Source organism: Campylobacter concisus (genome assembly GCF_003049065.1).
In the GTDB taxonomy this organism is placed as follows: Bacteria; Campylobacterota; Campylobacteria; order Campylobacterales; family Campylobacteraceae; genus Campylobacter_A; species Campylobacter_A concisus_BE.
The window spans coordinates 1-55,958 of the sequence record NZ_PISC01000001.1 but is presented as its reverse complement, the minus strand read 5'-3'; the positions used below and the strand labels follow the sequence as shown (position 1 = coordinate 55,958).

Sequence of the window (55,958 nt, the reverse complement as noted above, 5' to 3'; positions counted from 1 at the left end):
GAAATTTTAAACCAAAGCCAAAAGGCAATGGTTTAAAATTTAGTTTTAATGTCTTGAAAGATAGTTTGTATCGTAGTTGTTGCTTAAAAAGTCTTTGTTTTCCATCATGGCGATGTGAAAGTCTTTTGTTGTTTTGATGCCGCTTATTATGAGCTGATCAAGAGCAACTTTCATCTTATGAATGGCTCTGTTTCTATCAGTGTCCCAAACAACGAGCTTTCCGATCATACTGTCATAATACGGCGGTATAGAATAGTCTTGGTAGATGTGGCTATCCATTCTCACGTTGCGGCCACCTGGGCAGACATATTTTGTGATCTTGCCAGGGCACGGAGTGAAGGTGTTTGGATCCTCAGCTGTGATCCTGCACTCGATCGCATGGCCTTTTAGCTCGATGCTCTTTTGTGATGGTAGTTTTTCGCCCTCGGCCACTTTTATCATAAGCTCGATGATATCAAGTCCGCTTACCATTTCGCTTACTGTGTGCTCGACTTGAAGTCTCGTGTTCATCTCGATGAAGTAAAAGTCTAAATTTTTATCAACCAAAAACTCAAACGTACCTGCCCCCTCGTAGCCGATCGCTTTTGCCGCTTTTATGGCAGTTTCATGTAGCCTCTCTCTTGTTTTTTCATCAAGCAAGATAGCTGGGCTCTCTTCAATCAGCTTTTGGTGACGGCGCTGCATAGAGCAGTCACGCTCGCCTATGTGAAGCACGTTGCCGTGGCTATCGCCGATGATTTGAACCTCGATGTGGCGTGGATTTAGGATATATTTTTCCATATACATCGTGCCATCGCCAAATGCACTCATCGCCTCGCTCTCAGCCGACCAAAACGCTTTTTCTAAATCAGACTCTTTTTCAACCACGCGCATACCGCGTCCGCCGCCACCTGCCGCAGCTTTTAAGATGACAGGATAGCCTATCTTTTTAGCTAGCTCTTTTGCAGCTTTTGTATCAGCCACAGCGCCGTCTGAGCCAGGGATGACTGGAACGCCAGCTCTTTGCATGACCTGTTTTGCCTTACTCTTGTCGCTCATCAAAGCCATCGCAGCAACGCTTGGTCCAATAAATTTTATCTTGTGGTGTGAGCAAATTTCAACAAAATTTTGATTTTCACTTAAAAAGCCATAACCTGGGAAGATAGCGTCTGCTTCGCTGATCTCAGCTGCGCTTATGATAGCTGGGATATTTAGGTAGCTGTCACTTGAGCGCTCTTTACCGATGCAAATAGCCACGTCGGCGTATTTTACGTAAAGTGCGTCTTTGTCAGCGGTTGAATAAACTACAACGGCTTCTTTACCCATCTCCTTTATCGTTCGCAAAGCACGAAGAGCGATCTCGCCGCGGTTTGCAATTAAAATTCTTTTTAATTCCATTAATTTTTCTCCACGCCAAATAACGGCAATCCAAACTCAACTGGCTGTCCGTCAGAGACTAGCATCTCAGTGATCTGGCAGTCAAACTCAGCCTCGATCTCGTTCATGATCTTCATAGCTTCGATGATGCCCACTACATCGCCTTTTCTCACTCTTTGACCTACTTTTACAAATGGAGCAGCGCCTGGGCTTGGAGCAGCGTAGAAAGTACCTACCATAGGAGATTTTATGCTATCTTTTGGCGAATTTGCAGCTGGTTTTACCTCTGAGCTAACGACAACATTTACAGGTGTTGGCGCTGGAGCTGCTGCTTGTGTCGCTGGCTTTGCAGGCGCGCAATAATCAGCAAATTTCTCTACCTCGACCTCAAAATCACCACTTTTTATCTTGATATGATTCATCTCCATACCATTAAAAAATTCGATAAGCTCTTTTATATCTTCTTTTTTCATAGAAAATTCTCCTAAATTTTTATATAAGCCCCTAATTGTAGCGAAATTTAAATAAATTTAATTTTTAGCTGGCATAAATTTTGTGCTAAATTCTACTTTTTTCTAGCAAATTTATAATAAAAAATAAGATAAAACTAAGCACAACTAAAACAAGGCTTAAAGCGAGTGCCTGATCGCTTCTGCCGTCATAGACTGCGTTGTAGATAGCAAGTGAGATGGTGTCTGTTTTGCCTATGATATTGCCACCTAAAATGAGTGTTATACCAACCTCGCCAAGCCCTCGCGAGAGCGCTAAGATAAAGGCTGCTGCCACGCTTTTTGCGATGCTTGGGAAAAGCACTAAAATGGCTGTTTGAAATTTATTTTTACCAAGGCTGTATGCCGCCTCGCTAAGGCTTTTTGAAAGTGAGCTAAGCGCTGAGGCTACGGGCTTTACAAAAAGTGGCAGTGAGGCTATGAAAGCTGCTATCACAAGGGCTTTAAAGCTAAAGACGATCTCTAAATTTAAAGCCTTGCCTATGATGCCATTTTTGCCAAGTAGATAAAGCAGTAAAAATCCCGTCGCAATGGGCGGAAATATGAGCGGAAAGGTGACTATCATCTCGGCAATGGCTCTAAGCTTAGACTTGCTAAAAGCTAGAAAATAAGCTAGAGCTAGCCCAAAAATAGCAAGCAAAAGCCCTTGGCACAAAACGACCTTTATGCTTAAAAATAGCGGATCAAAAAGCCAAGCAAGCTCTTGCAAATTTCGCCCTATCTTATGCCAAATTTAGCGTAAATTTCTTTTGATCTCTCGCTTTTTAGCTCGTTTATAAATTTCTCGCAGTCAGCCTTTTTCTCGCATCCTTCAAGCTTTGCAGCCACGATGTTTGCTGGTGCATAAAGCGACTTGTCTATCAAGATAAAACTACCAAATTCATCCTTGTGCGCGTTTAGCTCGGTTTGGTTGATAAAGCCAGCATCAACTTCGCCGTTTAATATATAGGTAACGACCTGTGGCACGCCTGCAACTGCTAAAATTTTATCCTTTAGCTCGCCCTCTAAATTTGCTTTTTGCATAAACTCGCTCGCTCTCTTGCCATAAACTGTCTTTGCCGCGTCTGGCATAGCGATTTTTGAAAGCGTTTTTAGCTCGTCAATTTTTTCTATTTTCAAGCCTTTTTTAGTAGCTAGCACCAAGGCGCCAGAGCCTAAATTTACATATTCAGTGATCTTTAGATCGGGCTTTTTCAAAAAGTCCTCATCGCCCACTATCACGTCAGTTTTGCCCTCTTTTGCCTGCGCCATGATCGCTTTGATGTTTGCAAAAGAGGTGTCAATATTTACGCCATCTTTTTTGAGATTTTGCGCGACTGCCTCGACTATCTTTTTATATCCACCGCCCGCACTAACTAGTAAATTTTCATTGCCAAATGCAAAAACTGCTGCCATTAAAAGTAAAAATTTTTTCATATTTTTTTCTTTAAAAATAAAATTTCACGATTTTATAAAATATACTCTTATACATTCTTAAAATATATTTTTACAATTTTACTCTTTTTCTAAAATGGTATAATCTCGCAAAAACAAAAGGACAGACATGAACGAACTTGAGCTAAAGATGCAAGGCAAGATAGATAGGCTAACAGATAAGACTTTTAAGCTAGATCCTAGGATCGGTGAGGGCTATTTTACGGCGAAATATTTTCTAAAAGTAAATGAGATAATTAAGCAAAACCTGCCTGATCAGCACGTGACGATGCAGTTTTTCCAAAGGCGCGATGATATCATGCTTTGTGGCATCGACGAGGTTTTGGCTATCATAAATAAATTTGCCAAAAACCCAAGCGAGCTTGAAATTTACGCACTTGATGATGGCGATATCATAAATGCAAACGAGCCAGTTTTAAAGATAAGCGGCAAGTATGAAAATTTCGGCTTTTTAGAAAACGTGATCGACGCGACGCTTACTAGAAGAAGCTGCGTGGCGACAAACTCCAGAGACGTGATAAAAGCGGCAAATGGAAAGGACGTCTTTAGCATGGCAGACAGACAAGATGACATCTGCACGCAGCCAGGCGACGGCTATGCATCATTTGTAGGTGGCATCAAAAAGGTCGCCACAGACGCTCAGGGCGAGCTTACAGGGCTAAAAGGTGGTGGCACTATGCCTCACGCGCTCATTCAAATGTGCGGCGGAGACGTGGTGAAGGCTTGCCAAATTTACGCTAAAACCTTTGAAAACGAGCAGATCACGGCCTTGGTTGATTACAACAATGACGTGATAACAGACGCTTTAAAGGCTGCAAATGCCCTAAAAGAGAGGCTTGGCGCGGTTAGAGTTGATACTAGTAAAAATTTGATAGATAGGTATTTTGATGGCAAAGATACGAGTAAATTTGACCCACATGGCGTTTGCAAGGAGCTTATATTTGCCCTAAGAGAGGCGCTTGATAAAGCTGGCTTTAAGCACGTTAAGATCGTAGTTAGCTCAGGTTTTAATCCGCAAAAAATGAGCGAATTTGAGAAATTTAACACCCCAGTTGATATTTACGGTGTGGGAAGCTATCTTGTTAAAAATGATATTTGTGGCTTTACAGGCGATCTAGTCGAGCTAAACGGCAAAAGTGAAGCTAAATTTGGCAGGAAAAATTTCGCTTCAGATAGACTAAAAAGAGTTAAATTTTAGGAGAAAAGATGAAATTTATAAAAATTTTAGTGTTTTTATCGCTTTTGCTGACCGCTTGCGCCGCTGCAAACTACGCTAACGCCTTTGAAAAAGTTGGTATCCTTGAAGACGGCGTTTACCGCTTTAGCCAAAACGGTGCAGGGCTCAAAAAAGACCTGCTCGTAAAGGTGATCTCGGTGCAAAACTTAGAGAGCTCACGCAAAAAGATCATCTCCATGCTAAATATCCCAAAAAAGTCTAAAATAAATGACTTTAAATCAAGCGACACAGGCGTTATAGTCTGGCCATTTTATGAGTTTGAGGATAAATTTATAACAACGATCATCGTTGAGCGCGTAAAAAAAGAGCTTGATGATCAAAAGCTAATTAAAATGCTCGATCTTAAGCATCCTTACTACTCGACCTTTTCTTCGCGTAACAAGGGCAAAAATGACGCCATAGACGTGAAATACGTGCTAAATTTCAAAGAGGCAAAGCTGGTAAAATCGTTTCAAAACCACCCTTAAAACTTTATTTTAAATAAATTTCATTAAAATGGCGTAATCAAAAAAAGGATCATCTTTGCATAATCTAAAAACCATAAACGTCGCTCACTCGCCTGATGCTGACGATATTTTCATGTATGCCGCGGTCAAATTTGGCTGGGTTAGCAGTAAAAATTTAGCCTTTACATCAAAGGCGCTTGATATAGAAACGCTAAACGAAGAGGCACTAAAAGGCACTTATGAGGCAACGGCGATCAGCTTTGCACTCTATCCTAAAATTTGCGATGAATTTGCACTTTTACGCTGTGCGGTGAGCTTTGGTAATGGATATGGCCCAAAGCTTATCAAGCTAAAAGGCAAGCAGCTAAAGCGAAATTTCAAGGTCGCACTATCTGGTAAAAACACGACAAATGCTCTGCTCTTTCGCATAGCCTACCCAGAGGCAAGGATCGTTTATAAAAATTTCTTAGAGATCGAAAATGCCGTGCTTAGCGGCGAAGTCGATGCTGGCGTGCTTATACATGAAAGTATCTTAAATTTCTCTGACAAGCTCTGCGTCGAGCGTGAAATTTGGGACATCTGGAGCGAGCTAAACGGCGAAAATTTACCGCTTCCACTTGGTGGCATGGCGCTTAGACGAAGCCTGCCGATAACTGACGCCATCGAGTGCGAAAGAGTGCTTAGCGAGGCCGTTAGGATCGCCACTTCGCACAAGCCATTTTTATCTCACATGCTAATGGAGCGAAATCTCATCAGAGTTGGCAAAGACGAGCTTAAAGCGTATCTAAATTTATATGCAAATGACGAGTCTATAAGCATGAACGAAACGCAGCTAAAAGCGCTAAATAAGCTCTATCAAATAGGCTTTGAAAAAGGCTTTTTTGAAAAGCCAATCGACATAAACGACTACTTAATCCCAACTGAATACAACGAAGTAAGGTTTAGCTGATGCAAAGCACGCTTGTCTCACTTGGAGTTGAAACCTTTAAGATCGCCCTTTATATCAGCCTTCCGATGCTGCTAAGCGGCCTAATAGCAGGTCTTATCATCTCCATTTTTCAAGCGACCACGCAGATAAACGAAACCACGCTAAGCTTCGTGCCAAAGATCTTGCTAGTCGTCGTTGTCATCATATTTTTAATGCCTTGGATGATCTCGATGATGGTTGAATTTACCACTCGCATGCTTGATTTTATACCGGAATTTATCCAGTGACGAGGCTTGTTGATTTTTCTAAATTTACCTCGGTTAGGATAGGTGGCGTGCATGAAATTTTCGAGGTTGATAGCCTTGAAGATCTAAGCTCGCCTCACTTTTTAGGCGCTGTGATGATAGGCGGAGGCAATAACCTTCTTATCTCGCCAAATCCCCCAAAAATGGCAATGCTTGGCAAGAGCTTTGACTATATAAATTTAGAACGCTTCGGTGAAAAAATCCACCTTGAGATAGGTGCAGCGACAAAATCAGCCAAAATTTATAACTTCTGCAAGCAAAACAATATAGCCAACCTTGAGTTTTTAAAAAATATCCCTGGCACGCTTGGCGGACTTATCAAGATGAACGCTGGGCTGCTTAAATTTAGCATAAGCGACAACCTCACGCATGTGCATCTGGCTCGTGGCTGGGTGAGCAAAGATGAGATAAGCTTTAGCTACCGCCACAGCGGTATAGATGAGGCCATTTTGGGGGCTAAATTTGAGCTTCAAAGTGGTTTTGACGCGAACATATCTGAAGCTATAAGCGCAAAAAGGGCAAATCAACCAAAAGGAGCTAGCTTTGGCAGCTGTTTTGTAAATCCTGAAGGCCTTTTTGCAGGGGCATTGATTGAAGCAGTTGGACTAAAGGGGTATGCGATCGGCGGAGCAAAATTTAGCGAAGAGCACGCAAATTTTTTGATAAATTTTAACCACGCAAGCTTTGAAGACGCCACAAATCTTATAAATTTAGCAAAAGCTAGGGTTTTAGAGAAATTTGGCATAGAGCTTAAGACTGAAGTTTGCATTTTATAAGGATGATGATGAGTGAGTTTTTAAGCGAAGTTTTTACCCTTTCACTTTTGTTTATAGCTATCGGCTTTTACGCTATTTATAGGGCTAAAAAGGCACAAAGCGAGCACGAGAAAAATATGGCTGATTATGATAAAAATCTGCTAAATTTTGCTCAAATTTTAGGTGTGAAAAACTATATCGACCTGATTAAATTTGATGAAATTTTAGCCCAGGCCTTAAAAGAAAAACTAATTTTTAAATTTAATAAATCTACTACCAAAGAGGAATTTATCTCTTTTATAAAAGATGAAAATTTCAAAACCAAACCCCAAATTTCACAAAATCATATCGATGAAGCTTTTTTAAATCTTTGCGCAAGCTCGCTTATAGAGCCACTAAAGCTAGCGATACTAAAAAATGAAGATCAAATTTATGGATTTTTGTTTGAAAAAGAGCAGCTTTTTGCTCTCATTGATAGCGCTGCACTGCTTGGCGAAAATATTATAATTTGCGAGTAAATCAAGTAAAATTCATCTCTTTTTAGATAAAATCAAGCCAAATTTCAACTATAAGGTAAAAAATGGCAAAAGAAAAAGATAGTGACAAAAAGATAGCTATCCCAGAGAGCGAAGCGGACAAGAAAAAGGCGCTTGAGCTTGCGCTAAAGCAGATCGATAAAGCTTTTGGCAAAGGCACGCTTTTAAGACTTGGTGACAAAGAGGTTGAGGCTATCGAGTCGATACCGACTGGCTCGCTAGGGCTTGATCTGGCTCTTGGCATAGGTGGCGTCCCAAAAGGCAGGATCATCGAGATCTACGGACCAGAGAGCTCTGGTAAGACCACGCTCACACTTCACATCATCGCTGAAGCGCAAAAAGCTGGCGGAATTTGTGCATTTGTCGATGCAGAGCACGCACTAGACGTAAAATACGCTTCAAATTTAGGCGTAAATACCGACAACCTTTACGTCTCTCAGCCAGACTTTGGCGAGCAGGCACTTGAGATCGTTGAAACGCTTGCAAGAAGTGGCGCAGTCGATCTTATCGTAGTTGATAGCGTTGCTGCACTTACTCCAAAGAGCGAGATAGATGGCGACATGGGCGATCAGCACGTTGGCCTTCAGGCAAGACTTATGAGTCAGGCGCTTAGAAAGCTAACTGGAATTTTAAGCAAGATGAAGACAACTGTTATCTTCATCAACCAAATTCGTATGAAGATCGGTATGATGGGATATGGCACGCCAGAGACCACAACTGGCGGTAATGCACTTAAATTTTACTCATCTGTAAGAATAGACGTAAGAAAGATAGCTACACTTAAACAAAACGATGAGCCTATCGGCAACCGCACAAAAGCAAAAGTCGTTAAAAACAAGGTGGCACCTCCATTTAAAGTGGCTGAATTTGACATCATGTTTGGCGAGGGTGTGAGCAAAGAGGGCGAGATCATCGACTATGGCGTAAAGCTCGACATCATCGACAAATCAGGTGCGTGGTTTAGCTACAAGGCCGAAAAACTAGGTCAAGGCAGAGAAAACGCCAAAGCCTACCTAAAAGAGCACCCAGAAATTTCTGACGAGATAGTAGCGGCGATCAAAGGCTCAATGGGGATTGATCACCTAATAAGCAGCGGCGCAAAAGACGAAGACGACGACACAAACGAAGCAGGAGATGAATAATGGTATTTATTGAAGATGTAGAAGCTCACGAGGTTTTAGACAGCAGAGGCAACCCAACAGTTCGTGCGACAGTTAGACTAAGCGACGGAACTGAGGCAAGCGCGATCGTACCAAGCGGCGCAAGCACTGGTAAGCGCGAGGCGCTCGAGCTTCGCGACAAAGACGAGAGATATGCTGGCAAAGGCGTTTTAAAGGCTGTTTCAAACGTAAATGAAAAGATCGCAGAAGCAGTGATAGGACTTGATGCTTACAACCAAAAAGCAGTCGATGCGGAGATGCTTGAGCTTGATGGCACGCACAACTACTCAAATTTAGGCGCAAACGCAGTCCTTGGCGTATCTATGGCGGTAGCTCGCGCAGCCGCAAAGAGCCTAAATATCCCGCTTTATCGCTACCTTGGCGGTGCAAACGCTAGCATCTTGCCAGTGCCGATGTTTAACATCATAAATGGCGGCGCGCACGCAAACAACAGCGTTGATTTTCAAGAATTTATGATCATGCCATTTGGCTTTAGCACATTTAGCGAGGCACTAAGAGCTGCAACTGAAATTTACCACAAGCTAAAATCTATCCTAAACGCAGCTGGACACAGCACAGCTGTCGGCGATGAGGGCGGCTTTGCTCCAAATTTAAAAGACAACGAAGAGCCACTAAAGCTCATCTCACAAGCTGTAAAAGAGGCTGGATATGAGCTAGGCAGCCAGATAAAACTTGCCCTTGACGTCGCTTCAAGCGAGCTTTATAAAGACGGCAAATACGAGCTTGAAGGCAAGAAATTTAGCAGCGACGAGCTCATTAGCTACTATGAAAAACTTTGCGAAAAATATCCGATATTCTCTATCGAAGATGGCCTTAGCGAGGATGACTGGAGTGGCTGGGCTGAGCTTACAAAAAGGCTTGGCAGCAAGGTGCAGCTAGTTGGCGACGACCTTTTTGTTACAAATGAGAAAATTTTACGCGAGGGCATCGAGAAAAATATCGCAAACGCTATCTTGATCAAGCCAAATCAAATAGGCTCAGTCACGCAAACTATGCAAACTGTCCGCCTTGCGCAAAGAAACGGCTACCGCTGCATAATGAGCCACAGAAGTGGCGAGAGCGAAGATGCGTTTATCGCTGACTTTGCGGTCGCACTAAACACTGGCGAGATAAAGACAGGTGCCACTTCAAGAAGCGAGCGCAACGCGAAATACAACCGCTTGCTTGAGATCGAGCTTGAGGCGGGTGAGTTTTTAGGGGATAATATTTGAGCGAAATTTTAGATGAATATGGCAAAGAAGATGGCATATTTCATAAAATCATAAAATTTGTTCGGCCGACATTACGCTACGTCATAGCCACCATTTGCGTGGCTATGTTTGCCTTTTACGTGGGCAACATGATGTTTGGCAAACGCTCACTTGACGTGATGCTAAGCCTTCAGAGCAAAAAAGAGAGGCTTAGCGAAGACGTGGAAATTTTAAAAAAGATGAATGCACGTCTGCAAAAAGACTATTTTGAATTACAAGGCCTTGAGCCAGACTCTAATAAAAAGTAGGAACGATGAAGAAAATTTGGTTAGTTTTATCTATCTTGACTGCGAGCTTATGCGCCAGAGAAAACCCATTTATGCCTATTAGCGAGCTAAACACAAGCGTTATGACGACAAACGTCGTAGAAAAATATGACAGCTTCAACTCGCTCTCGTTTAAATTTCCAAGCGATGCGATGCTACTACTTGATGTCACCATAAGATATAGAGCAAATGACGGCAGCATAAAAGAAAAAAGACTAACTGATATAAACAAAACTATCGACTGGAACGATGAATTTGCCATAAGCAAGATGAAAAATCCAGAACCAGTCGCAGCTAAAAAACTAGACGTTTCTGTCACGATGGCGGAGGTGCCAGCTCAAAAGGTGAGCACGCCGGTGATAATAGAAAAAAATGAGACTAAAATTTCAAACAAAGATAGAAATAAAACCTCAGACGTACCAACTCCAAACGTCGTAGTGATCGACCTTGGCACAAAAAAAACAAAAGAGCCAGCTAAGCCTGAGCAAAAGGTAGTCGAAATAAAAATTGAGCCTACTACAAAGCCTGTTCAAGAGACAAAAAGCAGCGAAAAAGAGGTTAAATTCTTGGGATTTGTGAGCTTTTTAGCGCATGAAAAAGAGCTAAATATCATCACAAAAGCTAAAAATTTAAAACACTTTGCCTATGAAAAAAACAAGATCGTGCTTGACTTTGCAAAACCCCCAAGAAGCTTTAAAACTAGAAATTTAAAGCTTGAAAACGAGACATTTAAAAACGTCATAATCGGCTGGCACGACAAGTATTTCAGAGTGGTTTTAGAGCTTGACAAGATGCATAAATATAAGCTTGAAACCGCTGAAAATGGATATGTGCTTAAGCTTTTATAGTTTTTATATTTAAATTTAAGCCTGCTATTTTTAAATTTTTCTTGGTCGTAACCAAAAAAGCTGACACTAGTGCAAGAAGCTTTTAGGCATGCTAGCCTAAATACCTCGCGATTTACACGCACTTTGATAGTGACAAGCTAAAACTCGCCGCCAAAGTGGCTGAGGATCTAGCGAACTAGGGCACTCAAAGATAGAGCAAACTAGCAATACTATTTAACCCATACAAATTTTAAAACGCTGTTTGAAAGACCAGCTGGCACGCTTCAGATGATATTAAATTTAAAACATTAAATTTAACTATGAAGCTCTATAAATATGTGAGAATTTTTAGCTTGCAAGCAGCCTAAGAGCTTGCCCTGCATATAAATTTACACCGCAAGACAAAAGCTCTCACAAAAATAAAATTTGGCAAGCAAATTTTACTCTGCTCGCCAAATTTATATCAAACTAGCCTATCTTTCTTATCTTTGCAGGAAGTGCTTGTCTAGCGCAAGTACCAACCAACCAGTCATTTAGGCTAAATTCGCCATTTCTTCTAAGGGGTTTTGTTTTTGCAAAATGTATTAAATTTTGAGAATTTTTGTAGCACTTTGCAAGTAAAATTTGAAGTTAATTTTAGAGAGAAAAAGATAGAAATTTAGCTTCTATCTTTTTTAAATTTATGCTTTGCGGTTTAGCATATAAAGGCGGATGACTTGCTCGGCAGTCATCTTTAAATTTCTAATGGCATTATCTTTTCGCATGGCTTCTTCAAGGCTCATTGGCTCATTTAGTATGCAAAAATAGGCATCTATGCCGTGCTTGTGGCAGTCTTTAGCGCACCTTTGCACGCTTCCAGCAAGCGCGATGACTGGCTTATGATGCCTCTTAGCTAGCTTTGCCACGCCTGTTGGGGTCTTGCCCATGGTGCTTTGAAAGTCCATGCGACCCTCGCCAGTGATGACAAGATCAGCCTTTTTGATCTCATCTTCAAGTGCTATTGTCTGCGTGATGATCTCGATGCCAGGCTTGAGCTTCGCGCCCAAAAATGCCACAAAAGCAAAGCCAAGTCCGCCAGCTGCTCCAGCGCCCTTTTGCGTGTGAAATTTGGTGCCATTTTTCTCTTTTACAAGGCTTGCAAAGTGCTTTAGCCCATCATCTAGCTGCTTTACCATGCGGCCATTTGCGCCCTTTTGTGGGGCATAGACGTAGGCTGCGCCCTTTTGTCCGTAAAGTGGATTATCCACGTCACAGGCGATTAAAAATTCGCACTCTTTTAGCTCTTTTAGCGCCTCTTCATCTGAAAAGTCGCAAATTTGAGCCAAATCCTCGCCTTTGCCCTCAAGCAAAGCGCCATTTTTATCATAAAATTTAAACCCTAAAGCGCTTAGCATACCTGTGCCAGCGTCATTTGTCGCACTTCCACCAATACCTATGATAAATTTCCTAGCACCCTTGCTAATGGCATCTTTTATCATCTGACCAAAGCCAAATGTGCTAGTTTTCATAGGATTTCTCTCATCAGGATTTATGAGAGTAAGTCCTGAAGCACTTGACATCTCAAGTATGGCAAGGTCGTCTTTTAGAGCATATCTAGCTAGAATTTCAGTGCCAAGTGGGTTTTTTACAATGGTATCTATAAATTTAGCATCAAGTGCGTCAGCCATAGCCTCCACGCTACCCTCACCGCCGTCAGCCACTGGCTTTACGACAACGTCACAAAAATCTTCAAGGGCTTCTTTTATAGCAAGGCCCGCTTCAAGCGAACTTAGCGAGCCTTTTAATGAATCTATCGCAACCAAAATTCTCATAAAAGCACCAAAGATAGTATATAAACGCTGATCATACCAACAACGCCCATGATAAATGTCATCGCCGTTTGTGTGCGATATCCTTGATCTGCGGTCATCTTACTAAAGTTTGTCACGACCCAGAAGTAGCTGTCGTTTGCGTGAGATACGCACATCGCACCTGATGCTATCGCCATGACACAAAGTGCTGCTGAAATTTCGCTCGTAAAGCCAAGTGTATGCATGAGCGAGTTGTCAGCGCTAAATGCGCCCATGATAGAGGCTGTCGTGATGATAGCCACAGTCGAGCTTCCTTGAGCGGTTTTTAGCACGGCTGAGATGATGAATGGGAAGAAAATTCCTATCGCTTTTATAGTTGAGGCATTTTCTTTTATGAAATTTACAAAGCCTGCCTCGGTGATGACGTTGCCCAAAACGCCGCCAGCTGCGGTGATAAAAAGTATTGGACCTGCAATCTTTAATGATTCGTTTGTAATGTGGTCAAATTCTCTCATCTTTTTAGTTTCAGCTAGTAAAAATACGCAAAAGATAACGCCGATCGCAAGGGCGATGATAGGATTACCTAAAAATAAAAATATCTTTGGTAAGAGTGCAGCTTTATCAAGCATGCCTTGTTTTGCCAAAACATCGATCACAGAGCCAACCGCCATGAAGATGATAGGCATGATGATAGGTGCAATGCTTAAAAATCCGCTAGGTAATTTGCCAAATTTATTTAAAAGCTCCTCGTAGCTAGCTGTTATCGTAGCGTCAGCCTCTTTATCGCTAATAGTTACGCTTTTAGCGATGCTTTTTGAAAAGAAATAAACAGCTACCAAAACAGGCACTGAAACTACTGTACCCATAATGATGACAAGAAGTAAATTCCCTCCAAGGCCAAGTGTGCCAGCAGCGGCTATCGGGCCAGGAGTTGGTGGGATGAAGACGTGAGAAGCGTATAGACCGCCACTAAGTGCTACTGACATCGCAACTGGACTTGCTGAAATTTTCTTATAAAGTGCCTCGCGGATAGAGTTTAACACGACAAAACCGCTATCGCAAAATACCGGTATGCCTACAACCCAGCCCATTATAAGCATGGCAAGCTCAGGGCGTCTTTGTCCGACTAGCTTTACGACCATGTCAGCTAGCTTTAGCGCAGCTCCCGTTTTTTCAAGAACTGTGCCGATGATCGTTCCAAAGATGATGACGATACCGATACTCTTAAACGTGCCACTAAAACCAACGCCTATCATCGCTGGGATCTTGGATAGATCGATACCTGCGACAATGGCAAGCACCAAAGATATACTCATAAGTGCCAAAAATGGATGCACCTTGAACTTTGAGATCATAAGGATCATAAGGATGATTGCTATAACAAAACAGACAATCAAAGCTATACCGCTCATGAAAACTCCTTTATTGTGAGATTTTGCTAGTGATTTTAGCAAAATTTGCTTATATTTTTTCTAATATTTTTAAGTTTTTCTATTAGTTAAATTTTTTTCATTATTTTTCTGAAATTTGCATCATCTACCCAAATTTAGCCACTTTATAAGATTAAATTTTTAAGGCTATTTTAAAATAACAAAGCCAAGACCGACCTTATCTGTGTGCCTGTTGTAGTCTATCAAGCTCTCGCCATATCCAGTGAAATACTGCAAATAGCCATAAATGCCGGTTGAAAATATCGGAAACATATATGAAATTTCAGCTGCACCTTTATTTGTTTTATCAAAATGTAAGTTATTTCTTAGCATTAGGCTAAAGATGTGGTCGTTTAGGTTGTAGCTAAGCCTTACGTCGCCGTGTCCGATGTAGTTTAAAATTTCTTTGTTGTCGTTCTTTTCGCCGATCACGCTCCAAACTCTTGGCGAGATGGTTAAATTTCCATAGACGAGATCACCTTGCACGTAGGCTCTGTTCCAGCTCCTTGAGTTGGTGCCATCTCGTCCATTTGACTCATGCAAAAGTCCAAATTTTAGGTTCTTCACGCCTATTTGCTCTAGGTATTTTGGAGAGGCGAAATTTAAGAAAATTTCAGGCTGATAGTTTGTCTCACGAAACGGAGCTGAGGTTTTTGTTATCTGCCACCAAGAGGTTTGCGTATAAGCAGCCACGAGGCTCTCTCTAAGTCCAAAAACATCGTAAAATAGCGGCTTTGCAAGGCTTATTTGAAACTTCGTCTCAACGCTCTTTCGTCCGTCATCTGGGATATTTTTAGCGTAAGCTACTGGCAAAAGGTAGTTAAACTTATAAAGCTCGATGCCAAGTGCGTTTTGTAAATTTTTATCGCTTTGATCTCTTAAAAGATCAGCCTGCTTTAGCTTCGCGTCACTTGGTGCTGGCTCGCTTGCTTGCACATTTTGCGCCACTTCTTGCTCGCCTAAAGAGCTTTTGGCTAGCTCTTTATAAATTTGCATCGCACCCTTTATATCGCCACTTTGCTCAAGCTCCTGCGCCCTTTTAAAATCATCCGTCCTGCCAGCCATCAAAAATGTAAGGCCAAGGCTTAAAAGCAATATAAATTTACTCATTTTTCATCTTTTCATTTGCTATTTTGTACTCGTCTGGGAAATTTACGTTAAAAAACTGCTCTTTATCCTCAAAATTTACTATCTTACACTTGCAGTTTTTTCGTAAAAGTCCGATTTTATGCTCATTTTTTTGGTAAAGCTCGCGCGCAAGTAGGGCTAAGCTTGGGTTAAAAAAGCCACAAAGCGAGTGTATATGCTCATTATCGCCAGCCACGACCATCTCAAATTCATCTTTAAATTTAGCCAGCTCGCCAAGACTTTTTGGATCAAAAAATGGCATATCAGCTGGGATGATAAAGACGCTGTGATCAAAGCTTTTTAGCACGCAGTAGAGCGCTAACATCGGCGAATACTCCTCACTGCTCTCATCTTTTATGAGCCTTAGTGGCGGGTTAAATTTCTCAAATTTAGAGCTTACAAAAACCTCATCAAAGACTTTGCTAAATTTAGCGACCTGATAGTGCGTAAGTGTTTCAAAGCCCCCAAATGGCAACAAGGTCTTATCCTGACCCATGCGCGAGCTCTTGCCACCTGCTAAAATGACGCAAGTTTGCATCTTTTATCCTTTTAAATTTCAAAAAATTACAAAAGTATAACCAAATTTTCTAACTCATCTTGTTTTAAATTTATTATCACTTTACAAAACTTTGCCCTTAAATTTGCAAAAAGAGCGCTTTTGCCAAAACAATGGGCTACCTTCTGGCAGATAAAATTAATTTTTTTACCACGCTAATCATAAAGCTAAGAATAATATAATGGCTTACTTTTAAAGGAGATCACATGAGTGAAAGAAATTTACAAATTTTAGGTTGGATAGGCACGTGCTTATCGGTTGTTATGTACTTTTCATACATCCCACAAATAATGGGCAACCTTGATGGCCATAAAACGCCTTTTATACAGCCATTAGCTGCTGCGATAAACTGCACGATATGGACAAGCTACGGCCTACTAAAAGCTAAAAAAGACTATCCACTTTCAGCTGCAAACTTGCCAGGTATAATCTTTGGACTTTTGGCAACTATAACAGCGTTTTAATGCTAAAAATAGCCGGTAAATTTGTAAATTTATCGGTTAAATTTAATTTATGCAAAATACTTTAGAATTTCTTTGATTATATAAAAGAACCTAGAGTGGCAAGATTTTGAGATAGATTTGGATGTTGTGACGAAATTTTCAAAAGGAATTTCATCAAAATTTGTGAAAAAGATAAGGCAAAGTATCGTGAGATGGGTTTAATGGCTTTGCTCCCCTTGCGGTCGCAACTGCAAGCAGAAACAACGTAAAATTTAGCAAAGATAAGACAATTCAGTCTATCGAGCTAAATTTTTACTAGCTCCGTTAAAAACGCTCACGAGACGAGCCGTTAAATTCTAAAGATCACGCGGATCGGCGATTTTACCAGCTATGGCTGAAGCCGCCACAACTGCCGAGTTAGCCAGATAAATTTCACTAGTCCTATCGCCCATACGACCGACAAAATTTCTATTTGTCGTTGAGATACAGCGTTCATTTGCACCTAAAATGCCCATATATCCGCCAAGACAAGCACCACAAGTTGGGTTGCTCACAACTGCGCCAGCTTCTATGAAAATGTCGATTAGCCCCTCTTTTTCAGCAGCTCTTGCGATCTTTTGCGTCGCTGGAGTGATGATGAGCCTTGTTTTGCGGGCTACTTTTTTACCTTTTAGGATTTGTGCTGCGATACGAAGGTCGCTTAGACGGCCATTTGTGCATGAGCCGATAAATGCTTGATCGATAGCTAGATCGTCGCGAACCGCCTGTCTTACGCTCTTGCCGTTGCTTGGCAAAAATGGATATGCGATGACTGGATCAAGGTTTGTGACATCGATCTCTAAAATTTTGTCGTATTTTGCGCCCTCGTCTGAGTAGAAAAATTTTGGTTTATCGCGCAAATTTTTATCTTTTAAAAACTCTTTTGTGATCTCATCAACCGCAATGATACCGCTCTTTGCGCCAGCTTCGATCGCCATATTGCACATTGAAAATCTATCATCCATGCTAAGGCCATCTATCACCTCGCCGCTAAACTCAAGCGCCTTGTAAAGTGCGCCATCAACGCCTATTTGGCGGATGATCTCAAGGATGAGGTCTTTGCCGTAGACGTGCTTATCAAGCTTGCCTTTAAAGACGACTTTGATGCTTTCAGGCACTTTAAACCAGTTTTTGCCAGTGATCATCGCATAAGCTAGGTCGGTGCTGCCCATGCCAGTACTAAACGCTCCAAGGGCGCCATGCGTACAGGTGTGGCTGTCTGCGCCGATGATGACGTCGCCTGGGATGACTAGACCTTTTTCAGGCAAAAGCGCGTGCTCGATGCCCATATCTTTTTCGTCAAAATAGTTTTTAAGGTCGTGTTTGTAGGCAAATTCGCGTGAAATTTTGGCTTGATTTGCGCTTAGGATGTCCTTTGTCGGGATGTAGTGGTCCATCACGATGGCAAAGCCGTCTGGGTTAGCTAGCTTTTTTGCGCCACTTCGCTCAAACTGCTTGATCGAGATAGGCGTCGTGATGTCGTTACCTATGATCATATCGATCTTGCTCTCGATGATCTCTCCTGCGCTTACCTCTTTGCCAACGTGATCTGAAAATATTTTTTCTGTGATGGTTTGTTTCATAAATTTCCTTTAAATTTTGAGGCGATTTTAACGAAATTTGTATAAAAAGATATTTAGCCAGCGCTTTAAATCACTATAAATTTGACAAAAAATTTATGCTAAAAATTTGGACAGATAAGATTTGCAAGATAGCATTTTCTTTTTTATATATTTTAAAATTATAATTTAAGCAATTAAAATAAATTCAACGTCAAATTTAGCCTTAAATTTCATTATAAGTCCCTAAAATACTCTATTTATTACTTTGGATAATTAAATTAATAAAATTTAGCAAAATTTATCATAAATAGCGTTATTTAGCTATTTTTTGCTATTTTTTCTTAAAAATAAAAATTAAGAGATATTGTTTAACTTTTATTATAAAATACGCCGAAAATTTTAAAAGGATTTAAGATGAAAAGACTTTTTTCTAGCTTGTCTAACAAGATAGCCTTTTTGCTGACAGCTTGGATGCTAATAGGCATAGGCATATTTTTTAGCATAAACTACTCAAATTCCAAATCGGAAAAAATTCAGTCCTACAACAATGTGCGCAAAACTGGGCTAAAATCGACGATGTACTTTGTCGATGAATTTTTAAAGTCAAGACTTCACATGGTGCAAACCTTCGCAAAAGAGCTTGAGGATAAAAAGACCTATGCTAACAGGGACGATATAGTCGAGGCGCTAAAAGGTGCGTTTGTCATTTCGCCATTTGACGCGCTATTTGTGGGCTATGCAGACAATGGCAACGTCATCAAGACTGATCTTTTGAAAAACAACGAGCCATTTTTGATACCAAATTTTGATGGTCGCACAAGGGCCTGGTTTAAGGGTGCTAGTAGCAGCGGCAAGCCTGGATTTTCAGAGCCATACGTAGATGTCACGACAAAGAATTTAACCATCACAGCCTACGCTCCTATCTTTGATAGCAACCATAAGCTTGTAGCGGTAATCGGCGCAAATATCTTCTTAAACGGCCTTAGCGAAGAGCTTTTAGAGATAAAAACAACTAAGACTTCAAACATCATGATCGCCGATGATGCTGGCAAAGTGATAGTGCATCCTGATATAAATTTGGTCTCAAACGAAGATGAAACCTATAAAAACCTCATCAAAGAAAATATGAAAAACAGCATAGATGGCGACAAGGTCTCACTGTTTTTCTATAAGGGCATGAGAAACGTCATCTACTGCCAAAACCAAAAGCTAACAGGCTGGAACGTCTGTATAGTAGCTGACGCTGATGAGTTTGTAGCTGAAATAAAAAGCGCTTCAAATAAGCAAATTTTGATGTTTAGCCTATTTTTGATCTCAGTCATCATCGCCATCATCGTGGTCGTTAGATACTTCTTAAGACCGGTTTTAACGATACAAAATGGGCTAATCGAGGTCTTTAAATTTATAAACAACAAAACTTCAAATGTCGAGCCTATCAAGCTAAAAAGCAGCGACGAGCTAGGCGTTATGGCTAGCATCATCAACGAAAACATCGAGAGCACAAAAGAGAATTTAAACAGCGAGCGCGAGTTTTTAGCCAAAACGCAAGAATTTGTAAGCAAGATAAAAGGTGGCGACTTTAGAGCGACGCTTGAAGCGACGACAAATAGCCAAGCTCTGCTAAAGCTAAAAGAGGCATTTGGCGATCTACGTGACTCGCTAAAGACAAATATCGCTTCAAATGAGCACGATATCTTAAAGGCGCTAGAAATTTACTTTAAAAATGATTTTACCGCTAGGATAAACGACGAGGGCGTCATCGCAAAAGGCATCGACGCACTTGGCGATAAGATCGCGCAGATGCTAAAAAATAATGAAGATGTCGCAAAACTGCTAGAAGACCGCGCAAAGGCGCTAAAAGGCTACATGCAAGAGCTAACGACTAAGGCAAACAAGAGTGCGACTTCGCTCTCTGAGGGTGCGGCTGCGGTTGAGCAAATGAGTGCATCTATGAGGCAGGTAAATGCAAGATCTGATGATGTCAAAAGGCAGTCTGAGGAGATAAAAAATATCATCACTATCATCCACGATATCGCCGATCAGACAAATTTACTAGCCCTTAACGCTGCCATTGAAGCAGCACGTGCGGGCGAGCATGGCAGGGGCTTTGCGGTTGTGGCTGATGAGGTTAGAAATTTAGCCGAGCGCACTCAAAAAAGCCTTGGTGAGATCGAAGCAAATGCAAATATCCTAACGCAAAACATCGATGATATGAGTGCAGCGATAAATGAGCAAACCATAGCGATCGCTCAGATAAACACACTAGTTGCCGACATCGACAACCTAACAAAAGAAAATCTTGAAGTGGCAAATCAAACAAACAAGGCCACAAACGAAGTCGATGAGATCGCTGATCAGATCGTTAAAGAGGTCGCTAAAAACAAATTTTAACTTTTGTCCTAGCAAGCCAGCTAGGACTCTTTGTTAAAACATTTTTGCAACATTTCTGATATAATCCCCGCATGAAGTACGCACATTTAGTTCAAATAGCAAGTTATCTATCGAAATTTAAAAAGATAAGCCAAGCAAAGCGCGTAAGTGACATGGCTATACTTATCGAATTTAGCAGCGAAAAGATCATTTTTGATCTAAATAAGTCAAACTCAGCGATCTACAAAGATGATGAGCTAAAAGAGGCGAAAATTTATCAAGCGCCCTTTGACAATGTCCTAAAAAAGCGCTTTAACGCCTCGCATATAAAAAGCGTCGAGTGTCTAAAAGACAATAGAATTTTAAAATTTACCTGCACACAAAGCGGCTCATATAAAAGCGAAAATTTCATCCTTTATCTTGAATTTACAGGCCGCTTTACAAATGCCGTGATAACTGACGAAAATAACGTTATCATCGAGGCGCTAAGACATATCGATAATAGCTACCGCAAGATAGAAACTGGCGAGGTTTTAAAAGAGCTGCCAGCCATCGCCATCAAAGAAAAGCCGTGCGAGCCGGTAACTGACTTTGAGGCATTTTTTAAAAGTGAAGCAGCCAGGATAAATGAGGCTAGGATAGCTAGCTTAAAAGAGGCAAAGCTTACTAGCGTGCAAAAAAAGATAGATAGCATGAGTGAAATTTTAAACTCGCTTGAAGATAAAGATGAGCTTATGAAAAAGAGCGAGGAGTTTGCAAACTACGGCACGCTCTTGCTTGCAAATTTGGCAAATTTTAAGGGCTATGAGAGAGAAATTTCTCTTAATGATTTTAACGGCAATGAGATAAAACTAACTCTTAGCGACACGCCAAAAAATAGCGCAAATGAATTTTACTCAAGGTCAAAAAAACTTCGTGCAAAAGCCCTTGGTGTGGAGATAGAAAAGAGAAATTTAAGTGAAAAGATCGAGTTTTTAGAAGGGCTAAAGTCACTTTTAAAAGAGGCAAAAAGCGCTTACGAGCTTGAAATTTTAAGCCCAAAAAACAAGGCAAAACAAAGAGAACGCCAGATAAAAGATGTGAGCGAAAATGCTGAAATTTTCTACGTTAGAGAGTTTAAAATTTTAGTTGGCAGAAATGAAAAAGGCAATATAAATTTACTCGATCTTGCCAAAAAAGACGACATCTGGCTTCATCTAAAAGACGCCCCAAGCGCTCATGTCATCATAAAAACAAACAAGAGCAAAGTGCCAGAAGACGTGCTAGAAATGGCTGCTAAATTTTGCGTGGAATTTAGCGTAAAAGGGGCTGGCAGATACGAGGTGGATTACACCAAACGCGAAAATTTAAGGCGTGAAAATGGCGCAAATGTCACTTACACAAACTACAAAACTATCATCATAAATAAAGGCTAAAAATGGCGGTAACACCTTTAGGAAACAGCAACTTCATCAACCAAAACGCTCCAGTCGTCTCGCAGGTGCATGCAAACCAGCAAGCACGCTTTGACATGCAAGCGCTAATGGCATCTGAGCTAGCTACCCAGCAAAACGAGGAGATCAAAGAGGTGCGTCCGATGGAGGAGTCATATAAAATAGACCCTGAAAAAGAGCACGAGCGTCAAAAAAGCGAAGAAGAGGCGAGCGAGTTTGAGAACGAAGAGCAAAACGCAAAAGCCAAAGATGAAGAGAATTATTTAGAAGACGAGCTTGATAGCGAAGAAGAGAGCGAAGAACCGCACGTTTTGGATATAAAAATTTAAACTTTAAATTTTAAGGACAATGGTTTAAATTTGCAACCATTATTTTTAAAATTTACTAGCTAACTACGTCTAAAATCATAAAAACAAATCATTTAAAAAGTAGAAATTAAAGAAGTAAAAGTGGCGAGAGGATGAGAGAATCGAACTCCCCACCAGACGGTCAACCGCCCAGTCATCGGGTTTGAAGCCCGTGAGCATCACCAGATTACTTTATCCTCCGTGCGTGTTATTTTAGCAGATTTAGATAAATTTTAGCCCATTTTCTATAAACTTTTTGAAATTACAAAAGGATTTATGATTTCTAAATTTAGCGTTTTTGCATTTTTGGTCTTATTTTTTTGCTCTTGCTCCTCAGTCCTCACCCCAGCAACAGCGCCACTAAATGTATATGACGCATACTCCATTTCTCGCGACAAGCGCGGCATCTACTCGATCTCTCGTGATAAATTTATCCAAAGCAAGCTACAAAGCAAAATTTTGTTTTCAAAAGGACTTAGTAACATCGACATCGAGATAGAGGTCTTTTATGGTGACGCCTATCTCATAGGGCTTGTTGATAGCAAAGAGCTAGGAGATAAGCTAGTTGAGCTTGCCAAAAATACGGACGGAGTGCGAAAAATTTACACCTATCTTAGGGTGAAAAAAAGCGAGTATCCGTGCGATAGCTTAAGCATACTTGCAAATTTAAAGCAAAATCTCTTTAAAGATAGTGTCGTTGAGGGCACAAATGTGCGTGTTAGTATCGTTGGCTGTGACGTTGTTTTTAGTGGCGTGGTTGATAGCATCGAGCAAGAAAAGCACGCCATTTGGTACGCTAAGCACATTGACGGCGTGGCTGATGTCTATTCGTTTATCAAAGTTATCAAATAAATTTATACCTCGCGCTTTTTCACAAAGCTTGCTATCAAACTTGGCAAGATGATGAGCGCACCAAGCAGCATAAATACCATAACAAGATCGGTTAGCAAGCCAAAATAAATTGTCGGTATAAAGTTGCTAGTTATCATCACGCTAAAGCCAAGAAAAATGGTAAATGAGGTGTAATACATCGCGTATCCAATGCTAGCGTGCGCAGCCTTAATGCTTTCAAAAACGTCCTTTGTAAGCAGCTCCTCTTTGAAGCGGTGGATGTAGTGGATGATATCATCAACGCCGATGCCTATACTAATGGCAGCAATCGTAATGCTCATCACATCAAGCGGTATGCCAAAAAATCCCATCACGCCAAAAAGAGTGCAAAGCGGGATCAAATTTGAAACTATAGCGATGGTTGCTAGCTTGATACTTCTAAAAACAAAGCAGAATATAACAAAAAGTATCGCAACTGTTAGTCCAAATGTATCAACCTGCGAGCTAAGCAAATTTTGAAGCATGTTGTTATAAAGCACCATCATACCGGCAACTTCGATGCTTACATTATCGTTTTTAGTAAGCTCTAAAAGCCCTTCTCTAAGCTCTTTTAGAAATAAATTTCGTCTAAGCTTTGGATCGCTATCAACGATCCTTAGGCTAAATCTAAGCTCGTCGTTTTCGACGCTCACGTAAGGACTTAGCAAGATCTTTTTATACTCAAGTGGCAACTTTTCATACATCGCAGCTAGCAAAAAATCATCACTAACGCCGTTATTTAGCTCTTTTATCGCCTTTATAAGCGTTGCAAGCGAGCTTACGTTGCCTACAAAATTTTGCTCTTTTAGATAGTCGTGAATTTTCTCTGCAACTCTTGTGTGGTAGCTGTTAAACCAGTATTTTGCGCTCTTTGCGTCGTTTTCAAACTCGCTTTCAAAGTCATCTTTCTCATCAGTTTTTTCTTGTTTTGGCTCGATCTCTTTAAATTTAACTATCACATCAACTGGGATCGTGCCACCAAGCTTTGTGTCGATGACCTGCATGCCTTGGCGGATCTGCGTGCTCTCTTTAAAGTAGCCAATGAAGCTATTTTCAACCTTTATCTTGCTTATGCCATAAACGCCAAAGCAGACGACTAGCACGCAAACTGCGTAGATGATCTTTCTTGAGTTTAGGGCTAAATTTGCGCAGTATTTTGTAAATTTAAAGCTGTTTTCAAATGTCCTAACAGGAGCAAGCTTCTTTAAATTTACATTTATCGCGCCAAATAGCAAAAAGGCAAGCATAAGTGAAACGCTAATGCCAGCACTCATCATAATGCCAAGCATGATAACTGGCTTTATATCGGCACTCATTAGTGAGCTAAAGCCAATAACTGTCGTAAATATCGCCCAAAAAGATGGAGAAAATTTGTCACGAAGTGTCAGATAGATGAGCTGATTTTGGCTGTACTTTGGATGTCTTGCGTAAAATTCTCTGTAGATAACGACTAGGTGGATGACAGTTGAAATGGTGATAATTAGCTGAAGTGCGATGTAGTTTGAGCTAATGACCGTCACTTCCCAGCCAAACATACCAAAAATCCCAGTCGTAAAAATGGCACTTACCGCGCAGATAAACATCGGCAAGACGATCCATCTAAGCTGCCTGAAAAATAGCCACAAACTAAAGCTAAGAAGCGCTAGAACGCTTAGCCCATAAACCAAAAGATCGCTCTTTATAAAGCCTATCATATCATCAGCGATCATGTTTGCGCCGCCTAAAAATAGCTCATCGTTTGCGTTAAATTTAGCGATGGCTGTCTTTATGGCTTCAAGGTTTTTGTGATCGCTCTTTCTAAGCTCATCTCGGTAGGCTTTAAACTCCGCTAAAAGCGCTTTAAATTTAAGCTTTTCAGCCTGCGTGATAGTGCCGTTTGACTCTTTTTGACTAAGTAAATTTCGCTCATTTAAAAGCTCGTTAAATTTCTCATCTTGCTTTAAATTTAGCGCGATCGCTGTGGTTTTTAGATCTTTGCTTATCAAATTTCCGCTATAAATAGGACTTTTTGCAAACTCAAGCTTTGCTTTTGAGATATTTATATCTTTATCACTTAGCGTTGGAGTGTGATCTAAGATGCCTGTAACGCCGCCTTTTACGCTATTTAGAAGTGGGACGTTTAAGATAGAGATGACGCTGCTAACCATATCGTTTTTGGCTAGCTCATCACTTAAATTTTTAATAAGCTCTAAATTTGTAGGTGAAAAAAGATCATCTTTTGGGGTGAAAGCGACCACCAAAAGCCCTGGCGAGTCGTAGCGCTGTGCGATCTGCCTATAGGCTTTTAGATCTGGGTCATGCTCAAGCAGCAAGGTCTCAGCTGAAGCGTCGATGCTTAGTCTTGTGCTAAGGTAGCCAAAAACTACGCTTAAAATCAGGACAAGCGCGATAACAAGCTTGTTTTTGGCAATGATAAATTTAAAAATTTGTCGCATCAAGGGTTATTTTTTATCTTGATCAGGCAAAACCGCTTCGTTTAGTTTTTGTAAAAGCGTATTAAAATCGCCATTGTTTAGCACGTCGCCAAACTGGCTTCTATAAGTTTGTATAATGCTCACACCAACGATATCAAGGTCGTAAATGAGCCAGCCACGCTCTTTTGCATCGTAAAATTTATAGACAAATTCATAGTTTTTGCCGTCATTTAGAAGCTCTGATGTGAGCCAGTATCTATTTTTTTGAGGCTCACTCTCTCCAGTGATGTGGATCTGTTGGTCTTTGTAGCCTAAAAGTTTGTCGATATATGAGCTTTTTAGCTTTTGCTCAAATGCTGCGTCAAATTTAGCTTGCTCATCGGCACTTAGGCTGTTGTAGCGTTTGCCAAGGCTGATCTTTGCCATTTGTTTGTAGTCAAATAGTGGATCAAGCAGAGCAAAAATCTCTTTTGTCTTTGCATTGTTGTCTAAATTTGTATTTTTTAAAATTTCAATCACCTTTGTTGTCTTTGCCTCTATCTCAGGCTTTATCTGCTCTTTTGAGAGGGCAAAAAGGCTAGTTGCTAAAAGTAAAATCACCGCAAAAGCTTTAAAAATTTTCATACTTACTCCTTGATAAGTTTATCGCGTCTTTGCTCGTAAGCATCGCGTAAAAATGGATATAGATCGATCGCGTCTTTTCTTAGTTTTTCATAAGCAGTTGGATCTTGTGAAAAGCTGTTAAACGCCCTATATGACTTGATGCCAGCCGATAAAAGCATAGGATCAATGTAGCTGATAGGATCGGCAAAATAGTCTCCAACCAAGCCGCCAGTATCTCTTAAATTTGATGGTCCGATAAGTGGCCAAACGATGTGAAAACCGCTTCCTAGCCCCCAGTAACCAAGGGTTTGTCCAAAGTCTTCATTGTGAGGCTTTAGATCATAGTATTTTGCGCCGTCTGTTAGCCCTCCAAAGCCAATTATCGTATTTGCCAAAAAGCGCAAAGTCTCTTCGCCGGCGTTTTGAAATTTAAACTGAAGCAAGTTATTTACAAAACGCACTGGAAAAAGAAGGTTGTCAAAGAAATTTGCAACCATCGTCCTAGCTGTGGCTGGCACGACATAAGCGTAGCCTTTTGCCACTGGAGTTAGCATATTTATGTAGATAAAGTCATTTACATTTGTCATCACTCTGTTATAGCCACTAAGTGGGTCAAAAACATCTTTTTTTGCTTCAAATTCAACGTCAAAATCATCTTTTTCACTGTTTGTGCTCAGATCAGTGCTGGCACAGGCTAAAAGCAGGCTACAAAAGATAGCAAGCAAAAATTTCATCATAAAACCTTAAAATTTATTTATAAAATACAGCTTGATTTTATCCTCTTGAAACTTTACAAGAAATTAAAGAAAATTTATAATTTAAGCTTGTGAATTAATATAATTAGATATACTTTGCAAATTATTATTATATATTTAGAGGTTAAAAATTTGAAAGCAGATATAAATTTAGAGCTATTTCTAGGCGAAGATACGCAGGTTTTAGCAAAGCATATAGCGCTACTTAAGGCGATAAAAGAGACAAAAAGTATCACAAAAGCGGCTGAGGTTGTAGGTATATCATATAAAAACGCTTGGGACTGCTTAGATACGATAAATAACAAAAGCAGCAAGCCTCTCATCATAAGAGCTGATGGCAACAAGAAAAATAGCGGTTCAGAGCTTAGTCCATACGCCAAAAAACTGATAAAAATTTATGACGCCATTCTTGAGACACAAAAGGACTTTTTGCAAAAAATTTGCCAAAAGGTTGATTTTGAAGATGTTGATATCATAAATTTACAAAGGATGAGTATGAATTTAAGCGCTAGAAACCAGCTCTCATGCGAGATCGTTAGCATAAATAGAGGTGCTGTAAATTCTGAAATCATCGCAAAGCTAAGCAATGGTAACACGCTTGAAGCGACCATAACAGTCGAAAGCGAGAAAAATTTAGGCCTAAAAGTGGGTCAAAAGGTAGTTTTCATCTTTAAAGCGCCCTCTGTCATCCTTGCAAAAGATCTTGATATAAAAATAAGTACTAAAAATCAGCTAAAAGGTGAGGTCATCGAGGCAAAGATAGGCGCTGTAAATGCTGAGGTCACGCTAAAACTAAGCGACGAGCAAACTTTAACTGCTATCATCACAAAAGATAGTGCGATGGATATGCAAATAGGCGTTGGCGACACGCTTTTAGCCATAGTTAAATCATCTCAAATCATAATAGGAGTATAAATGAAAAAGGTTTTTAAATTTCTATGCGTGGCAGCACTGCTTACCATAAACGCACTTGGCGCTGACGTAAATGTCTATGCCGCAGCAAACACGACTTATGCGTTTCCTGAGCTTATAAAAGAGTTTAACAAGCTTCACCCAGACGCTAAGATCAACCTAACTCTTGGCGCAAGCGGTGGCCTTGTCACGCAGATACAAAACTCAGCTCCAGCTGATATCTTCATGGCTGCTGATATGGGCTTTGCGCAAAAAGCCTACGACACAGGCTTTGCAGTGGCTGCACCAAAAGTTTATGCACAAGGCGCTGTAGCGATCTTTTCTATAAGAAACGTGGATTTTAAAAAGGGCATCGAAGTGGTTCGTGGCTTAAAAGCGATCTCGGTAGCTAACCCAGAAACCGCACCTTACGGCAAGGCTAGTATCGAGGCTCTTAAAAATGCAAAACTTTATGACGAAGTAGAGAAAAACATCGTCTATGCTCAAAAAATTTCTGAGACACTTTCTCAGGCACTAAGTGCTTCAGATGTTGGCTTTATCGCTGCTAGTGCATTGTTTGACAAAAAAATGGAAAAATACAAAGAGGGCACCAACTACATCTTCGTACCTCAAGAGCTCTACACTCCGATCGATCAAGGCATCGTGCTCTTAAAACATGCTGATGGTAACGCTGATGCAAAGGCATTTTATGAGTTTATCTTGGGCGATAAAGCAAAAGAAATTTTCAAGAAATTTGGCTACAACGTCCCAGCTAAATGATAAAAGCAAAGATCGTTCAAATTTCATCCAAAGATGACGTCAGCTTTTTTGAGCTTGAGTGCCTAAATTTAGGGACAAATTTATATATGCTAGCCTTAAATGAGGCTAGCAAATTTGCTCTAAATGATGAGGTGAGCTTAAATTTCAAAAGCTCAGACGTCATCTTATCAAGGCTTAGACTTGAGGCTAGTTCGCTTGAAAATGAGCTAAAATGCGAGGTCACTGGCATAACTCGCGGCGAAATTTTAAGCATAGTTAGCCTAAAGTGTGAGCAGCTTTGCTTTGAGGCTATCATCTCAGATCACGCTCTAAAAGGGCTAAATTTAGCGGTAGGCGAGCAGGTTTTTGCCTACGTTAAATCAACAAGTATCCACGTAAGCGCTTAAAAATGATAGAAATTTCATGCAAAAAAGAGCTAAATGGCGGCGGTGGTAAATTTATGCTTGAGGCCGAGCTTGCCTTTGAAAGTGGCGAGTTTGTCGCACTTTATGGAGCAAGTGGCGGAGGCAAGACTACGATTTTAAGGCTCATTGCTGGCTTTGAAACCCCACAAAGTGGCGTGATAAAGGTTGGAGATAAGATATTTTTTGACGAAAAGACAAATTTAGCCCCGCAAAAGCGAAATATCGGCTTTTTGTTTCAAGACTACGCACTTTTTGAAAATATGAATGTCTTTAAAAATTTACTCTTTGCAAATAATGATGAAAATTTAGCAAACAAACTACTTGAAATTTGCGAGTTAAAGAGCCTAAAAAACGCTAAGATAAACGAACTCTCAGGCGGTCAAAAGCAGCGCGTAGCACTTGCTCGTGCGGTTATGAGAAAGCCAGAAATTTTACTGCTTGATGAGCCACTAAGTGCCCTAGATAACGCCATGCGCGAGAAGCTGCAAGATTATTTGCTAGCGCTTCACGATGAGTTTAAGATGAGCGTTATTTTAGTAAGTCACGACATAGCTGAAATTTACAAGCTTTGCAGCAAGGTTTTTGTCCTTGAAAATGGCAAAATTTCAAGGTCTGGCAGTGCGAGCGAGATATTTTTAAAAAGCGCAGGATCGCAGAAATTTGCATTTAACGCTAAGGTTTTGGAGGTCAAAAAGCGTGATGCCATTTTTGTGGCAAGCGTGCTAATAAACCGTCAAATTTGCGAGGTCGTGCTAAGTAGCGCAGAGGCTAAGGGGCTAAGATCTGGCGACACGGTAGTGGTTAGCACAAAAGCCTTTGGCGTAAATTTGGTAAAAGCATGATTAGCGAGCTAGCAAATATTGATTACGAGCCGTTTTGGCTCTCGCTAAAACTCTCTTTTATCACGACATTTATACTATTTTTCGTCTGCGTAGGGCTTGCTTACTTTATGTCGCAAAAGAAATTCTTTGGCAAGGCATTTTTAGAGTCCATCATCTCGCTGCCTTTGGTGCTACCGCCAAGCGTTCTTGGCTTTTATCTGCTCATTTTTCTCTCGCCCTACTCAGCCTTTGGTAAATTTATAGAAGAGCTCTTTGGCGTGAGACTGGTTTTTAACTTCACAGGCCTTGTTGTAGCAAGCTGCATCTACTCGCTGCCATTTATGTTTGGGCCCATTTATGCTGGGCTAAATAGCCTAAAAAAGAGCCTTTTTGAGGCGAGCTACAGCCTTGGAAAAAGCAAACTAACGACCATTTTTAGGGTCATCTTGCCAAGTATCAGATCAAACTTACTAACCGCGATCGTCGTTAGTTTTGCTCATACGATGGGCGAGTTTGGAGTGGTTTTAATGATAGGTGGCAGCGTGGCTGGCGAGAGCAAGGTCGCTAGTATCGCGATATTTGAAGCAGTTGAGATGCTTGACTATACCAAAGCTCACATCTACGCACTTTTGATGCTAACAATTAGCTTTTTCGTTCTTTTTGCCGTCTATCTCTTAAATTCTAAAAAAGCTTAAAGATATATAATAGATAAAATTTTTAAAGGACGAAACATGATAAAAGTGCCTACAAGCATCTATCTAAGGACTTTAGACGGTAAAGAATTTGACTTTTCAGCCTTTGCAAGGACCCATAACTGCGTAGTTTTTATCTATCCAAAGATAGGTGAGGACTTCGAGCTTTTAAGCGAACAGCTGCAAAAAACTGCTGGCATGAAAGGCTGCACGAAGCAAGCGATAAACTACAAAAAACTTCTTAAAGAATTTAACGATCTTGGCTTTATGGTAGTAGCTATTGGCTCCCAAGATATCGCAGCTCAGAAGAAATTTGAAGAAGAGACCGCAACTGGCGTGATGTTTTTAAACGATAGCGAGTTTATGCTAGAGCGAGCGCTTGAGCTTCCGGTATTTGCAGCTTCAAATGGGCATAAATTTTACTTTCGTCAAACACTTATCATAAAAGGCAGCAATATAAGGCGCGCATATATCGTTGATGAGCCTGAAAACGACGCTAAAAATATGCTGGAGAAGATAAAAAACGAAGACTACTAAGGATAGAAAATGGACAAAAATAACAAGATCGAAAAGTCTTATGACGAGCTAACATATAAATCAGCAGCATTTGCGCAGTCATCGCCCTATAAACTAGAGGCTTGCGCCACACTTCTTGGCATCAATCCACCGCCTTGCAAAAACGCAAAAGTGCTTGAGATAGGGTGCAGCTTTGGTGGAAATTTGATCCCATTTGCTGTAAATAATAAAGATGCAAGAGTAGTTGGCATTGATCTTAGCGGTGAGCAGATAAGGCGCGGCAAAGAGATCGTAAAAAAGATAGGATTAAGCAATTTAGAGCTAATTCACGGCGATATCTGTGAGTTTAAAAGTGATGAGAAATTTGACTACATCATAGCTCACGGTGTATTTAGCTGGGTGCCTGACTTTGTAAAAGATGCGATACTAAGGGTTGTAAGAGAAAATTTAAGCCAAAACGGCGTGGCTTTTATCTCTTACAATGTCTATCCAGGCTGGAAAGTAAAGGATATTATAAGAGATATCATGCTACTTGCTGCAAAAGATAAGGATAGTACAGAAGAGAGGCTAAAGGCCGCTAAAGAGGCGCTTTTGGTTTATAAGGAGGTCTTGCTAAAAAGAGATAATGAAGAATTTGAAAAATTTATGCCTATTAAGTCGCTTATCACTTGGATAGATGATATTCTTAGCAAAGATGATTTTTATGTAGTGCATGAGTTTTTGGAGGATATAAATGATCCATTTTACTTTAAAGATTTTTGCGAAAAAATAGATAAATTTGACTTAGCTTATCTTTGTGATATTGATATGAAAGATGTATTTGTGCCTGATTTTGGAAATGCTCTTGTGGATGACTTTAAAAATGTGCATTTTGCAGATCGTATACAAAGTGAGCAGTTTTTGGATATTTTAAATATGAAGCTTTTTAGGCAGAGCCTAATCGTTCATAAAAATGCTTTTGAGGTCATTAAGGCAAAACAGATAGGACCAAGTGATATAAATAAACTTCACGTTGTGGCAAATTTTATAAAAAGAGACGACGGATGGTATGATAGATTTAATGTTATGCCACAAGATATATCTTGGCTTTGTGAGGTTTTTAACAAGATGTTTCCAGCGAGCATAAACCTCTCTCAAATTTTAGAAATTTTACCAGAAGATAAGCTTACAGTTTATAGCGCTTTTGTAAGGCTTTTAACTAACTCAGCAAGCGCAATGATAGTAAAAGATGAGCTAAAAGATATAGAGTATAGGCCAGGGTATTCAAGGCTAAACCCAAATTTGATAAATTATGTTAAGTATTTTTTAAAAAATAAAGAAGAGACAAATATTGGTTTTGCAAATAGATTTTGTGTATCTGAAAGATTAAATTTGGTTGATTACTATATATTTTTACTATTAGATGGTAAAAATAATTTAGAAGACATTGCGTCTAAGGCTTTAAAATTTATAAAAGAAAATGACGTAAAAATATTTGAAGCAAGCGGCGAAGAGATAAAGAGAAGCAAGGTTGCATCAAATATATTAAACTATGTGGCAGGCACTATAAGAATAGCCAGTATGCTCTATCTGCTAGAAGAAATTTAAGCGATGAGAAGGTTTTTTGCTCTTTTATTTTGTATATTTCTAGTAGGTTGTGCTAGCAAGCCAAGCGTGAAAAATCTAAACCTTAAAAGCAGCCTAAACTACGGCGGCGAAGAGCTTGCAAAGATACTTGAGCAAGATGATGCAGTGGCATTTAGCAGCAACTTGCGTGAGGGAGTTTTCATCTACATAAGTAACGCTAAAGTCGCAAACTATCTTGGCGTAGTAAGAGCTGAGAGACACGCTAAATTTAGCGCAAAAGAGCTAGACAAAAACGATCTTTTGATAAAAAGCGTAAATGATCTAACGCAAAGCTTTGATGCTAGTTTAGAGCGAGCTAGAGAGCTAAAATGTGGCACTTTAGTGATCAGACTAAAAGATAAATTTCAGGATTTAGAAGCGGCAGATAAATTTTTAGAGCAAAACGAGAGTGCTTTTTTAAAGATGAGTGGTGAGATAAGGTGCAAGTAACCTTATCTGCCCTGCTTTATCAGCTTAAAAACTTCATCCTCTAAGCTCAAAGCATTTTTGCCAAAAGCTACGTAAAATGGGCTTTTTAGATCCGCTAGCTTGTAGCTTGGCTCGCATCTATCACTAGCGTTTAAGACCTTGCCACCGCTAAATTTCACTACCGCCTCGCCTGCAGCATTGTCCCAAAGATAGCTTGGGCTAAATCTCACATATATCCCGCCAAGCTCAGCTAAACGGCAAAATTTTATGGCAGATCCGATGCATTTTTGCTCTAAATTTAAACTATCTCTTATAAGCGTGGCCCTATTCGTCTCGCCTCTTCTGCTTGAAAAGATGAAGTTATTTAAACTTTTGGCTTTTTCATTTAGATCATGCTTTGCTACGACCTCATCATTAGCGCCTAAAATTTCTTTAAAAGCGCCGTTTTCATCAGCGTAAAAAAGCTCTTTGCTAACTGGGATAAAAATGACGCCAAGTACCGGCCTAGCCTCTTTTATAAGCGCTATACAAACGCAAAATTCACCATTTCTAGCTAGAAATTCTTTCGTGCCATCAAGGGGATCAACTAGCCAAAACTCGTCTTTGTCGCTATCTTGCAAGATGCTCTCTTCGGAGCAAATTTTTATCCCACTTTTGCTTAGCTCTTTTAGTATCACCTCATTTGCCGCTAGATCAGCGCTAGTTAGCGGCGAGCTGTCATCTTTTAGGCAGACTTTAAGCGCCTGGCTATTAGATGAGTAAAATTTCATTATCTCACCCCCAGCGCCGATGGCTGCCTTGATGGCTAAATTTAAAAGCTCGCTCATTTTGGTGTTCTGTTTGTCTCTCCGACGTAGAGCTGTCTTGGACGAACGATCTTTATACTCTCTTGCTCTTTTAGCTCGATCCACTGGCTGATCCAGCCTGGCGTCCTGCCGATGACGAAGATGACGGCAAACATATTATTTGGTATGCCAAGCGCCTTTAGGATGAGCCCTGAGTGAAAATCAACATTTGGATATAAATTTCTACTTACAAAGTAGTCGTCATTTAGCGCGATCTCTTCGATGCGGTTGGCGATCTTTATAAGCTCTGAGCTAATGCCGATCTCATCCATCAGCTGATCTCTCATCTTTTTAAGCACCTTTGCGCGAGGGTCAAAGTTTTTATAGACCCTGTGACCAAAGCCCATTAGCCTAAATGGATCGTTCTTATCCTTTGCTCTAGCGATGTATTTATCGACGTTTGCGACCGAGCCGATCTCTTCAAGCTGACGGATGACACCCTCGTTTGCCCCACCATGAGCCCAGCCCCAAAGCGCGCCGATACCTGCACTTATACATGCGTATGGGTGCGCATGCGTAGAGCCAACAGTCCTAACAGTAGTCGTTGAGGCGTTTTGCTCGTGGTCAGCGTGCAGCATAAAGACCGTATCAAGCGCCTTGATCTCGATTGGCTTAAGATCGACGTGCTCGTATGGATAGCCCCTCATCATGTAGAGGAAATTTTCAGTAAAGCCACGATCTAAATTTGGATATATGATAGGAAGGCCGCGTGAGTAGCGGTAGCTAAAGGCTGCGATCGTTGGGATCTTGGCGATTATCCTCATAGCCATCTCGTGGTACTCTTCAGGCTTATCCATATTTAGGTGGTCTGAGTAAAAGGCACTTAGCGCTGAGACTGCTGCCTGCAAGATCGCCATAGGGTGCGCTTTGTCTGGAAATGCATCAAATAGCTTCATCATGCCCTCGTGTATGAAGCTCCTTTTTTTGAGCTCATCTTTAAAGCTTGCATATTGCTCGCCAGTTGGTAGCTCTTTGTTTAAAAGCAGGTAGGCAACGTCTAAAAATGTCTTATTTTCAGCCAGATAGGCGATGTCGTAGCCTCTATACATGAGCTCACCCTTTAGGCCGTCGATGTAGGTTATGGCTGAGCGGCACATCGCAGTTGAGGTATAGCCCCTGTCAAAGGTAAACATCCCAGTGTCGCTAAAAAAGGTCGATATGTCGATGACGTCTGGGCCCATCGTGCCTTTTAGGATAGGAAATTCATAGCTCTTGCCAGTTCGGTTGTCGATTAGTGTGGCTGTATTTGATGACATTTTTACTCCTTGCTTTTTGATTGCATTAAAATTTTGATGATTATAGCTCCTATTATAGCTTGTGCGAGGCTCGCTAGGATGAAAGATGAGTAAGAATAGTCACTTATCTCGCCTGATTTGTGTGCGATAGTAGCAACTGCGATCAAAAGAGTGAGCGGCATAGACTGCGAAACTGAAAATAAAAATATCCCCCTAAAGCCAAGCTTGCCCAAAAAGAGCAAACTAGATACAACTCTCGTGCCAAGCATCGCTAAAAATATAAAAATAGCATCCTTTATCACTTCGCTAGATCCTAGGCTTGAAAGCTTAAAAGTCGAGCCTATGTGGATGAAAAATATCGGCACCAAAAAGCCAAATCCAAAGCTTGAAAGCTTGTGTGGCAAGTCCTTTTTGTGATCAAAAAATGTCGTGATAAACATACCTGCGATAAACGCACCAAAGGCGACTTCTAAATTTAGATAGAGCATCAAGGCTATCATCGTGAAAAATACCGCGATGCAAAGCCTGATATCCTTCTCGTCCTTGTCGTAGTGTGGCATGAGCACCACTTTAAGCCCCGGATACCACCAAAAAAGCACGTCCAAAATTTTAAAGCTAAGCACGCTGATAGCCAAAAATAGGATCAAATAGCCAATCGTTAGCCATAAATTTATGCTCGCTCCAAACTGCAAGTAAGCAGCGGTAAAGGTTAGAAGCGTGATGCTTAAAAGCTCGCCGATAGTTGCGATTAGCATGCTTAAATTTAGCCACTCTTGCTGCTTGCCATACTCCTTAAATAGCGTAAATATCATGCCAACGGCCATTATCGGGATGATGATGATGTAAAGTAGGCTAAGCTCAAGTCCTAGCGTCAGGGCCGTGGCTAGAGCGTAGATGAGCGCAAGGTAGATGAGCCCAAGGCGCAAAATTTTACGGTCGATGTTTATGAGCATCCTAAGATCGATCTCCATGCCAGCTAGAAACATCAAAAAGAAAAAGCCAACTTCGCTGATGAGCTTAAACATCTCGTTGTCGCCAACGACTCCGATGTAGCCGGCAACCGCTCCAAGTAGTATCTCAGCAGGTGCGACTGGGATGCGTAAAATTTTAGAAATATAAGGCGAGGCAAAGACGATAAATGCCAAAACGACAAGGATGCTAAGCTCGCTTGCTTGGTGTAACTGCAAAAAGATCCTTAAAATAAAAATGCCTGATTGTATAAAAAGCTTTGTTATTTTTTGATTAAGCTAAGCGAAATTTGGGCAAAATGGTGGCTATTTTAGAAATTTGGAGTGAAATTTTATGCGTAAATTTAGCCTTTTTATTTTGATATTTTTTGGCGTCTTTTCTTTGGCAGGCGAGCTAAATTTAGTTGAGAGTTTTAGATTTGATGGCAGCACTTTTTATAAGAAGCAAGTGGTTAAAAACGAGAGCTTTTACTTTTTAAAAAATGAAAATATGGACGAGCACTTTGCCTCGTTTAAGGTAAAATTTAACAAAGACGTCAAGACAAAAAGCGAGCTAGAAGAGCTAAAAAAGGCTCTTAAACAAGATAAAAACGTGCTTTTTAGCGAAGAAAATGATCAAATTTTAGCTCTTATAAAAGATGAAACTAAGAGCAAAAATATAGAAATAATCCACTTTTTGCTTAAAAAAGATGGAGTCTTGATACTTTCATATGAGAGAATTTACGACCCACAAACATCAGCAGATGCACTTAAGCCAGTGCTTTTAAGCGAAGCTAGAAATTTTATGCTACAGATGCCAAAAGTAGAAGCTAGGTAGAGAGGCACATCTGACGACGCTACATAATGCATGCGTTTTATTTTAGAAATTTCTGACAAATTTTAAAATTTTATGAGCGAGTAATTTCGGCTCTAAAATTTGAGCTAAGCGGTTAGTGAAGCCAAATTTTAGTAGCCAACTCTTGCGAGTGAGTAAAGTTTTAAAATTTGCAAAAATAGTAAATTACTACCTTTAAAATACAGACTTTATTTTTTATTATTCAAAAGGGAGACAAGGGACTCAAGTTACGAAGCCGTCCCCTTATCTCCCTTTAGATCCCTCAATCCCCTCGCACGTTCAAGGAGCATGCGATAGCACTATCGTGCCGCATGTGTTTTATGCCAAAGGAGTTTATAACAAATTTTAAAATTTATGAGCGAGCATATCACGGCTCTAAATTTAGTGCTAAACGTAGTGCAGCCTAAATTTAGTAGTCTGCTAAGGCGAGCGAGTAAAATTTTAAAATTTGCAAAATAGCTTTTTAGAAATTTAAAGTTTTGTTTCTTTGTTAAGGGGGAAGAAGCTTGAATTACGGTCTGCTTGCAGTTGCGAGCCCTGCGAAGCAAAAGAGCTCCCTTCCCCCTTAACAATCCCCTAACCCCGACAACGTTAGAAGTGGCATGCAGTGATGCTGGCGCATTGCATGCGGTTTGCTTTTAAGAAATTTCTAACAAATTTTAAAATTTCATGAGCGAGTAATTTCGGCTCTAAAATTTGAGCTAAGCTATAAGCGAAGCAAAATTTTAGTAATCAATTCTTGCGAGTGAATGAAAGTTTAAAATTTGCAAAGACAGCTTGATTAAATTTGTAAATTTCTTTTTATTTGAAAGGGAGACAAGGGGACTTGAATTTCGCTTCGCAAGCTCGCAACTGCAGGGCAGGCACGAAGTCCGTCCCCTTATTCACCTTTTTAAATCCACGTCTGCTTGCAGTTACGAAACGAAGCCCGAGTAAAAACCCTCGCACGTTAGAGGTGCATGCGATAGCACTATCGTGCCGCATGTGTTAAAAACTCTGGCAAATTTTATTTATTAAGTCAGACAAGCTTAGGATAAATTTTAAAATTTTATGAGCGAGCATATCACGCTTCTAAATTTAGTGGCGAATAGTTATGAGCCCTAAATTTAGTAGTCTGCTAAGGCGAGTGAGTAAAGTTTTAAAATTTGCCTAAAGATGCAAATTTGAGCTAAGTTATAAGCGAAGCCAAATTTTAGTAGTCAATTCTTGCGAGTGAATGAAAGTTTTAAAATTTGCAAAATGACATAGATAAAGTTACTTTATTAAACACCTTAAAAACATCATAAATTTTTACCAAGTAAAATGCCAAGATAGCTTGCAAGTAGGCAAAGACTAAGGTTTAAAAATATATTTAAAAAGCCTTTTACGAGTTCGCCTTCTAGTAAAAATTTAACGCTATCAAGGCTAAAGCTTGAAAACGTGGTAAAGCCGCCAAGTATGCCAACGACTAAGAACACTCTCACGCTTTGGCTTAAATTTAGGCAAAATAATACGCCGATAATGAAGCTGCCAAGCACATTTACGCCAAGCGTGGCTAGCGGAAAGTGGCTAAATTTTAGCAGCTCGCCGGCTAAAAACCTGCATCCAGCTCCGATAAAGCCTCCAAGCCCTGCAAAAAGTAAATTTACAAGCATTAGTGGCAGATGCTTGCGAAGCTAAAACCGCGCTTTGTAAGCTCCTCGATGTCCTTGCTCGCCTTCTCGCCCTTTGCGGTGAGGTAGTCGCCTATCACGATCGCATCTGCGCCATTTTCGAAGATCTTGTACTGCCTCTCGCCCAATATCTTCTCCCTGCCGCCAGCTATCATGACCCTAGTTTCTGGCAGCGCGCTTTTGGTCTCACGCACGATTTTTAGGGCTTCATCCGCGCTAAGAGGCGGCTGATCAAGCCTTAGAGCGTCACTTTTTATGAAAAAATTTATAGGCGACGAAAACGGCTCAAGCTCTTTTAGGCTGGCTCTAAAGCTCACCCTGTCGGCCTCGCTCTCACCAACGCCGTAAATGCCGCCAGTGCAAAGCATGAGCCCAGCCCTTTTTGCGTCTAAATTTGTCTGATATCTCTCGTCCCAAGAGTGCGTTGTGCAGATTTTTGAGAAATATTCGCGGCTTGTTTCTAGGTTGTGGTTGTAGCTAAAAACGCCAGCATTTTTGAGCTCACAAAGCTGCTCGTAAGTCGCCATGCCGTTACATGCGATGAGCATCAAATTTGGCACTTCTTTATGCACAGCTCTTGCTAAAGATGCGATATAGTCGGTCTTTTTGTCATTTAACCTTGCGCCACTTGTGACTAAACAAAAGCCAAGAGCGTGGTTTTTATATGCCATTTTGGCCTCGTCCACCACCTGCTGCACGCTTTTTTCTTTAAATTTCGTAATATCAGCGCCAGCTTTGGCACTTTGCGTGCAATAAGCGCAGTCTTCGCCGCAGTTTCCCTGTATGACGGAGCATATCGCACAAAGCATAATTGTTTTCATTTTTTATCCTTTTTTGGGGCGTATTATAGCTTTGGTAGGTTTAAAATTTAAGTATGATCGTCTAGAATTTACGAGAAATAGGTAAATTTAAATGTTTATTCCCTTATTAAGGGGGAAGAGGCTTGAATTACAAAGTCGCTCCCTTCCCCCTTAACAATCCCCTGTCTGCTTGCAGTTACGAGACGAAGTCGAAGTAAAGCCCCCGACGACGTTAGAAGTGCATGCGATAGCACTATCGTGCCGCATGTGTTTTTTTACGCCAGATAAACTCGCGCAAATTTTAAAATTTCATTAACGAGTAATTTCGGCTCTAATTTTAGTGGCAAGCTTTGCGAGACCTAAAATCAGTAGTCAATTCTTGCGAGTGAATGAAAGTTTAAAATTTGTCACTACGAACCAAAAAAATTAATTTTATAAAAAAGGTTCAAGCGAATTTAAAAATTTATGTGCGAGCAAATTTTAAAATTTGTAAATTAAAGTTTTTAGAAATTTAAAGTTTTGTTTTTTAAGGGGGAGACAAGGGGACTCAAGTTACGAAGCCGTCCCATTATCTCCCTTTAGATCCCACAATCCCCTCGCACGTTCAAGGTGCATGCGATAAGCACTATCGTGCCGCATGCGTTTTTGTTAAATTCCAGCAAATTTTAAAATTTCATGAGTGAGCAATTTCGGCTCTAAAATTTGAGCTAAGCGGTGAGCGAAGCCAAATTTTACTAGTTAATTCTTAAGGATGAATGAAATTTTAAAATTTGCTCTTTGAAATAAAACTATGTGAAAAATTTAAATTTACAGCATCACTTTTTCTCATAAATTTCCGCTCTCTCTTTTAAAAGACCAGTTCTTAAATTTGGCAAAGCGCTAAGTTCGTCAAAAAGTCCAAAAAGTGCGTGCTGTGGCGGCAGGCTTAGGTGGGTGAGGGATTTTAGAGATAAGATAGGCGAGTAGTCCTTGCTTTTTAGCCTAGCCGTTAATATCACAAGGCTGGTTAGTCCGGGCATCTGGCGTAAAAACTCTAAGCTTTCGATGTGGATAAATTTAGGCGAAAGTCCGTCGCCACTGATCTCTAGGCTCTTTAAATTTTGCAAATTTAAAAGCGCAGAGTAGTCACTTATCTTTTGAAAATTCTCCACTGCAAGGCTTTCAAGCCCGGTAAGTTTAGCGATCGGAGCTATGCTTTTTACGCTAGCTCCTGAGCCTACAAAAAGGCTCTTTAGACTAGAAAGATTTGCTAGCGCATCAAGGCTCTCATACGAGCCCCATTTGATATAAAGACTTTTTAAATTTCTTTGGCAGCACACCGCATCAAAGAGCTCTTGAGGCATTTTGGTGCAAAAGTTAAGCTCATCAAATGCCTCCTGCTCGCTTCTTAAAAAGTCGCACCACTCATCAAGCACCGCTCTTTTTTGCTTGGCGGTTTTATACTGCGGCGTGAAGCTATCTCCTAGCTGCGTGCAGTTTATCACAAGGCTCTTTTGTCCTTTATACTGGCTAACTTCTACAATGGTGTCAGGCATTTAAAGTCCAAATTTATAAGCCAAATTTAGGCTCAAAAGCTCAAATTTGGCCAAAAGTTTTAGTTTTCAGAAACTAACGTCTTTTTCTTGCACTTTGTGCACTCTATAAATGTGCCTTTTTTAAGCTCTTTTTTGATCATATCTCCGCCGCACTCATCGCATTTTTGCGCGACTGGCTCGTAGTTTGAGATGAAGTCGCATTTTGGATAGTTGGCACATCCATAAAATTTACCACGTCTGCTAAATCTCTCAACGATCTCGCCACCACATTTTGGACATGGCACGTCAAGCTTTTTAAGCTCGCGTTTTGGCTTGGCTGCCGTTGTGGTGCCAGTTTCTGCGCTCTTTTCATTATCTTTTGCGACGTTTCTTGAGTATTTGCATTTTGGGAAATTTGAACAAGCGATAAACTCACCGTATCTGCCCTTTCTAAGCACTAGCTCGCTTCCGCACTCTGGGCACTTCTCACCGATCGGAGTGGCTGTTTTTAAGCTTTTTATGCCAGTTTTGCCAGCGCTTATTTTTTCCATAAATGGATAGTAAAAGTCGCTTAGCACCTTTTGCCAGTCAGCCTTGTCAAGCGCGATCTCATCGAGCTTTTCTTCAAGATGTGAGGTAAATTCGCTATCGACGATGTTGCTAAAGTGCTCCTCCAAAACGCCTATCATGCTAAATGCGATCTCGTTTGGTATGAGTTGCTTTTTCTCGATCCTCACGTAGTCTCTTGATGTTAGCAGCGAGATGGTCGGTGCGTAGGTGCTTGGGCGGCCGATGCCTAGGCTTTCTAGCTTTTTAACAAGGCCAGCTTCAGAGTACCTAGCTGGTGGCTCGGTGAAGTTTTGCGTGCTTTTTATGCTTTGCAAACTCATCTCGTCGCCCTTTTTTAAATTTGGCAAAATTTTATCCTTATCAAGCTCGCCATAAACCTTGTAAAAGCCGTCAAATAGCACTTTTCTGCCGCTTATCTTAAACTCGCCTTTTTCGCTTGCGACATAGACGTTTTGCGTTTGGCTTACACATGCGCTCATTTGGCAGGCTAAAAATCTATTGTAGATGAGCGTGTAGAGTTTTAGCGCATCTTTTTCTAAAAATTTAGCCGCGATTTGCGGTGTGAAGTTTAAATTTGTAGGGCGGATCGCTTCGTGGGCTTCTTGCGCGCCTTTTGAGCTTGTCGTGTAGCTGATCGCTTTGGCTGGCAGATACTCTTTGCCGTAGTTTTGCAGGATGTGCTCTCTAGCGGCTGCGACGGCCTCTTTGGCTAAATTTAAGCTGTCCGTTCTCATGTAAGTGATCGCACCCATGAAGCCCTCGTTTGTTTGCACGCCCTCATAGAGGCTTTGCGCGATCATCATCGTTTTTTTAGGGCTAAAGCCAAGGCGGTTGCTCGCACTTTGCTGAAGTGTTGAGGTCATAAATGGCGGGCTTGGCTGGATATTTCTATCCTTGCTCTCGATCTCACGGACGCTAAATTTCTCATTTTGTAAATTTTCAATGATATATTTTGCGCGGTCTGGATTTTTGATAGTGAGCTTTTCGATCTTTTGGTTTTCAAATTTAACTAGCTCGGCGTCTAGATCTTTTTTAAAAACGGTGTCGATAGTGTAGTATTCAACTGGTTTGAATGCCTGAATTTCACGCTCGCGATCGACTATTATTTTTAGCGCTGCACTTTGCACACGTCCAGCACTTAAGCCTTTTTGTATCTTTAAATTTAAAAGCGGGCTTAGCTTGTAGCCAACTATGCGGTCAAGCAAGCGCCTTGTTTGCTGGGCATTGACGCTGTTCATATCGACGTGTCTTGGGCTTTTTAGAGCGTTTTGTATGGCGCTTTTGGTGATCTCGTGAAAGACGATGCGAGGCAGGCTGGTTGGCTCCTTGCCGATGGCATTTGCGATGTGAAACGCGATCGCCTCACCCTCTCTATCCTCATCGGTCGCGAGGTAAATTTCATCTGCACCTTTAGCAAGCTCTTTTATCTCTTTTACGATGGCGGAGTGGTCGCTACTGATGCGATACTCTGGGGTAAATTTATCGTCCTCTATCTTGATGCCAAAGCTAGTTTTTGGCAGGTCTCTGATGTGTCCTTTTGAGGCGATGACGTTGTAGCTTTTGTCTAAGAAATTTTTGATAGTCTTTGCTTTTGCGGGAGATTCCACGATGATTAAGCTTTTCATTTATATATAGCCTTTAAATTTTTTGGCGTAATTGTAGCAGAAATAATTTTTTAGAGTGTAACATGCAAAAAATTTTTAGATGGAGCGCAATTTTTGTTTTTTATAAAAAATTTTTATGCATAACTCTAAACTTTTTTAAAAACCGATCGATATAGTTTTCGTGCGACATGAAGTCGTAACTTAAAACATAAAAGGATTTACAATGAGTTTTCGTATTAACACAAACGTAAACGCACTTAACACACACGCTAACGCAGTTAGCAACAACACTGACCTATCTAAGTCACTTAACAAACTTAGCTCAGGTCTTCGTATCCAAACAGCTGCAGATGACGCTTCAGGTCTATCTATCGCAGATAGCTTAAGAAGCCAAGCTTCAGCTCTAGGTCAAGCTATTGCAAATGGTAATGATGCTATTGGTATCATTCAAGTTGCCGACAAAGCTATGGACGAGCAGTTAAAAGTTCTTGACACTATCAAAGCTAAAGCTACTCAATCAGCTCAAGACGGCCAAACAACTCAATCACGCCAAGCATTGCAAGCTGATATCGTTCGTCTAATGGAAGAGCTTGACAATATCGGTAACACTACTTCATTTAACGGTCAGCAACTACTAAACGGAACATTCTCTAACAAAGAATTCCAAATAGGTGCTTACTCAAACCAAACTGTTAAAGCAAGTATTGGTGCGACTACATCTGACAAGATCGGTCTTACACGTTTTGAGAGCTCAAAACTACTTACTAAAACAGCAGCAGGTGCGATCAGCCTTACATTTGTAAACGTAGATGGTGTAAACAACGTAAAAGTTCAAGCTGCTACTCTCTCAACTGGCCTTGGTAAAGGCGTAGGCGCTCTAGCAGAGAACATCAACAAAGTTGCAAACGAAACTGGCGTTCGTGCTACTTATGATGTTACATGGAAAGGCAGTAAAGCTATCGCTGCTGGTGAGATGAAAGATCTTGAAATAAATGGCGTAATTATAGGTGACATCAGCGTTAAAGCAAATGACGAAAATGGCGCACTTATAAACGCTATCAATGCCGTTAAAGACCAAACTGGTGTAACAGCTTCGCTTGACAAAGGTAAGCTAGTGCTTACATCAGTAGATGGCCGCGCTATACAAGCTAAATCAACAGCAAATACAGCAAAGGTTGCAAACAATATGTCTGCTATCTTTGGTTATGCTGGTAAAGGCGATGACCTTGTAAAAATGGGCGCAGCACTATCTACTATGTTTATCGGAAGACTAAACCTAGTTAAACTTGATGGTCGTGATATCAAAGTTAGCACTGGTGCCGCTGGTAATACACTAGGCGGTCTATCAGTAGCCTTTAGTATGTCATCTAAGGCAAATAGTAACGGTGGTGCTCAAGCATCTGTTTCACTACGTGAGATCAAAGGTCAGATAGATAAAACTCTAGCTGCTGCTATGGGCTTTACTAGAATGAACAATAGTGGTGCTATGACATCTAACCAAAGTGCTGGTGTTATGACATTAACTGGTGCGATGGCTGTTATGAGTATCGCTGAGTCAGCTCAAAAAACACTAGACCAAATTCGTTCAGACCTTGGTTCAGTTCAAAACCAACTTCAAGCTACAGTTAATAACATAACTGTAACTCAAGTTAACGTAAAATCAGCAGAGTCTCAAATCAGAGACGTTGACTTTGCTAGCGAGTCTGCTAACTTCTCAAAACATAACATCCTAGCTCAATCAGGTGCTTATGCTATGAGTCAAGCAAACAGCGTACAGCAAAACGTAATGAAGCTACTACAATAACGTAGCTAGTTAAATTAAGTTTTGAATAAGGCTTTGTTGCAGTAGCAAAGCCTTAATGTGTTAATGCTTTTACAATACGCAAACCCCCAAGCCTCAAAGCCTAACTTTGGGGCTTTTTAAATTTAAACCAAAATATATCTAAGATAATGTTATGAAAGATAAGTCCGCAAAGCCATAAACTTTGAAGACTTAAGTAAATTTATCTAGTTTGAGTGTGGATGATATAAAGCCCAGCTTATATCAAGCCAAGCTTTTTAACTTCTTTAAGTAAATTTTTACTAGCTTTCTTTGTAGTTTGTATCTCAGCATCTAAGCCACCAGCTAGAGAAAATAGCCAATATTTATGCATCTCAACCCACTCTGCTAGTTTATTTACCTTTTGCATAGCCGTATCACTAGGCTCAACTGAAATTTTAGCCAGCTCAAGCTCTTGGTAATATACAGAGATAGACAAGATGTATTCGATATATCTTCTATATTTTTGCCTTCCTACAAATTCTTTAACTTTATCTATCTTTTTTGTTATAGATAATAACTTCTTAAAATGCTTCTCGCCAAGCTCGCCTTTATCTCTTATCTCTATCATTTTGTCTATATCTGGAGTGACTTCTAAAAAGACCTCTTCAAGCTTTTGTTTTACCTCTTCTTCAAATTTGATCTTAGTTTGTATAAATTTATAGGCTTGCAAAAGCTCTTTTTTTATGGTTTTTTCATTAGGAAAACTAATGTGAGGTAAATTTTTTAGCTCTTTACCACGAGTGAGCTCCTCCATAACTTGAATAAAAGGCTTTTCTATGGTGCCTTTTATCATAGCGCCGCCTTCTGTGCAGTTGTAGTTTTTTATGCCTTTTTTGTTTGTTGACTCGATGTCTGATTCGTATTGGTTTTTAAATTTATCCCAAACATAAGTCGTCCTAACCTCACCTACTCCGCCGTAAGCTGTAGTGTATAAATTTTCATCTGCCTGGGCAAACGCATGTCCTGTTGCATGGCTTTTGCCATCTGGTGCAAAGGCTAGGTCTTGACCTATCAAGACTATATTTTTATGATCTAGCACATAAGCTAGTTGATAGGCCTGATTTGCCGTGCTAAGTCCTATGCCAAGATAGCCATGCTTGTTTAAACCCATAGAGCATTCGGCTTGTGGGCGAAGCGTAAGCACTAAGCGTCTTGGCAAGATGTTTTTCACGCTTTGAGGATGTGTTAGCGATGCTACGATAAAGTATGCATCCTTATCTAAATTTCCATTTCTCTTTTTAAAAAAGCTCGATGTTTCTATAACTCTTTCTATAGACGTAACATAGTCTGGCTTGATGCCGTGCTTTGCAAGTATCGGCAAAGAGGCATCTAGGCTAATAACAGTAACATAAGGGGCAAATTTCTTAAGCGTATCAAGCTGTTTATCTAGGCTTGGTCCAGTAGCTACTATCACAGCCGTATCCATAAGGCCTTTTCGTTTTTTTATGAGGTCTTGATAGACATAGCCCTTTATCAGCTGAGGCAGGTTTTCGGTGTTGTTTCTAACACCTTGAAGTAGGTCATCTACGCTATTTCCATGTGATGCTACGACTTGTGAAATGGCTCTTACAAAATATTGATTAATTCTATTATAGTCATCTGCAAATTTATCATAAAAAGGCGTGTGAACATGAAAGTTATAGGTTTTTGCATATACTGAATAAACCTGACCTATCATAAGCTGATAAATTTGCGAATAGGTTGTAAGCTCTGAATAGAAAATAATAAGTCTTTCGCTAAGCAACTCTTTTGATAGATCAACTAAATTTAATGTGATGTAAAGTATCTCAAGGTCTGGTTCGACGACAATAATATGCTGGTGAGTTTGGTTATAAAGCAAAGCTTTGTAAAACACTCCGTTGCCAAGTCCATAGAAAAACATCACTGGATAGCGCTTACACTGAGAGCCAAGCCCTTCAAGCATATTTTGTATATCAGAAGCTGGCTTTTCATAAACATAAGATAGAGTTTTTTTGTCTATTATATTTATATCGATCGGATCTTTGCCGATAAATACTTCATAGTTTTTTTGCTCCCCCAAAGAAAAAAGCCTAGTAGCCAAAATCTCATCTTGAGAAAATAGCGCATTTAGGTTATTTCTAAAAACAGCATTTTCTATTTTATTGACAGTTTGGGCGTATTCTTTTGCTCTCTCTTCACTTTTTTCTTGTGGCGCAACGACACCATCATGAAATTTAATAGCCATTTTTCCTCCTTATAAATCCTCTTTTGTTAATCTCTCACTAAATTTTATATCTCTTTTTGCTTTTTTGCCAACTAGCTCTTTTAGAAATTTAGGATGCAAACCATATCCTGGGCGCACACTCCTTATATTTTGCTCGCTAAAAATTTCACCTTTTTTTATATCTGCGCTTGCATAAAGTGAGCGTGAAAATCTCCTGTTTAAAACAGCTTTTTCATCTAGCTCGTAGTTTACCACGCCTAAAAGCTCCTCAGCCTCTCTAACGCACTTTGTCATGAAAGCAAATTCGCTCTCATCAAGACTAAATGCGCTATCAACGCTTTTTACGCTTTTATCAAGTATAAAATGTTTTTCAACTATCCTGGCGCCCAAACTAACCGCAACAACTGGGGCTGTCACGCCTAAAGTGTGATCTGAAAAGCCAACCTCAACACCAAATTTCTCTCTCATATCAGCTATCGTTTGTAAATTCATGCCATTTAGCGGCGCTGGATAGCTTGAAGTGCATTTTAAAAGGGCGATGTCGCTATTGCCTGCATTTTTGCAAATTTGCACTACCTCTCTTATCTCTTCTTCATAGGCTATGCCAGTTGAGATGATGATGGGCCTACCTTTTTTGGCTACAAACTCTACAAAATCATAATCCGTCACTTCAAAGCTTGCGATCTTATAAGCTGGTGGGTTAAACTGCTCTAAAAAGTTGGCATCATCCTTGCAAAATGGACTTGAAAAACAAATAAGCCCCTCCTCTTTTGCCACCTTAAAAAGCTCAACATGCCACTCTCTTGGCGTTAGTGCCTCTTGGTAAAGCTCGTATAAATTTCTCCCATCCCAAAGTCCGCCCTTTATGACAAAGTCGTCTAGGTGCGAATTTAGAGTCAAACTATCAGGCGTATATGTCTGAAGCTTTATCGCGTCAGCTCCAGCTCGTTTAGCCGCCTTTATCGTATCTACCGCCGTTTTTAGGCTACCGCTGTGATTAGCAGAGAGCTCTGCTATTATAAAGACCTTTTTGTCTGTATCAAAATTTCCTATTTTCATCCGCTAGTCCGTTTCATTTTTAAGCTCAAGATAGCTAAACTCATCATCTTTTGCGTAGATATTAAAGCCAAAATTTTCATAAAGTGAGAGCGCTTTTTCGTTGTTATTATAAGCTTTTGCCTTTAGCGAGCCAACTTTTAATGTAAAAAAAGCGTAGTCTTTTATGAGATCAAGCAGCTTTTTGCCCACACCTTTTAGCTCTGGGTTTTTATAAACGCCAAATTCGCAACTCTCTTTCGTTATATCAACGAAGCTCACCACTCCGATAAATTCACCCTCGTCTTTTACTAAAAAGTAGATCTTATCTTGAATGCTCTTTAATCTCTCTAAAAAAGCAAAATGCTCCTCTTTGCCAACGCTTTTGTTTTTCATGAATTTGGCTATACGCTCGTCGTTTCGCCACTTTAAGACCATCAGTTTTTGCTCTCCACTAAGCGAGGTAAAATTTATAAGCTCAAGCAAATTTCATCTCCCCAGTAAGCCTCATACCCATTTTCTTTGAGCCAAGCAAAGATCTCTTTTTGATTATCCGCTACGCAAACGGCTTTAAATTTAGCTCCCAAAACGTAAGCCTCATTTACAAGCGAACTTGCTGTTATGATGAGCATTTTGGCCTCATTCATGAGCTTTGCTACGTTTTTGCTATCTACAAAAAGGCTAAAATTTTCGTTTTTACTAGCTAGCTCTTTTAGTGCGCTTAAGTTTTTATTTCCGCTAGTTGTTATGACGGCTGTTTTTAGCCCTTTTAAGAGTAGTTTTTCTGAAATTTTAGCACTTAGCCCTGAGATATCAGTGCCTCCAAGAATGATAGCGTAGTCGTAAATTTTCTCCCTTTTTACCTGCGCTTCTTCATAAAACTCATCTCTAACTAGCAAAAACTCACTCCCGCAAAATACCTCACAGCCTTTTTCTACCAGCCCCTCATATCTTGCCTTTTGCGCATATAAATTTACGTTTAATATGTAGTCTGCAAAATGTTTTTCGTAAGTGTCATCAAATGATAAAATTTTAACGCCAGTTTTTTCTTTTATAGCTCTTTCATATTCAAAGCTAAAGCCGTAGTGATCGATGATGAGAAGTTCAAATTTATTATCTTTTATAAGTTCGCAAAGCTCATCTATCTCGCCACTTGTTAAGCTAAATTTAGGGTAGTTTATCTCATCAAAAATGTCACCTTCAAGCCTTAAAGATGCAAATGAGATGTCGCTAAATTTTTTAGCAAGCAAAAGGTCTCTCCTGATGTGCCCATGCCCTATCTTGCTGCTACTATCAGCGCGCACGAGCGTTTTTAGCAAGGGGGGTCCTTTAAATTCTTTCAATCAGATCTTTCCATTATTTATCAAATAAAGCTTTTTAGCAAACTCAAAATCCTCTAACGTGTCGATATCGCAAACTAAATTTCTTGGCAATAAATATGCCTTTGAGTGTGGCGCAAACAAAGCACTACACTCCAGCCAAGCCTCTTTTTTACCAAAATAAAATGCCCCAGCGTCATGAAACGCAGGCTCAAGATCTTGCGAGCGCGTCTTTTCAAACTGCGGATAAAACATGCTAACTCTAGCGTTTTCATCAAGTTTTATCGCCCTTTGTATAGGGAAATCAAACGCAGTGGCCGAAAATAGAAATTTACACTCATCTTTTTTAAACTCGCTTGCAGCCTCTTTTAAAATTTCAGCCGTTATGAGTGGTGCTGTAGCATAAAGGCAGCAGACGTCAAAGCCAGAATTTACGCGTCTTATCGCGTCTTTTATCACGTCAGTGCTTGTCGCGTAGTCATCGCTTAGGCTCGCATCTCTAAAAAATGGCACGCTAGCTCCAAATTCTCTAGCCACATTTGCGATCATTTCATCATCAGTGCTTACTATTACTTCGCTAAAAACTTTAGAATTTAGCGCAGCCTCAATGCTATATGCGATTAAAGGCTTGCCTAAAAAGTCTTTTATGTTTTTGCCAGGTATTCTCTTACTGCCGCCTCTTGCTGGTATGATGCAGATCATTTTTACTCGCTAAAGCTTTTTAGCACGTCAAAAAGCGTGCTTGCAACAAATTTAGCATCATCCACGCTCATGCCATGATGACATGGGATGCTAAGCTCGGCGCTATAAAATTTCTCCGCATTTGGTAGTGAAATTTCACCAAGCAGCGCTTTATAAAAGCTAAATTTATATGTTGGCTTGTAATGCACCTGCACACCAACGCCTTTTTGCAAAAGTGCTTCAAAAATTTGTTCTTTTTTATCCCAAAATTTCTCATCCAAAAGCACCGGATATAGGTGCCTTGAGCTAGTTGTATTTGCTGGGATCTTTATAGTTTTAAAATATTCACATTCGCTAAATTTCTCATCATAAAATTTAGCTATCTCATTTCTTTTAGCGATAAAGCCGTCCAGCCTTTTTAGCTGGCTAAGCCCCAAAGCGCAGGCTACGTCTGTTATCCTGTAGTTATATCCAAGCAGGCTCATGTCGCTATCCCAAAGCTTTGTTTTAGCGATACCGTGGCTTCTATAAAGCCTTGCAAGTCTTGCGAGCTCATCGTCGTTTGTAGCAATCGCGCCGCCTTCAAGTGTGGTGATAGGCTTTACTGGATGAAAGCTAAATATGCTAATATCAGCCTTAACGCCCACTTTTACGCCGTTTTGCACGCTACTAAGGGCGTGAGAGGCGTCGTCTATCACTTTTATGCCGTGTTTTTTGGCTAAATTTATGATCTTATCTAGCTCCACTGGGTTACCGCCGTAATCAACCGCAGTTATCACCTTTGTTTTTGGAGTGATTAGAGCTGGAATTTTCTCTTCATCAATGTTACCATTTGCTTTTACGTCGCAAAATTTGACCTGCGCTCCTGCCATCAAAGCTGCATTTGCAGTGGCTGCAAAGGTAATAGGCGTCGTGATCACTTCATCGCCAGCCTTTACGCCAAGGCTAAGATAGGCTACGTGAAGGGCTGAAGTGGCTGAGTTCATAGCGATCACGTGCTTTACGCCAACATACTTTGCCAGCTCCTCTTCAAATTTACTAACCTTTTGGCCACCTGTTAAGATGTCGTCTCTTAGCGCATCTGCTACTACCTTAATATCTTCTTCTGTGATCTGCTGACGGCTGTAAGGGATCATTTAGCATCTCCTATCATCTCAAGAAGGCCTGCTCTATCGAGCCAAATTTTATTTGTATTTGAGCTATATTCAAAGTCCTCACTAACTGGTTTGCCCTTTTGATGAAGAGCATTTGTAGAGAAGTCTTGCGCTGTTAAAAACTGGATAGACGGACTAATAACGTAGTAATCATCAAATTCATATGTAAGATGCGCGTCATCTCTTGAGATCATCATCTCGTGCATCTTTTCGCCTGGGCGAATGCCTATGATCTTGACGCCAAGGTCTGGTGCAAGAGCTTTTGCGAGATCGACCATCGTCATTGACGGGATCTTTGGTATGAAAATTTCGCCGCCTTTCATCCTCTCAAAGTTTTTAAGGACGAAATTTACGCCTTGTTCAAGCGTGATCCAAAACCTAGTCATCTTCTCATGCGTGATAGGAAGCTCTTTTTCTCCTTGTGCGATCAGCTTTTTAAAGAGCGGTACGACTGATCCACGAGAGCCGACGACATTTCCATATCTTACGACGCTAAATCTTGTTTTTTTGTCTCCAACAATGTTATTTGCAGCGACAAAGAGCTTGTCGCTTGCTAGCTTCGTAGCTCCATATAAATTTACAGGGTTGCATGCTTTGTCGGTTGAGAGTGCGATCACTTTGCTAACGCCACACTCCAAAGAGGCGTCAATGACGTTTTGAGCGCCATCTATGTTTGTTTTGATGCACTCCATTGGGTTGTATTCTGCGATTGGCACGTGTTTCATCGCAGCTGCGTGGATGACATAGTCTATGCCGTTCATCGCAGTTCTTAAGCGCTTATAGTCCCTCACGTCGCCGATGAAAAAACGCATAGCCTTGTCTTTAAAAACTTGAGCCATTTCGTATTGTTTTAACTCGTCGCGTGAGTATATAACTAACCTTTTTGGCTTATATTTTTTTAACAAAATTTCGGTGTACTTTTTACCAAAACTTCCTGTTCCGCCGGTGATCAATATCGATTTGTTGTTAAACATTTTGCGCCTTTTTGCTAGTCATTTTTTGATTTATAAATGGCTAATTTGAATTATTTTTTATAAATTTTTAAGCAAAAGCTGTGCCAAATTTAAAATTTGTTTATCAAAGCTCTGCTCTTTCTAGCTTCTATTTCGTCAAAATTTCGTTATTGTTTAGGGTTTTTATAAAAAGTGGGTGATAAATTTAGCCTTTGCAAAGTCGCAAAGGCATGAAAATTACTTCAAAATTCTAGGCAGCGTGATGCCTTCTTGGGCTTGGTATTTGCCATTTTTATCAGCATAAGTCACCTCGCAAGGCTCATCGCCCTCGATAAATAGCACCTGCGCGATGCCCTCATTTGCGTAGATTTTCGCAGGAAGTGGCGTCGTGTTTGAGATCTCTATCGTGATATGCCCCTTAAATCCTGGCTCAAAAGGTGTGACATTTACGATAATACCGCACCTTGCGTATGTGCTCTTGCCAAGGCAGATCGCTAGCACGTTATCAGGCATGTTAAAATACTCGATCGTGCGCGCTAAAGCAAAGGAATTTGGCGGCACTATGCAGACATCGCCTTTAAAATCAACCACATTTTTCTCATCAAAATTCTTTGGATCAACGACGGTTCCGCCGATGTTTGTGAAAATTTTAAACTCATCGCCCACGCGGATATCATAGCCATAGCTAGAAACGCCGTAGCTAACGACGCCGCGACCCACTTGCTCCTCGGCAAATGGCACGATCATATTTTTCTCAACCGACATTTTCCTTATCCAAGAGTCTGATTTTAAACCCATTTTTGCTCCTTTTTTGGGGCGATTATAACGCTTTGCGTCTTTAAAGTAAATTTAATGGCATTTTGCAATAAATTTTAAGAAAATCAGTATAATTTTGAAAGAAAAATTTAATAAAGGACAAAAATGCAAGAGAGAAACGCTGAAATTTTCACTGGAGAACGCGCGATGTTTGGGGCAAAGGGGATAAATTTTACTAACTGCATATTTGAAGATGGCGAGTCACCGCTAAAACACAGCTCAAATTTAAAGCTAAACGAGTGCGTTTTTGCCTACAAATATCCACTTTGGTACGCAAGCGACATCACGCTAAATGGCGGATACTTGGAGCCTCTAGCAAGGGCTGGCATGTGGTACAGCACAAATTTAAGCTTTAAAGACGTGCTCATAAATGCGCCAAAAAGCTTTAGAAAAAGCTCGCAAATTTCACTTGAAAATGTAAATTTCTCAGACGCTGCCGAGACACTTTGGGGATGCTGGGACGTGAAGATAAAAAACGTCTTTGCAAAAGGGGATTACTTCGGGGCAAATAGCGAAAATTTGGAGGTTGATGGGCTAAGCTTGGACGGCAACTACTGCTTTGATAGCTGCAAAAATCTTCGCGTCACAAACTCAAAGCTCATCTCAAAAGATGCCTTTTGGAACTGCGAAAACGTGGTCGCTCAAAACTGCCTAATCTCAGGCGAATACCTAGCATGGAACGCAAAAAATGTGACGCTCATAAACTGCACAATAAAGAGCTTGCAAGCGCTTTGCTACGTGGAAAATTTGGTCGTGAAAGATTGCATTTTTATGGACACAAGCCTTGCTTTTGAGTATTCAAGCGTCGATGTGAGCACCAAAAGTAGCATAAAAAGTGTGAAAAATCCAAAAAGTGGCATCATAAGAGCTGGCAAGATAGAGGAGATCATCATAGATGGCAGCTTGGTTGATGTAAGCAAAATAGAGATAGTCACGGATGAAATTTAGGCAAAATTTAAAGAAATAACATGCAAAATGAAAAATTTAGAGCGAAATTTAGTATAAAAAACGATGCTAAATTTAAACAGCTACTACGCAAGGTCTCAAGCGTCGTCTATAAGAAGAATAAATTTGTATTTTTGATGAGAGTGATCGAGCTGCCATTTGCTGCGCTATGCGGAGTTGCTATAGTTATGCTTTTTAACGTTTTTGAGAACGACTTAACAGTTTTTTTGGATATAACCGACGTCTCTTTTTTGGCAAAAAATTTAGCCATTGTTCTTTGTGTCGGCATAGTCTTGCTCTATATTTATGTAACCATAATTAAACCAGTTTTATTTACTAGAGCCATTTACTCAAAAATCGATGTTGAGCGCGAACAAGAGATCGTTATATATGATGATGAGGTCTTGTTTGTCACGACAACGAGCACGGTTCATTTTTCATATGGTGCGTTTCTTGGCACTTGCGAAACGGATGATTTTATAGCTTTGATCTTAAAAGAAGGCAGCTTCTTGCAGATCCCAAAAGAGTCGCTAAATGAAAAATCACAAGAAATTTTGGAATTTCTAAAAGAAAAGATAGGTCAAAATTAGTGAAATATTTTTGGATATTTTGAATTAAAAACCATACAAATTTGCCATGCCAGCAAATTTGTTGGCTGTATTCAAACAAAATTCTCTAAAAATATAGATATTATTGCTTTAATGATGCCAAATATCAATCTTTCAGTGACAAATTTTAATATTAAAATAATTAATTGACGTAGAGAATGATGCCTAAACACTATTTTGTTGATGGTTGGCTTTGGCTCAGCACCGATAAACACGTCTTTTGGAGTTGTACCTGCGTCCCAAATATTTTGAAGTAGTTGAGATAGCACAGTTTCAGTTAGTGCTGCTGGAGTGCCTTTCCAATCGCCTGAGCTATCAAATGCTACAACGTTACCACGCTTACCACTTGCAAACGCTGCTGAGCCTTTAGCCAAGAAATAAAATAGTCCTGCCATTTCTTCCAGCTGTTGCATCAGTTCTAACGCTCGGTGCTTTAAACACACTCTTTTTAGCGTCAGCATCACGACCAAGACCAAAGATAGCATACTCCATATCTAACTTATGCTCTTTTGCTCTTTTAGCAGTCTCACGCTCTAACTCTTTACCGCCGTAAGTAGCCACTGCTTGCATACTTCTTGAAACACTAACGTTTGAAGTAAAAATTTGCACTGCATTTGAAGTTTTTTGCACGCTTGATTTGATCTGATCATCAAAGTCAGAAATCTCTAGCTGTGCGTTTTTCTTTGGGGCAGCTAAGCTGTCAGTTAGAGAGGAGTGCTCTATACCTTTAACACTTGAAGTACCAATTAGTTTAAGTATAGGCGTCTCGTCAGCACCTATTAAGATTATGTTTTCATAGACTGAGGGTTTTAAACCTTCACGTTTTGTAGCTGGGGCTTGAAACCCAGTTGTAGTTATTGCCATTTCTTTGCTCCTTTTATGCAATTTAATGGCAATTTATCATTTGTCGCTGTGTCAAATCTACCCAATTTTGGCAAAAAAGAATAAATTTTGTTTGATTATAAAAAAGAGAGTAAGCCCTAAAGATAGGGCTTTTAATTATTTTTGGAGTTTTTGGTAGATATATAGCTAGTTTTTGCACCTTGACTAATTTTATTTTTAGTTAGCCTATTTACTGCTTTAGCTTTTATTCCGTCGCTTATGTCTTTATTTAATAACACTTTCTTAACTAAGCCTACCTTGTCGCTACTTGTGTCTATTGCATCAAGTAGTTTAAGCTTTGGGTTTTCAAACTTCATAGGCTCTTTTAAGTTTTTACTAGAGTAAAAGAATAAAAAAGTACAAAAACTTTTCTTTAAAAATTGCAATGGTTTACAAACTAAAGACTTTGTTCTAAAGCGATTAATCCATTATCACACTCATTTGAACTAAACGAAAGCAGCTCAAATTTTACAACTATGTCTTTTTCTCAGCATAGAAATATAAATTTAAAAAGACAATCAAACCAATAACATAAAAACAAATATAAAAAATTTACTATATTTAATCAATAAAACCTAATTAAAAAGTAAAAACTAATATTTTACACTTATACAAGAAGCAACAATT

57 protein-coding genes, 1 tRNA gene and 2 pseudogenes are annotated in these 55,958 nt (G+C 40.2%); 29 read left to right on the top strand and 31 right to left on the bottom strand.

Going from position 1 to position 55,958, the window contains the following annotated elements; translation table 11 throughout:
- Positions 1–45: 45 nt before the first annotated feature.
- The 4 genes from CVS81_RS00285 to modA (CVS81_RS00270) all read right to left on the bottom strand — a co-directional run bounded on the left by CVS81_RS00285 (position 46) and on the right by modA (CVS81_RS00270) (position 3,281).
- Entirely contained in the window at positions 46–1,377 is a 1,332-nt protein-coding gene (locus CVS81_RS00285) for an acetyl-CoA carboxylase biotin carboxylase subunit (protein ID WP_107964706.1), read from the bottom strand.
- Entirely contained in the window at positions 1,377–1,829 is a 453-nt protein-coding gene (gene accB / locus CVS81_RS00280) for an acetyl-CoA carboxylase biotin carboxyl carrier protein (protein ID WP_103602213.1), read from the bottom strand. The genes CVS81_RS00285 and accB overlap by 1 nt, the downstream gene beginning before the upstream one ends.
- An 85-nt stretch (positions 1,830–1,914) precedes the next feature.
- Positions 1,915–2,574 (bottom strand): molybdate ABC transporter permease subunit, encoded by a 660-nt coding sequence (locus tag CVS81_RS00275; protein WP_107964705.1) that lies wholly within the window; start codon positions 2,572–2,574, stop codon positions 1,915–1,917.
- An 8-nt stretch (positions 2,575–2,582) separates the two neighbouring features.
- A complete protein-coding gene (gene modA / locus CVS81_RS00270) occupies positions 2,583–3,281 on the bottom strand; it encodes a molybdate ABC transporter substrate-binding protein (protein WP_107964704.1) in 699 nt (232 codons plus the stop codon).
- Positions 3,282–3,408: 127 nt separating this feature from the next.
- On the opposite strand from modA (CVS81_RS00270), the gene CVS81_RS00265 reads away from it, so the two are divergent.
- From CVS81_RS00265 to CVS81_RS09925, 11 genes and pseudogenes are all read left to right on the top strand, one after another.
- Positions 3,409–4,497 carry a nicotinate phosphoribosyltransferase gene (locus CVS81_RS00265; RefSeq protein WP_107964703.1) on the top strand — a complete coding sequence of 363 codons (1,089 nt, stop codon included), beginning with the start codon at positions 3,409–3,411 and terminating at the stop codon, positions 4,495–4,497.
- Between the two features lie 8 nt (positions 4,498–4,505).
- Positions 4,506–5,003, top strand: a complete 498-nt coding sequence (locus CVS81_RS00260; RefSeq protein WP_107964702.1) for a chemotaxis protein — start codon at positions 4,506–4,508, stop codon at positions 5,001–5,003.
- A 55-nt stretch (positions 5,004–5,058) separates the two neighbouring features.
- A complete protein-coding gene (locus CVS81_RS00255; RefSeq protein ID WP_107964701.1) occupies positions 5,059–5,931 on the top strand; it encodes a menaquinone biosynthesis family protein in 873 nt (290 codons plus the stop codon).
- Positions 5,928–6,197, top strand: coding sequence for a flagellar biosynthesis protein FliQ (fliQ, locus tag CVS81_RS00250; RefSeq protein ID WP_223154231.1), 270 nt, complete (start codon positions 5,928–5,930; stop codon positions 6,195–6,197). The genes CVS81_RS00255 and fliQ overlap by 4 nt, the downstream gene beginning before the upstream one ends.
- Positions 6,194–6,991, top strand: a complete 798-nt coding sequence (locus tag CVS81_RS00245) for a UDP-N-acetylmuramate dehydrogenase (protein ID WP_107964700.1) — start codon at positions 6,194–6,196, stop codon at positions 6,989–6,991. The genes fliQ and CVS81_RS00245 overlap by 4 nt, the downstream gene beginning before the upstream one ends.
- A gap of 8 nt (positions 6,992–6,999) precedes the next feature.
- Positions 7,000–7,488 (top strand): addiction module antitoxin, encoded by a 489-nt coding sequence (locus CVS81_RS00240; protein ID WP_107964699.1) that lies wholly within the window; start codon positions 7,000–7,002, stop codon positions 7,486–7,488.
- A 62-nt stretch (positions 7,489–7,550) separates the two neighbouring features.
- The gene (recA, locus tag CVS81_RS00235; protein WP_021085361.1) at positions 7,551–8,648 is read left to right on the top strand and encodes a recombinase RecA; all 1,098 of its coding nucleotides are present in this window, start codon (positions 7,551–7,553) and stop codon (positions 8,646–8,648) included.
- Positions 8,648–9,898: a phosphopyruvate hydratase gene (eno, locus tag CVS81_RS00230; RefSeq protein ID WP_002940828.1), complete on the top strand. Its 1,251-nt coding sequence runs from the start codon at positions 8,648–8,650 to the stop codon at positions 9,896–9,898. Before recA ends, eno begins: the two co-directional genes overlap by 1 nt.
- Before the next feature lie 104 nt (positions 9,899–10,002).
- Positions 10,003–10,185, top strand: coding sequence for a hypothetical protein (locus CVS81_RS10135; RefSeq protein WP_178140078.1), 183 nt, complete (start codon positions 10,003–10,005; stop codon positions 10,183–10,185).
- A 5-nt stretch (positions 10,186–10,190) separates the two neighbouring features.
- Positions 10,191–11,051, top strand: a complete 861-nt coding sequence (locus tag CVS81_RS00220; protein ID WP_107964698.1) for an AMIN domain-containing protein — start codon at positions 10,191–10,193, stop codon at positions 11,049–11,051.
- Between the two features lie 54 nt (positions 11,052–11,105).
- Positions 11,106–11,230 (top strand): annotated as a pseudogene (locus CVS81_RS09925) (integrase); the annotation flags it as partial.
- Between the two features lie 480 nt (positions 11,231–11,710).
- On the opposite strand, the gene CVS81_RS00210 reads toward CVS81_RS09925, so the two are convergent.
- From CVS81_RS00210 to CVS81_RS00195, 4 genes are all read right to left on the bottom strand, one after another.
- On the bottom strand, positions 11,711–12,841 hold the full coding sequence (locus tag CVS81_RS00210; RefSeq protein WP_107964697.1) for a glycerate kinase: 1,131 nt from the start codon (positions 12,839–12,841) through the stop codon (positions 11,711–11,713).
- Positions 12,838–14,232 (bottom strand): GntP family permease, encoded by a 1,395-nt coding sequence (locus CVS81_RS00205; protein ID WP_107964696.1) that lies wholly within the window; start codon positions 14,230–14,232, stop codon positions 12,838–12,840. Before CVS81_RS00205 ends, CVS81_RS00210 begins: the two co-directional genes overlap by 4 nt.
- A gap of 165 nt (positions 14,233–14,397) precedes the next feature.
- Positions 14,398–15,360, bottom strand: a complete 963-nt coding sequence (locus CVS81_RS00200; protein WP_107964695.1) for a phospholipase A — start codon at positions 15,358–15,360, stop codon at positions 14,398–14,400.
- Positions 15,353–15,916 (bottom strand): molybdenum cofactor guanylyltransferase, encoded by a 564-nt coding sequence (locus tag CVS81_RS00195; RefSeq protein WP_107964694.1) that lies wholly within the window; start codon positions 15,914–15,916, stop codon positions 15,353–15,355. Before CVS81_RS00195 ends, CVS81_RS00200 begins: the two co-directional genes overlap by 8 nt.
- Before the next feature lie 224 nt (positions 15,917–16,140).
- On the opposite strand from CVS81_RS00195, the gene CVS81_RS00190 reads away from it, so the two are divergent.
- Positions 16,141–16,398, top strand: a complete 258-nt coding sequence (locus tag CVS81_RS00190) for a SemiSWEET family transporter (RefSeq protein WP_087583541.1) — start codon at positions 16,141–16,143, stop codon at positions 16,396–16,398.
- Positions 16,399–16,733: 335 nt separating this feature from the next.
- Here CVS81_RS00190 and leuC read toward each other — a convergent pair whose 3' ends face one another.
- Entirely contained in the window at positions 16,734–17,999 is a 1,266-nt protein-coding gene (gene leuC / locus CVS81_RS00185; protein WP_103647786.1) for a 3-isopropylmalate dehydratase large subunit, read from the bottom strand.
- A gap of 393 nt (positions 18,000–18,392) precedes the next feature.
- Here leuC and CVS81_RS10150 point away from each other — a divergent pair.
- From CVS81_RS10150 to CVS81_RS00170, 4 genes and pseudogenes are all read left to right on the top strand, one after another.
- Positions 18,393–19,088: pseudogene (locus CVS81_RS10150) on the top strand (cache domain-containing protein); the annotation flags it as partial.
- A gap of 15 nt (positions 19,089–19,103) precedes the next feature.
- Positions 19,104–20,369 carry a methyl-accepting chemotaxis protein gene (locus CVS81_RS10145; RefSeq protein ID WP_413784303.1) on the top strand — a complete coding sequence of 422 codons (1,266 nt, stop codon included), beginning with the start codon at positions 19,104–19,106 and terminating at the stop codon, positions 20,367–20,369.
- 71 nt (positions 20,370–20,440) lie between these two features.
- Entirely contained in the window at positions 20,441–21,763 is a 1,323-nt protein-coding gene (locus CVS81_RS00175; protein WP_107964692.1) for an NFACT RNA binding domain-containing protein, read from the top strand.
- 2 nt (positions 21,764–21,765) lie between these two features.
- On the top strand, positions 21,766–22,110 hold the full coding sequence (locus tag CVS81_RS00170; protein ID WP_103638797.1) for a hypothetical protein: 345 nt from the start codon (positions 21,766–21,768) through the stop codon (positions 22,108–22,110).
- A gap of 121 nt (positions 22,111–22,231) precedes the next feature.
- On the opposite strand, the gene CVS81_RS09730 is transcribed toward CVS81_RS00170, so the two are convergent.
- Positions 22,232–22,329 (bottom strand) — tRNA-Sec (locus CVS81_RS09730).
- A gap of 75 nt (positions 22,330–22,404) precedes the next feature.
- On the opposite strand from CVS81_RS09730, the gene CVS81_RS00165 reads away from it, so the two are divergent.
- Entirely contained in the window at positions 22,405–22,980 is a 576-nt protein-coding gene (locus CVS81_RS00165) for a BON domain-containing protein (protein ID WP_107964691.1), read from the top strand.
- A gap of 2 nt (positions 22,981–22,982) precedes the next feature.
- Here CVS81_RS00165 and CVS81_RS00160 read toward each other — a convergent pair whose 3' ends face one another.
- From CVS81_RS00160 to CVS81_RS00150, 3 genes are read right to left on the bottom strand one after another with little or no spacing between them, the layout of a single operon-like run.
- Positions 22,983–25,433 carry an efflux RND transporter permease subunit gene (locus tag CVS81_RS00160; RefSeq protein ID WP_107964690.1) on the bottom strand — a complete coding sequence of 817 codons (2,451 nt, stop codon included), beginning with the start codon at positions 25,431–25,433 and terminating at the stop codon, positions 22,983–22,985.
- 6 nt (positions 25,434–25,439) lie between these two features.
- Positions 25,440–26,036, bottom strand: a complete 597-nt coding sequence (locus CVS81_RS00155) for an ABC transporter substrate-binding protein (RefSeq protein ID WP_107964689.1) — start codon at positions 26,034–26,036, stop codon at positions 25,440–25,442.
- Between the two features lie 2 nt (positions 26,037–26,038).
- On the bottom strand, positions 26,039–26,749 hold the full coding sequence (locus CVS81_RS00150) for a VacJ family lipoprotein (protein WP_107964688.1): 711 nt from the start codon (positions 26,747–26,749) through the stop codon (positions 26,039–26,041).
- A 153-nt stretch (positions 26,750–26,902) separates the two neighbouring features.
- On the opposite strand from CVS81_RS00150, the gene CVS81_RS00145 reads away from it, so the two are divergent.
- The 8 genes from CVS81_RS00145 to CVS81_RS00110 are packed head-to-tail and all read left to right on the top strand — an operon-like array spanning position 26,903 to position 32,929.
- Positions 26,903–27,685, top strand: a complete 783-nt coding sequence (locus tag CVS81_RS00145) for a TOBE domain-containing protein (protein ID WP_021084673.1) — start codon at positions 26,903–26,905, stop codon at positions 27,683–27,685.
- Positions 27,686–28,441: a molybdate ABC transporter substrate-binding protein gene (modA, locus tag CVS81_RS00140; protein ID WP_107964687.1), complete on the top strand. Its 756-nt coding sequence runs from the start codon at positions 27,686–27,688 to the stop codon at positions 28,439–28,441.
- On the top strand, positions 28,438–28,827 hold the full coding sequence (locus tag CVS81_RS00135; protein ID WP_107964686.1) for a TOBE domain-containing protein: 390 nt from the start codon (positions 28,438–28,440) through the stop codon (positions 28,825–28,827). The genes modA (CVS81_RS00140) and CVS81_RS00135 overlap by 4 nt, the downstream gene beginning before the upstream one ends.
- 2 nt (positions 28,828–28,829) lie before the next feature.
- Positions 28,830–29,687, top strand: a complete 858-nt coding sequence (locus CVS81_RS00130) for a sulfate/molybdate ABC transporter ATP-binding protein (RefSeq protein ID WP_107964685.1) — start codon at positions 28,830–28,832, stop codon at positions 29,685–29,687.
- Complete coding sequence (gene modB / locus CVS81_RS00125; protein WP_107964684.1) at positions 29,684–30,361, top strand: molybdate ABC transporter permease subunit; 678 nt, start codon at positions 29,684–29,686, stop codon at positions 30,359–30,361. The genes CVS81_RS00130 and modB overlap by 4 nt, the downstream gene beginning before the upstream one ends.
- A 36-nt stretch (positions 30,362–30,397) precedes the next feature.
- A complete protein-coding gene (locus CVS81_RS00120; RefSeq protein WP_107964683.1) occupies positions 30,398–30,895 on the top strand; it encodes a redoxin family protein in 498 nt (165 codons plus the stop codon).
- 9 nt (positions 30,896–30,904) lie between these two features.
- A complete protein-coding gene (locus CVS81_RS00115) occupies positions 30,905–32,461 on the top strand; it encodes a class I SAM-dependent methyltransferase (protein WP_107964682.1) in 1,557 nt (518 codons plus the stop codon).
- A 3-nt stretch (positions 32,462–32,464) separates the two neighbouring features.
- A complete protein-coding gene (locus CVS81_RS00110; protein WP_107964681.1) occupies positions 32,465–32,929 on the top strand; it encodes a damage-inducible protein in 465 nt (154 codons plus the stop codon).
- A gap of 2 nt (positions 32,930–32,931) precedes the next feature.
- Here CVS81_RS00110 and CVS81_RS00105 read toward each other — a convergent pair whose 3' ends face one another.
- The 3 genes from CVS81_RS00105 to CVS81_RS00095 are packed head-to-tail and all read right to left on the bottom strand — an operon-like array spanning position 32,932 to position 36,175.
- Positions 32,932–33,735, bottom strand: a complete 804-nt coding sequence (locus CVS81_RS00105; RefSeq protein ID WP_107964680.1) for a 3'(2'),5'-bisphosphate nucleotidase CysQ — start codon at positions 33,733–33,735, stop codon at positions 32,932–32,934.
- Entirely contained in the window at positions 33,732–35,009 is a 1,278-nt protein-coding gene (locus CVS81_RS00100; protein ID WP_103589875.1) for a citrate synthase, read from the bottom strand. The genes CVS81_RS00105 and CVS81_RS00100 overlap by 4 nt, the downstream gene beginning before the upstream one ends.
- 2 nt (positions 35,010–35,011) lie before the next feature.
- Positions 35,012–36,175, bottom strand: coding sequence for a cation:proton antiporter (locus tag CVS81_RS00095; protein WP_021088913.1), 1,164 nt, complete (start codon positions 36,173–36,175; stop codon positions 35,012–35,014).
- A gap of 115 nt (positions 36,176–36,290) precedes the next feature.
- Here CVS81_RS00095 and CVS81_RS00090 point away from each other — a divergent pair, with 115 nt between their 5' ends.
- Positions 36,291–36,773 carry a hypothetical protein gene (locus tag CVS81_RS00090; RefSeq protein ID WP_107964679.1) on the top strand — a complete coding sequence of 161 codons (483 nt, stop codon included), beginning with the start codon at positions 36,291–36,293 and terminating at the stop codon, positions 36,771–36,773.
- Positions 36,774–38,071: 1,298 nt separating this feature from the next.
- Here CVS81_RS00090 and crcB read toward each other — a convergent pair.
- The 4 genes from crcB to topA form a co-directional block, all read right to left on the bottom strand.
- On the bottom strand, positions 38,072–38,425 hold the full coding sequence (gene crcB, locus CVS81_RS00085) for a fluoride efflux transporter CrcB (protein ID WP_103639556.1): 354 nt from the start codon (positions 38,423–38,425) through the stop codon (positions 38,072–38,074).
- Positions 38,425–39,264, bottom strand: coding sequence for a biotin synthase (locus tag CVS81_RS00080; RefSeq protein ID WP_107964678.1), 840 nt, complete (start codon positions 39,262–39,264; stop codon positions 38,425–38,427). Before CVS81_RS00080 ends, crcB begins: the two co-directional genes overlap by 1 nt.
- Before the next feature lie 794 nt (positions 39,265–40,058).
- Positions 40,059–40,778, bottom strand: coding sequence for a hypothetical protein (locus CVS81_RS00075; RefSeq protein WP_107964677.1), 720 nt, complete (start codon positions 40,776–40,778; stop codon positions 40,059–40,061).
- A 59-nt stretch (positions 40,779–40,837) separates the two neighbouring features.
- Entirely contained in the window at positions 40,838–42,952 is a 2,115-nt protein-coding gene (gene topA, locus CVS81_RS00070) for a type I DNA topoisomerase (protein ID WP_107964676.1), read from the bottom strand.
- A gap of 202 nt (positions 42,953–43,154) precedes the next feature.
- Between topA and CVS81_RS00065 the strand changes: the two genes are divergently transcribed.
- Positions 43,155–44,735: a flagellin B gene (locus tag CVS81_RS00065; protein WP_107964675.1), complete on the top strand. Its 1,581-nt coding sequence runs from the start codon at positions 43,155–43,157 to the stop codon at positions 44,733–44,735.
- Between the two features lie 235 nt (positions 44,736–44,970).
- Here CVS81_RS00065 and CVS81_RS00060 read toward each other — a convergent pair whose 3' ends face one another.
- The 8 genes from CVS81_RS00060 to dcd all read right to left on the bottom strand — a co-directional run bounded on the left by CVS81_RS00060 (position 44,971) and on the right by dcd (position 52,878).
- Entirely contained in the window at positions 44,971–46,959 is a 1,989-nt protein-coding gene (locus tag CVS81_RS00060) for a motility associated factor glycosyltransferase family protein (RefSeq protein ID WP_107964674.1), read from the bottom strand.
- Positions 46,960–46,968: 9 nt separating this feature from the next.
- On the bottom strand, positions 46,969–47,997 hold the full coding sequence (gene pseI, locus CVS81_RS00055) for a pseudaminic acid synthase (protein WP_107964673.1): 1,029 nt from the start codon (positions 47,995–47,997) through the stop codon (positions 46,969–46,971).
- A 3-nt stretch (positions 47,998–48,000) separates the two neighbouring features.
- Complete coding sequence (pseH, locus tag CVS81_RS00050; RefSeq protein WP_107964672.1) at positions 48,001–48,459, bottom strand: UDP-4-amino-4,6-dideoxy-N-acetyl-beta-L-altrosamine N-acetyltransferase; 459 nt, start codon at positions 48,457–48,459, stop codon at positions 48,001–48,003.
- Positions 48,444–49,316, bottom strand: a complete 873-nt coding sequence (gene pseG, locus CVS81_RS00045) for a UDP-2,4-diacetamido-2,4,6-trideoxy-beta-L-altropyranose hydrolase (protein WP_107964671.1) — start codon at positions 49,314–49,316, stop codon at positions 48,444–48,446. The genes pseH and pseG overlap by 16 nt, the downstream gene beginning before the upstream one ends.
- On the bottom strand, positions 49,317–49,994 hold the full coding sequence (gene pseF / locus CVS81_RS00040; protein WP_107964670.1) for a pseudaminic acid cytidylyltransferase: 678 nt from the start codon (positions 49,992–49,994) through the stop codon (positions 49,317–49,319).
- A gap of 2 nt (positions 49,995–49,996) precedes the next feature.
- Positions 49,997–51,109 carry a UDP-4-amino-4,6-dideoxy-N-acetyl-beta-L-altrosamine transaminase gene (gene pseC, locus CVS81_RS00035; protein WP_107964669.1) on the bottom strand — a complete coding sequence of 371 codons (1,113 nt, stop codon included), beginning with the start codon at positions 51,107–51,109 and terminating at the stop codon, positions 49,997–49,999.
- Positions 51,106–52,101 carry a UDP-N-acetylglucosamine 4,6-dehydratase (inverting) gene (gene pseB / locus CVS81_RS00030; protein WP_002940035.1) on the bottom strand — a complete coding sequence of 332 codons (996 nt, stop codon included), beginning with the start codon at positions 52,099–52,101 and terminating at the stop codon, positions 51,106–51,108. The genes pseC and pseB overlap by 4 nt, the downstream gene beginning before the upstream one ends.
- A gap of 216 nt (positions 52,102–52,317) precedes the next feature.
- Positions 52,318–52,878, bottom strand: coding sequence for a dCTP deaminase (gene dcd / locus CVS81_RS00025; protein ID WP_021091674.1), 561 nt, complete (start codon positions 52,876–52,878; stop codon positions 52,318–52,320).
- 123 nt (positions 52,879–53,001) lie between these two features.
- Between dcd and CVS81_RS00020 the strand changes: the two genes are divergently transcribed.
- Positions 53,002–53,844, top strand: coding sequence for a DUF3737 family protein (locus CVS81_RS00020; RefSeq protein ID WP_107964668.1), 843 nt, complete (start codon positions 53,002–53,004; stop codon positions 53,842–53,844).
- A 20-nt stretch (positions 53,845–53,864) separates the two neighbouring features.
- On the top strand, positions 53,865–54,431 hold the full coding sequence (locus CVS81_RS00015) for a YcxB family protein (protein ID WP_107964667.1): 567 nt from the start codon (positions 53,865–53,867) through the stop codon (positions 54,429–54,431).
- Between the two features lie 71 nt (positions 54,432–54,502).
- Here the strand turns inward: CVS81_RS00015 and CVS81_RS10090 are convergent, their stop codons facing one another.
- The 3 genes from CVS81_RS10090 to CVS81_RS00005 form a co-directional block, all read right to left on the bottom strand.
- Complete coding sequence (locus tag CVS81_RS10090) at positions 54,503–54,862, bottom strand: DUF5309 family protein (protein WP_199907133.1); 360 nt, start codon at positions 54,860–54,862, stop codon at positions 54,503–54,505.
- Positions 54,816–55,313: a DUF5309 family protein gene (locus tag CVS81_RS10085; protein WP_199907132.1), complete on the bottom strand. Its 498-nt coding sequence runs from the start codon at positions 55,311–55,313 to the stop codon at positions 54,816–54,818. The genes CVS81_RS10090 and CVS81_RS10085 overlap by 47 nt, the downstream gene beginning before the upstream one ends.
- Before the next feature lie 131 nt (positions 55,314–55,444).
- A complete protein-coding gene (locus CVS81_RS00005; RefSeq protein ID WP_107964666.1) occupies positions 55,445–55,648 on the bottom strand; it encodes a hypothetical protein in 204 nt (67 codons plus the stop codon).
- Between the last annotated feature and the right edge of the window lie 310 nt (positions 55,649–55,958).

What these genes read in the sequence shown, in the direction of transcription:
- CVS81_RS10085 (WP_199907132.1), bottom strand. Translation starts at nt 55,313, where the DNA reads ATGGCAATAACTACAACTGGGTTTCAAGCCCCAGCTACAAAACGTGAA.
- topA (WP_107964676.1), bottom strand. Translation starts at nt 42,952, where the DNA reads ATGAAAAGCTTAATCATCGTGGAATCTCCCGCAAAAGCAAAGACTATC.
- CVS81_RS00075 (WP_107964677.1), bottom strand. Translation starts at nt 40,778, where the DNA reads ATGCCTGACACCATTGTAGAAGTTAGCCAGTATAAAGGACAAAAGAGC.
- CVS81_RS00110 (WP_107964681.1), top strand. Translation starts at nt 32,465, where the DNA reads ATGAGAAGGTTTTTTGCTCTTTTATTTTGTATATTTCTAGTAGGTTGT.
- CVS81_RS00160 (WP_107964690.1), bottom strand. Translation starts at nt 25,433, where the DNA reads ATGCGACAAATTTTTAAATTTATCATTGCCAAAAACAAGCTTGTTATC.
- CVS81_RS00210 (WP_107964697.1), bottom strand. Translation starts at nt 12,841, where the DNA reads ATGAGAATTTTGGTTGCGATAGATTCATTAAAAGGCTCGCTAAGTTCG.
- CVS81_RS10145 (WP_413784303.1), top strand. Translation starts at nt 19,104, where the DNA reads ATGAAAAACAGCATAGATGGCGACAAGGTCTCACTGTTTTTCTATAAG.
- CVS81_RS00005 (WP_107964666.1), bottom strand. Translation starts at nt 55,648, where the DNA reads ATGAAGTTTGAAAACCCAAAGCTTAAACTACTTGATGCAATAGACACA.
- CVS81_RS00265 (WP_107964703.1), top strand. Translation starts at nt 3,409, where the DNA reads ATGAACGAACTTGAGCTAAAGATGCAAGGCAAGATAGATAGGCTAACA.
- CVS81_RS00240 (WP_107964699.1), top strand. Translation starts at nt 7,000, where the DNA reads ATGAGTGAGTTTTTAAGCGAAGTTTTTACCCTTTCACTTTTGTTTATA.
- pseB (WP_002940035.1), bottom strand. Translation starts at nt 52,101, where the DNA reads ATGTTTAACAACAAATCGATATTGATCACCGGCGGAACAGGAAGTTTT.
- CVS81_RS00130 (WP_107964685.1), top strand. Translation starts at nt 28,830, where the DNA reads ATGATAGAAATTTCATGCAAAAAAGAGCTAAATGGCGGCGGTGGTAAA.
- CVS81_RS00170 (WP_103638797.1), top strand. Translation starts at nt 21,766, where the DNA reads ATGGCGGTAACACCTTTAGGAAACAGCAACTTCATCAACCAAAACGCT.
- eno (WP_002940828.1), top strand. Translation starts at nt 8,648, where the DNA reads ATGGTATTTATTGAAGATGTAGAAGCTCACGAGGTTTTAGACAGCAGA.
- CVS81_RS00015 (WP_107964667.1), top strand. Translation starts at nt 53,865, where the DNA reads ATGCAAAATGAAAAATTTAGAGCGAAATTTAGTATAAAAAACGATGCT.
- modB (WP_107964684.1), top strand. Translation starts at nt 29,684, where the DNA reads ATGATTAGCGAGCTAGCAAATATTGATTACGAGCCGTTTTGGCTCTCG.
- CVS81_RS10135 (WP_178140078.1), top strand. Translation starts at nt 10,003, where the DNA reads ATGTTTGCCTTTTACGTGGGCAACATGATGTTTGGCAAACGCTCACTT.
- modA (WP_107964687.1), top strand. Translation starts at nt 27,686, where the DNA reads ATGAAAAAGGTTTTTAAATTTCTATGCGTGGCAGCACTGCTTACCATA.
- CVS81_RS00020 (WP_107964668.1), top strand. Translation starts at nt 53,002, where the DNA reads ATGCAAGAGAGAAACGCTGAAATTTTCACTGGAGAACGCGCGATGTTT.
- CVS81_RS00115 (WP_107964682.1), top strand. Translation starts at nt 30,905, where the DNA reads ATGGACAAAAATAACAAGATCGAAAAGTCTTATGACGAGCTAACATAT.
- pseC (WP_107964669.1), bottom strand. Translation starts at nt 51,109, where the DNA reads ATGATCCCTTACAGCCGTCAGCAGATCACAGAAGAAGATATTAAGGTA.
- CVS81_RS00135 (WP_107964686.1), top strand. Translation starts at nt 28,438, where the DNA reads ATGATAAAAGCAAAGATCGTTCAAATTTCATCCAAAGATGACGTCAGC.
- CVS81_RS00190 (WP_087583541.1), top strand. Translation starts at nt 16,141, where the DNA reads ATGAGTGAAAGAAATTTACAAATTTTAGGTTGGATAGGCACGTGCTTA.
- CVS81_RS00100 (WP_103589875.1), bottom strand. Translation starts at nt 35,009, where the DNA reads ATGTCATCAAATACAGCCACACTAATCGACAACCGAACTGGCAAGAGC.
- CVS81_RS00120 (WP_107964683.1), top strand. Translation starts at nt 30,398, where the DNA reads ATGATAAAAGTGCCTACAAGCATCTATCTAAGGACTTTAGACGGTAAA.
- CVS81_RS00060 (WP_107964674.1), bottom strand. Translation starts at nt 46,959, where the DNA reads ATGGCTATTAAATTTCATGATGGTGTCGTTGCGCCACAAGAAAAAAGT.
- accB (WP_103602213.1), bottom strand. Translation starts at nt 1,829, where the DNA reads ATGAAAAAAGAAGATATAAAAGAGCTTATCGAATTTTTTAATGGTATG.
- CVS81_RS00260 (WP_107964702.1), top strand. Translation starts at nt 4,506, where the DNA reads ATGAAATTTATAAAAATTTTAGTGTTTTTATCGCTTTTGCTGACCGCT.
- CVS81_RS00065 (WP_107964675.1), top strand. Translation starts at nt 43,155, where the DNA reads ATGAGTTTTCGTATTAACACAAACGTAAACGCACTTAACACACACGCT.
- CVS81_RS00195 (WP_107964694.1), bottom strand. Translation starts at nt 15,916, where the DNA reads ATGCAAACTTGCGTCATTTTAGCAGGTGGCAAGAGCTCGCGCATGGGT.
- CVS81_RS00150 (WP_107964688.1), bottom strand. Translation starts at nt 26,749, where the DNA reads ATGAAATTTTTGCTTGCTATCTTTTGTAGCCTGCTTTTAGCCTGTGCC.
- CVS81_RS00200 (WP_107964695.1), bottom strand. Translation starts at nt 15,360, where the DNA reads ATGAGTAAATTTATATTGCTTTTAAGCCTTGGCCTTACATTTTTGATG.
- CVS81_RS00155 (WP_107964689.1), bottom strand. Translation starts at nt 26,036, where the DNA reads ATGAAAATTTTTAAAGCTTTTGCGGTGATTTTACTTTTAGCAACTAGC.
- CVS81_RS00080 (WP_107964678.1), bottom strand. Translation starts at nt 39,264, where the DNA reads ATGAAAACAATTATGCTTTGTGCGATATGCTCCGTCATACAGGGAAAC.
- CVS81_RS00175 (WP_107964692.1), top strand. Translation starts at nt 20,441, where the DNA reads ATGAAGTACGCACATTTAGTTCAAATAGCAAGTTATCTATCGAAATTT.
- recA (WP_021085361.1), top strand. Translation starts at nt 7,551, where the DNA reads ATGGCAAAAGAAAAAGATAGTGACAAAAAGATAGCTATCCCAGAGAGC.
- CVS81_RS10090 (WP_199907133.1), bottom strand. Translation starts at nt 54,862, where the DNA reads ATGCAACAGCTGGAAGAAATGGCAGGACTATTTTATTTCTTGGCTAAA.
- modA (WP_107964704.1), bottom strand. Translation starts at nt 3,281, where the DNA reads ATGAAAAAATTTTTACTTTTAATGGCAGCAGTTTTTGCATTTGGCAAT.
- dcd (WP_021091674.1), bottom strand. Translation starts at nt 52,878, where the DNA reads ATGGGTTTAAAATCAGACTCTTGGATAAGGAAAATGTCGGTTGAGAAA.
- leuC (WP_103647786.1), bottom strand. Translation starts at nt 17,999, where the DNA reads ATGAAACAAACCATCACAGAAAAAATATTTTCAGATCACGTTGGCAAA.
- pseI (WP_107964673.1), bottom strand. Translation starts at nt 47,997, where the DNA reads ATGAAAATAGGAAATTTTGATACAGACAAAAAGGTCTTTATAATAGCA.
- CVS81_RS00205 (WP_107964696.1), bottom strand. Translation starts at nt 14,232, where the DNA reads ATGAGCGGTATAGCTTTGATTGTCTGTTTTGTTATAGCAATCATCCTT.
- CVS81_RS00090 (WP_107964679.1), top strand. Translation starts at nt 36,291, where the DNA reads ATGCGTAAATTTAGCCTTTTTATTTTGATATTTTTTGGCGTCTTTTCT.
- crcB (WP_103639556.1), bottom strand. Translation starts at nt 38,425, where the DNA reads ATGCTTGTAAATTTACTTTTTGCAGGGCTTGGAGGCTTTATCGGAGCT.
- CVS81_RS00285 (WP_107964706.1), bottom strand. Translation starts at nt 1,377, where the DNA reads ATGGAATTAAAAAGAATTTTAATTGCAAACCGCGGCGAGATCGCTCTT.
- CVS81_RS00220 (WP_107964698.1), top strand. Translation starts at nt 10,191, where the DNA reads ATGAAGAAAATTTGGTTAGTTTTATCTATCTTGACTGCGAGCTTATGC.
- pseF (WP_107964670.1), bottom strand. Translation starts at nt 49,994, where the DNA reads ATGATCTGCATCATACCAGCAAGAGGCGGCAGTAAGAGAATACCTGGC.
- CVS81_RS00165 (WP_107964691.1), top strand. Translation starts at nt 22,405, where the DNA reads ATGATTTCTAAATTTAGCGTTTTTGCATTTTTGGTCTTATTTTTTTGC.
- CVS81_RS00105 (WP_107964680.1), bottom strand. Translation starts at nt 33,735, where the DNA reads ATGAGCGAGCTTTTAAATTTAGCCATCAAGGCAGCCATCGGCGCTGGG.